Here is a 57,671-nt window from a genome sequence, read left to right as displayed (position 1 = left end):
CGTGGCGCGGTTGTCATTGCGCTCGTCGTCGAACGTCGCGACCTTGATGTAGTAGTAGGAGCGGCTGGCGCTGGTGCTCTGGAGCACCGTCCCGCCATTGATTTTGCCCAGCTTGTACCGGCGCGTGCCGCCCGTCTTCGAGCCCGGATGGGTGCTGTAATTACACTCGTCCGGGAAGGTCGTCACGGTCTGGAAGTCGATGCCGGGATAGCCATTGACGCTGTAGAGCGTGGGGCCCTGCTGAATCTTGCCGAAGCGCGCCAGCTCCACGCCGATGGACGTGAGGTTGACGAAGCTGTACTGCCCGGAGAAGTCGGGCGCACCGCCCACGTGGTTGGTGCGGACAATCATCTCCTCGCACTGGAACAGCGTCCCATCCAGGTCGATGTTGAAGGTGGCGCCGTACCAATCCGTGGCGGGCGCCTGCCAGTTCCCCGCCACCCAGCCGTGGGTGTAGTGCAGGGTGATGGTCCGCGTGACGTTCCGGTGGCGCGTCGCCGCGTTCCAGGCCGGAGTGCTGGTGGGCGGCTGCTGGTCTCCCACCGCGGTCAACACATCGGTACGTCCGTAGAGTCTCAGGACTTCCGGAACGGGCATGATGGCTCCACGCGAGCTGAAGGCAGGACGGCCGCCTCAGACAGAGAAGAAGAAGGTGTGGCGCGGGGTGATGGGCAGATAGCTGCGCTGGTAGCCGCCCTGGGCCCCGTAGAGCTGCGCGCCCGGAGGACTCTGGCGCGAGAAGTCCGGCGGCGGCTCCTCGAAGAAGACCAACTCCACGCGTCGGTTGACCTGGGAGCGAAGGTTGTCCTGGCCCTGGCCTTCGATGGGCCAGTCCTCGCCGCACCCGAGCACCGCGGGCGTGGCGAAGCTCAGCGCACCCCGCGCGGCCTTCAGGTCCACGCGGCCCGCGACATACGTCTCATAGAGTTGGAAGACGGCCTTCCAATCCTCCACGCCCGGCGCGCGGGAGTCCGGCGGCTTCGAGCCGTGCGCGGCCTCCACGGCCTTGCGGAACGCCTCGAGCGCCGCCGTCGTGCGCTTTCCGTGCTGGCCATCGATGCCACCCGGGTCGCAGTTCCAGCCGTACTCGTCCGCCACCCAGGTGAGGACCGTCTGGTAGTCCTGCACCGTGTGCTCGGCGCACGAGGAGGCCCAGCCCGCCTTGTCGCCCGTCAGGAAGTCATGGACGTTCTGCGCGCGGGCCTTCGACAAGGCGCGGTTGGAGCCATCCCCTCCGACGCTGTCGGTGTGCCCTGCGACAAGCAGCGTCTGCTTCTTCTCCAGCGCATACTCGAGCGCGCGGATGACACACGTCAGTCCGCCCGTGTGGCCCTCGCGCCAGTTCTCGCGCGCGTGAGGCGCGGGCAGCAGCACGGCGCTGCCGGAGTGGAAGTTGAGGTCGTCCAACTCCACCACGACGGCCGCGCGACGCTTGAGGACCAGGGTGTGGGCTTCGCCCGTGGGTAATCCGAGGCCCGATGTGAGCTTCCGCGCGGTGACCTTGCTGTGAGACATCCTCGCCCCCCCGGACCGCTGTTGTTGGAAGTTGAACTCTAATCATTCCTTCACCGCGCGTGCGAGTCCCTCCAGCAAGAAGTCGACGCGCGCGGGTGGCTCGCGCCTGCCTGCCCCGCATGACGCGGCAGCGCTCCGCTCCACCGAGAATCCTCGCGCCAGGAACCCAGGGCTTTCCGCGCCTCGGCCGCGAGGGCTCATCATTTTCATCCCCGCGACTTCCGTTTCCGCGCTCGCCGCCGAATGATGCTCGCCGGGCCGGACATCCTTCGTGGAACAGCACATGACGATGGCAACACCTTCGACGAGACGACGTGCGGCATCCCTCCGACGACCTGGCACGGCCCTGGCCTGCCTCGTGGCGGTGGCCACCGGGGCCGCCGCCCACGCGCAGGAGGAGACGGCGGGCGCGGAGCCCTACCGACTGGGACTGCTGGTGGATGCGGGCGCGCCCCACGGCATCGGCGTGTCCGCGGTCTTCAAGCCCCTGCCCTGGCTGCGGCTGCAAGCAGGTCCCACCACCAACACGTTGAGCCTGGGGTTTCGGGGCGGCCTCAGCCTCCTTCCGATGCAGACGTTCATCTCCCCCTCCATCAACGTGGAGGGCGGGCACTACTTCGGCTCCGACTACAACGACGTGGTGGACTGGCTCGGCGCCACGCCCACGTCGGCGACGTCCGCCATCCGCGACATCAGCTACGACTACGTCGCCGGCAGCGTGGGGCTCGAAATCGGCGCCGCCAACCGGTTCAACTTCTTCCTGCACCTGGGCCTGAGCTACGTGCGCATGGGCGTGGACGACGCGAGCGCGCTCATCGAAGACGCCACGGACGAGTCGGACATCACCGCGCGAAACCTCACCGTGCGCGCCACCATCCCCTCCGTGAAGGTGGGCTTCCTCTTCTATTTCTTCTGAGTCTGGAGACACACCATGCGAACGAATTCCTTCCGCGCCCTGGTGCTCTCCACCTGTGCGCTCGTCGCCACCGGCTGCGACTCGCTCTTCTTCATCGAGGCGGAGGCCGAGGAGATCTGCAAGGCAGAACCCGACGTCGACTTCCCCGCGGCCTTCCCCGGCACCCTCAGCATCGAGTACTCGATGGAGTTCCCGCTGGGTGACTTCGACGAGGTGCTTCCCCAGGACACCGACGTGGAGACGGAGCTGCGGCTCAAGGGCTTCGAGGTGACGTCCAGCACGGACCTGAGCGGCATCGAGCGCGCCAGCGTCTCCGTGGTCCGCCCGGGCACCAGCGAGAGCATCCTCATTGGCGAGTACCGCCGCACCAACACGTCGCCCACGCAGTCCATCCGGCTCACCGGCAGCGGCGCGGTGAACCTGCTGGACATGGCCCGCGAGGACGCGCTCGAGCTGACCTTCGAGGCGCGGGGCTCGCTGCCCACGCGCGACTGGAACGCGAGAATCGAGGCGTGCGCGGGCGTGCGTGCCAAGGCGAACTACTTCGACCTCGTCTTCTAACCCCGCGTCACGGGTGCGCGGGGGACGCGGACGTCAGGCGTTCCCCCGTGCCCATGGGCACCGGCACCGTGGAGGCCGAGGGCTGCACGCCCAGGTACTCGCGCCGAGTGCCCAGCAGGTTGTCGAAGAACGGGTGCGTCACGCACCAGTTCGCGTTCTGGTCCGAGCCCAGGTGGTGGTCGTAGTGCCAGGGCAGGTGCTCCCGGGCCCACTGGGGGTCCAGGTGCGCGCGGCGGTGGACGCGGTAGTAGTTCACCGCGCACGCCCACACGGTGCCCACGAAGAAGGGGGCCACCGGGAACAGCGGCGCGTGCGCCAGGGCCACCGCGGCCAGCCCCAGGAGCTCCTTCGTCTGCGCGGACCAGGTCCACAGCGAGCGCAGGTACTGGTCATCCAGCATGTCGTGCTTGCGGGACGCCTGGTGGTGCTCGTGCCAGTGGAAGCCCCAGAAGCTTCCCCGGTGTCGACCCAGGCCATGCAGCACGTACTTGTGCAGCGCCCATTCGCCGAAATTGGAGTACGCCCAGCCCAGAGGGATGCCGATCATCGTCGCTCTCCAGCGGGGCGCCCGGCCGACTCCCCGCCCTCAATATCATGACTATTTGGTCACTCTTTTTCTATCACGCAATGAGTCGGAGCGCACGATGGTGAGCCGCGACGGCACGAAGGCCAGGGGCGTGGAGGCGGACAAGCGGCCGGGGCGGCCGGGTGGCCCGAGGGAGACGGCGCGGCGGGAGCGGAGGAAGGAGCTGGAGGACGCGGCGTTGCGGCTCTTCGTGGAGCGGGGGCTGGACGCGGTGACCATCGACGACATCACCCAGGCGGCGGGGGTGGCCAAGGGGACGTTCTACCGGTACTTCGTCGACAAGGCGGCGCTCGTGGAGGCGCTCTTGGAGCCGGTGCGGGGCGAGCTGCTCTCGGGGTTGGAGGCGTGCGGCCAGGCGCTCGGGAAGGCGCGGGGCGTGGAGGCGATGTTCGAGGCGTACCGCGCCATGGCGGCCGTCATCGCGAGCGCGCTGTTGCAGTACCCCGGCGTGGTGCGGCTGTACCTCCAGGAGAGTCGGGGGCCGGCGGTGGGTGCGCGGCGGAAGGTGGCGCAGCTGGCGCGGGAGGTGTCGCGGCATGCGGTGGATATCACCCAGAAGGCGCACACGCATGGGCTGTTGCGGCCGATACGGCCAGCGGTGAGCGGGCTCGCGGTGGTGGGGGCGGTGGAGCGGCTGCTGCTGGCGGTGTTGAGTGAAGAGGACATCGGCAATCCGCTGGAGTTGCCGGACGCGCTCACGACGCTGGTGCTGGACGGACTGCGAGTGCCGCCTGGGACACGGGAGGGGCGCCGGAAGTTGGACGGGGGAGCCAAGCGCACTTAAGGGTGGAGCGTGGCGCGCAAGCGGGCCCTGGGTGGCTTCAGCATTCCGTGGTGGGCGTGGGTGGGGCTGGCGGCTGTCACGCCGGTGGTCCTCATCAACACGGCCATTGCGTGGCTGGGTGACACGCACGTGTCGCCGCTGTCGCTGTCGTTCCTGGAGATGAAGGTGAACGCGCTGCGCACGTATGTGGCGCACCGGCCCTCGTGCGTGCTGGATGGGCACGAGCCGCTGGAGCCGCTCATCGCACGGGCGGAGCGGAGGCACGGGCTGCCCGCGGGATTGTTGCAGGCGCTGGTGCTGGTGGAGTCGGAGGGGCGGGTGCATCGCATCTCTCCGGCGGGCGCGATGGGACCGGGACAGTTGATGCCCACCACGGCGGTGATGCTGGGGGTGGAGGACCCGTTCGACCCGGAGCCCGCGTTGGATGGGAGCGCGCGATATCTGGCCGAGCAGCTCCGGCGGTTCCGGGACGTGAGGCTCGCGGTGGCCGCGTACAACGCGGGGCCTGGCGCGGTGGATGGGCGCGTGCCGAGGAATGGGGAGACGGAGTACTACGTGCCCAAGGTGCTCACGGCCTGGGTGCGGACGCGGCCGCCGGAGCCGCCGCCTCGTCCAGTGCCCGTGGTGGCGGCGCGTGCTCGGCCCGTGGTGGCTGTGGTGGCGAAGCCCGTGGCACCTGTGCGGCCCGCCGTGGCGCCGGTGAGCAAGAAGGCGGGGCCCAAGGTCGCGGCGAAGCCGGTGGCCCCCGTGCGCCCCAAGGTCGTCGCCAAGGTGTCAGCAGCGCCGGCGCGCAGCGCGGTCGTCGCCAAACCGGTGGCACCCAAGGCGAAGCCAAAGAGCGCGGCTGGTCCCGCGAAAGCGCCGACTCGCGCGACGCAGGCGAAGCCCACCGTCACCGCGAACACGCGACCGGGCTGAACAGGGACCGGCCTCGAGGGTCGCCACCATGGCGACCTGTCTTTCGAGTCCTCTTCGCCGTGACACGCCGCGTGGCCACGAAGCACTCGACAACTTTGCGCGCGGCATGTTGGGTTCGAACCCTTTCGCTGAAACGAGTCCCGGGTCGACCATGAAGCGAGCCACCCGCATCCGTCAGTCCGCAATCCGCGTCCGCAGCGGCATCCGACTGGTCCTGTTCCTTCTGGCCCTGTGTCTGTGCGCGATGTTCTTCAGCGTGACGTGGGCCGCGAAAACCATAGGAATCCTCATCCTCTACGTCGCGGCCACGACGGCCCTTGAGGCCTGGAACGTGTGGCGCCTGAGTCGCCTTCCACCCGAGGAGTCGGACCGAAGCTGAAACCCGACGTGAGCGGGAGGCCGCATCGGTCGGATGACCGACCTCCTCCCGTTGACCGACCTCGGGCGAATGACGGACGCGCGGCGTGAAGCACTCGTGCGACGAGTAGCTCACGCATGACGACTCCCTCCACGCCCCGAGGCTCCATGAGCAAGCGCTTGAAGGTCCTCTACTCCCTGCTGTCCCTCGTGCTCGCCTTCGTGGGCGTGGTCACCCTGTTCGGCGACAACATCCGCAGGCACTTCGGGGCAACCGCCTCGTCGCTCGCCGGCAGCCCGGACGTGGCCTACAGGAAGAGCATGCGCACCTTCGGAGAGAACACCGCCTACGGCAACGACGGCGCGCCCTCCACTGTCGACTCCCTCCAACGCAAGCCGATGCGCCACTTCAACTCGGGCGCCTACGCCGAGGCTCCCGCTCCCAGCCAGCGCGAGGAGCGCCTCGCCTCCAACGCCTATACCCGCACCGAGAACGACCCGCTCTCCACCTTCGCCGTGGACGTGGACACCGCCTCCTACGCCCTCTTCCGCCGCGCCGTGAAGGGCGACCGGCTGCCCTCCGCCGACACCGTCCGCGTGGAGGAATGGGTCAACTACTTCCGCTACCGCGTCCCCGAGCCCAAGCCCGACGAGGGCGCCTTCCACGTCGCGCTCGAAGCCGCGCCCTCCCCCTTCGCCCCCAGCCAGCACATCCTCAAGGTGAGCCTCCAGGGTCGCCACGTCGCCAAGGCCCAGCGCAAGCCCACGCACCTGGTCTTCCTCGTGGATACCAGCGGCTCCATGAACGGCGAGGACCGGCTGGAGCTCGCCAAGACGTCGATGAAGCTCGCCGTCGCCGGCCTCAACCCCGCCGACACCGTCACCATCTCCACCTACGCCGGTGACGTGCGCACCGTCCTGGACACCACGCCCGCGCGCGACCGCAAGGTCATCGAAGCCGCCATCGACGGCCTCTCCTCCGGCGGCGGCACCGCCATGGGCAGCGGCCTGGAGCTGGCCTACCAGCACGCCGTCCGCATGGCCGGAGCAAACCGCGTCTCCCGCGTCGTCGTCCTCACCGACGGCGACACCAACCTCGGCCGCAACCAGACGGCGGACGCCATGCTGGAGAGCATCAGCCGCTACGTGAAGGAAGGCGTCACCCTCTCCACCATCGGCTTCGGCATGGGCAACTACCGCGATGACCTGATGGAGCGCCTGGCCAACAAGGGCAACGGCAACTGCTACTACATCGACTCGGAGCGCGAGGCCCGCCGCGTCTTCCAGGAGCAGCTCGGCGGCACCATGGAGGTCATCGCCCAGGACGTCAAAATCCAGGTGGAGTTCGACCCGACCGCCGTGCGCGGCTACCGGCTGCTCGGCTACGAGAACCGCGCCATCGCCGACAACGACTTCCGCAAGGACGCCGTCGACGCGGGCGAAATCGGCGCGGGCCACACCGTCACCGCGCTCTACGAACTGGACCTCACCGGAGAAGGCTCCACCGTGGCCACCGTCCGCGTGCGCGCCAAGAAGCCCGGCGACTCCGAGGTCGCCGAGCAGCGCTTCACCCTGCCGCGCCACCAGGTGCGCGAGTCCCTGTCGACCGCCTCCTCCGACCTGCGCTTCGCCCTCGCCGTCGCCGGCACCGCGGACCTCCTGCGCGGCACCACCCCGACGGATGACCGCGGCTTCGCGCGCATCCACTCGCTCGCCGAAGATGCCGTGGACGGCCAGGAAGACCGCGAGGAGTTCCTCACCCTGCTCGGCAAGCTGCGCGAGCTGATGTCGCCGCGCCTCGTCCGCAACGCGAACCCGACGCGCTACTGAGTCCGCGCCGACAGGGCGCTCGCCGAGGCCCTGTCCAACCACACCTCCACGTCGCGGTGCAGTTGCAGGAACGACGCGGGGCAGCGCGGAGTCACGGGGCCCTCCACCATGGCCTTCACCGCCTCCGCCTTGCCCTCGCCAAACGCCAGCAGCATCGCGCGCCGCGACTGGATGAGCGCCCCCATTCCCAACGTCAGCGCCTCCAATGGCACGCGGCTCGGGTCATCGCCGAAGAGCATCGCGTTGGCTTCCCGCGTCTCCCGGCTCAGCCGCGTCCGGTGACAGCGCGCCTGCAACTGCTCCGCGGGCTCGTTGAAGGCCAGGTGCCCGTTGGCGCCAATGCCCAGAAGCACCAACCCCAGCCCACCCTCCGCCGCCAGCTCCGCCTCGTAGCGCGCGCACTCGGTCTCCGCGTCCGGCACCGCGCCGTCGAGGAAGTGGATGCGCTCCTCCGACAGATTCACCTTCCGGAAGAAGTGCCGGTCCATGTACGCGCGAAAGCTGCCCCCGTCCTCCGCCGACACCCCGAGCAGTTCGTCCAGGTTGAACGTCCGCGCGCGAGACCAGTCCACCGCCTTGCGCTCATGCAACGCCACCAGCTCCCGGTACACGTTGAGCGGCGTGCGCCCCGTGGGCAGCCCCAGCACCAGCGACGGATGAGACGTCACCGCCTCGCGGACTCGCGCGGCGCATGCGACGGCCGCGTCCTGCTCGGACTCGAAGACTCGAAGGTGCAAGGAGGCTCTCCGCTCGCGAAAGAGGCGCGCACACGAACATAGAAGCCCCACCTCCAACACGAGCCCTGAGTCAGGAACGCGTTCACCACGAGGCGCGTCTGTGACAACTGCTGCAACTGTCTCTTTCCGATACCGCACAAACGCAACGCGTCATGCGTGGCGGCCCGCATGCGAAGGTGTCGACGAGGAAAGCAGTAGAGTCGACGGATGGACCCCTTCGTCAGCCTCGACGCCACCGCCCAGGCCGAGCTCGTCCGCAGCGGGGAAGTCACGCCGCTGGAGCTGGTGGACGCGGCCATCGCTCGCATCGAGCGCTGCAACCCGAAGCTCAACGCCGTCGTGCAGACGCAGTTCGACACGGCGCGCGCGCGGGCGAAGGCGCCCCTTCCCCAGGGCCCCTTCACCGGCGTGCCCTTCCTGCTCAAGGACCTGCTCGCCGCGCAGGAGGGCTACCCGCTGAGCTTCGGCTCGCGCTTCACGAAGGACTTCTCACCGAACCACGACAGTGAGCTGGTCAAGCGCCACCTGCGCGCGGGGCTCGTCGTGCTGGGAAAAACCAATACGCCGGAGCTGGGCCTCCTGCCCACCACGGAGGGCGCGCTGCACGGCCCCTGTCGCAACCCGTGGGACGTGACGCGCTCGCCGGGAGGCTCCAGCGGCGGCGCGGCGGCGGCGGTGGCCAGCGGCATGGTGCCCTTCGCGCACGCTTCCGATGGCGGCGGCTCCATCCGCATCCCCGCGTCGAGCTGCGGCCTGTTCGGCCTCAAGCCCAGCCGGGGCCGCAACCCCACCGGGCCGGAGCTGACGGACAGCGTCCACTGGTTGGTGGGCGAGCATGCCCTCACCCGCACGGTGCGAGACAGCGCCACCCTGCTGGACGCCACCGAGGGCCCCGACCTGGGCGCGCCCTACATCGCCCCGCCCACGACGCGGCCCTACAGCATGGAGGTCGGCGCGCCACCTGGACGCCTGCGCATCGGCCTGACGCTGCGCAACGCCGTGGGCGCCCCCGTCCACCCGGAGTGCCTGGCCGCGGTCGCCGCCACCGCCCGGCTGCTGGAGGGCCTGGGACACTCCGTCCTCGAAGGCAGCCTGCAGATACCGGGCGACGAGGAGCTGGGACAGCACTTCATGACGGCGTGGGCCGCCAGCGTGGTGAACAGCATCGAGGGCCTGGGTCGGCGCATGCGCCGCACCCCGGAGCCCGAGCACTTCGAGCCCTTCACCTGGGCGCTCTACCAGTTCGGACTGAGCCAGGGCCTGACGGCCTACCTGCACGCCCAGGCCGAAGTGCTGCGCTTCGGCCGCGCCTTCGCCCGACGCTTCGAGGACGTGGACGTGTGGCTCCTGCCCACCGTCACCGAGCCCGCGCCCACGCTGGGCACCTTCGCCGCCCCACCCGACGAGCCGCTCGCTCCGCTGTTCCGCTCGGCGGCCTTCACGCCCTACTGCCCCATGGCGAACATGGCGGGCAACCCGGCCATGAGCGTGCCCCTCCACTGGAGCCCGGAGGGGCTGCCGGTGGGCGTCCAGTTCATCGCCCGATTCGGCGACGAGGCCACCCTCTTCCGGCTGGCCGCGCAGCTCGAGTCGGCGCACCCCTGGACGCACCGGCGCCCCTCGGTGTTCGGCTAGGGGTCGCCACGTCCTTCGGAGAGCGCTCGGGCAAACTTCGCGAGCACGCATGGCGCCGGGCGCGATACAACCTTCCCCATGAAAGTCGCCGTGCTCACCGGCGGGGGTGACTGCCCCGGCCTGAACGCCGTCATCCGCGCCATCGTCCGCCGCGCCACCGCCCACGGTTTCGAGATGATGGGCCTCCGAGACGGGTGGAAGGGCCTGCTCGAGGACAACCACTTCCGCCTCACGCGGGAGACCACCTCCGGCATCCTCCACCGGGGCGGCACCATCCTCGGCACCTCGCGCGTCAACCCCTTCAAGGTCGAGAACGGCCTGGAGAAGGTCAAGCGCGCGATAGAGCGCAATGGCATCCACGCGGTCATCGCCATCGGCGGCGAGGGCACGCTGTCCGCCGCCACGCGCATGTCGGAAGAGGGGCTGCGCATCGTCGGCGTGCCGAAGACCATCGACAACGACCTCAACGGCACGGAGTTCACCTTCGGCTTCGACACCGCCGTGTCGATTGCGACGGAGGCCGTGGACCGGCTGCACTCCACCGCGGAGTCCCACAAGCGCGTCATCGTCTGCGAGGTCATGGGCCGGCACGTGGGCTGGATTGCCACCTACGCGGGCATCGCCGGCGGCGCGGACGTCATCCTCGTCCCGGAGATTCCGGCGGACCTGGAGCGCGTGGCCGAGCACATCCAGCGCCGCCACGCGGGCGGGCGCACCTTCTCCATCGTCGTCGTCGCCGAGGGCACGCGAATCAAGCTGGCGGCGGACCAGAACGAGCAACTGGTCACCAGCGGCTCGCTGGATGAAGCAGGCCGGCCGCGCCTGGGCGGCGTGGGCAACATCGTCGCGCACGAAATCGAGCGCCGCACCGGCTTCGAGACGCGCGTGTCCGTGCTGGGCCACATCCAGCGCGGCGGCGCACCCACCGCGCATGACCGCGTGCTCGCCACCCGCTACGGCGTCCACGCCTGCGACATGGTGGCCCGGGGCGAGTTCGGGATGATGGCCGCGCTCAAGGGCAACGAAATCATCAGCGTGGACCTGTCCGCCGCGACGAAGGAACTCAAGAAGGTGCCCAAGGAGTTCTTCGAGGTCGCTCAGGTCTTCTTCGGCTGACGCAGTGCGGCAGCAAACGAGCCGCGTGACGCGGGACGCTGGCTCGTGTGCGCATCCGGTAGCATCGGTGGCCTACCCCTCGCAGTGAAGGGACGGTGCCGATGCTTCCAGGACGCATGATGGACTTCCCGCTCACCCTGACGCATTTCCTGGAGCGCGCGCGGACGTACTTCCCGCGCTCGGAAATCGTCAGCCGCAATCCGGACAAGACGACGCACCGCTATACCTATGCGGACTTCCACCGGCGCACGTGTCAGTTGATGAACGCGCTGACGCGGCTCGGGGTGAAGGCGGGCGACCGGGTGGCGACGCTGAGCTGGAATCACTACCGGCACCTGGAGGCGTACTTCGGCATTCCGGCGATGGGCGCGGTGGTGCACACGCTGAACCTGCGCCTGCACCCGAATGACCTGGCCTACATCGCGCGGCACGCGGAGGACTCGGTGGTGCTGGTGGACCGCTCGCTGTTGCCGCTGTTCGAGAAGTTCGCGGCGCAGGTGCCCACCATCCGCCACGTCATCGTCATCCCGGACGCGGGGCCCGCGCCGGAGGGGATGCTGGACTACGAGCAGTTGCTGGCGAAGGAGTCGGTGGACTTCGACTTCCCGACGCTAGAGGAGAACAGCGCGGCGATGCTCTGCTACACGTCGGGGACGACGGGCAACCCGAAGGGCGTGCTGTTCAGCCACCGCTCCATCGTGTTGCACACGTTGGTGTGCTGCATGAAGGATTTGACGGGCATTGGCGAGGCGGACTCGGTGCTGCCGGTGGTGCCCATGTTCCACGCGGCGGCGTGGGGACTGCCTTTCGACGCGATCATCACCGGAGCGCGCATGGTGATGCCGGGGCCGCACCTGGACCCGCCGTCGCTGTTGGAGTTGATGGCGACGGAGAAGGTGACGGTGGCGGGGGGTGTACCCACCATCTGGCTGGGGATTCTCGCGCTGTTGGACCAGGACCCGAAGAAGTGGGACCTGAGCGCGATGCGGACCATGTTGATTGGGGGCTCGGCGGCGCCCCCGGCGATGATTGACGGCTTCCGGCAGCGGCACGGGCTGGAGGTGACGCACGCCTGGGGCATGACGGAGATGAACCCGGTGGGCACCATGGCGAAGGTGAAGCAGGAGCTTCGCCACGCGGACGCGAAGACGCAGCTGGCGGCGCAAGGCTCGCAGGGCTTCGCGCTCCCGTTCGTGGAGACGCGGGTGATGAGCGAGGAGGGCAAGCCGTTGCCGTGGGATGGCTCGACGATGGGCGAGCTGGAGGTGCGCGGGCCGTGGGTGGCGGGCTCGTACTACGGCGGCGAGGGACAGGACCGCTTCACGTCCGACGGCTGGTTCAAGACGGGTGACGTCGTCACGCTGGACGCGGATGGGTATGTCCGCATCTGTGACCGGAGCAAGGACGTCATCAAGTCGGGCGGCGAGTGGATTTCGTCGGTGGCGCTGGAGAACGCGCTGATGAGCCACCCGGCGGTGCTGGAGGCGGCGGTGTTCGCCGCGAGGCACACCCGCTGGGACGAGCGCCCGCTGGCGGCGGTGGTGCTCAAGCCAGGACAGGCGGCGACGAAGGAGGAGCTGGCCGAGCACTTGGCGAAGCAGTTCGCCAAGTTCTGGCTGCCGGACGACTACCTCTTCATCGCCCAGATTCCCCGCACGTCCACCGGCAAGTTCCTCAAGACGAAGCTGCGCGAGGACTACGGCGACCACCTGCTCAAGAGCGCCACAGGGTGAGTTGAACTGGCGGTCTCGAAGCTGAAAGCACGGTCCGCGTCAGGCGATGAGCGCGGACCGTGCAGGATGCGAGTGACGTCAGTTGGCGCCGAGGCAGACGCCGCCGCAGGTGGTCTCCACCTTGCCGTCCGGCCGCAGGAAGAGGTCCACCTGCTCGCGGCCCTTCACGTTGCGCCGCACGCCCTCATGCACCGGATTGTCCTGCGCCGGCAGGTCCGCCACCGTGCCCGGCAGCGGCGTGGGCAACCCGAAGTCGAACTGCACCAGCGCCGCGCTGTCGATGGCGCCCTCGAACACCGGCAACTCCGGCACCCGCCACGTCGCCGGCAACTGCTGCGTCAGCCCCATCGCCCGCGCGTGAAGCTCCGTGGCCACGTTGGGCACCTGCGCATCCCCCAGCCCGTACTGCACCAACACCCGACGCGACGCCGGTCCACCGGTGTACAGCGTCGTCACCACGTGCGGTGCATAGGTAATCGGGTCGATGCGGTCGAAGCTCGTCTGCGTCAGCGCCGCGAACTTCTGCTGGTCCAACGCGTCCGGCACCGCCGCCGCAATCGCCTGGAGGAACATCGCGAACGGCTTCGCCCGGAACATCATCAGCGAGAAGTCCGCCCCACCCACGCTGAACACCGCCCGTGAGATGTGCGGCGACAGCGCCACGTACGTCCCACCCAGGATGTGCCCCTGGCTGATGCCGTAGAAGTACGTCTGGTCCGGGTCATACACGAGCACCCCGTTGTCCTTGAGCTCCGCCAGGTCCTTCAACGTGGTCCGCGCCGCGTAGGTGACGGCCATCTGGTTCACCATGCCCTGGTGCACCCTGTCCGTGAAACGCAGCGTCTGCGCGGGCTGCTGCGACATGGCGCCAATCACCCCCGGCGCGTCCGCCTGCGACATGCCCCACCAGTCCACCGTCATCACCACCATCTTCGTCGCTTGCACGAAGGGCCGGACGAACGAGCCGTCCGACTCGCCCTGGCTGCCGAAGAAGCCGTGCCCGTACTGGAGGAAGCGCACCGGCGCCACCGACTGGCCCCAGACACTCCGCGGAATCTGGAGCGTGAAGGGCACCTCCGCCTCGCCATTGCGCTTCACCCGCCCCTGCGCGTCACGCGCCAGCAGCGCCCCCGCCTGCGCCGTCTCCGTGAAGAGCGGCACCCGCAGCGTCCCCTTGATGCGGCGGAAGATGTTCGCGTCCACCTCGTCCTTCACCTCCGTCACCGTCACGACAGGCCGCGTGGCCTCCAGCGCCTCCATCGCGAGCCGCCGCACGTCCATCATGTCCCGGGTGACGTTCTCCTCCGTCTCCGTGGTGAAGTCCCACGCGAGCTGCAACTCCGAGCGCGCCACACCCGCGGCCTCCAGCGCCGGGAAGATGTCCGCCTCGTACCGCGCGGCCAGGGGCGCCAGCAGCGGGTCTCCCGCCGTCTGCCCATCCCGGATGCGGCGGAACCCCTCTGGCACGGGCACGGCCGTCCCATCCTTCGCCTTCAGCCCGCGCAACGCGACGATGTAGCGCGCGCCACCGCGCAGCCGCACCGCCGGCCGAACCAGCAGTACCCGGTGCGCATCATCCGGCGCGCGCGGGTCCAGCTCCGCGAAGTGCAGCACCCCCGTGCCCGCTTCCGCGTCCAGCACCACCGTGGCGCCCGTGGTCGCCGCCGTGGGCTGCGCCACCGACGGCAGGTTCGTCGCGTCCACGCCTCCCGGGAAGAGCGCGAGCATCTGCGTCCCATGCGAATAGCCATCCGCCGGATGCAGGTCCGTGAAGTCAAAGGGCGTCCCGTCCTTCATCTTCAGCTTCGCCGCCGTGGTCAACTTCACGCGGTGACCCGACGGCAGCGCCGCGTCCTCCTGCAGGAAGTAGTTCGACGGGTACGGCAACAGACAGTCGTGCTCCGACGCCAGCGGGTTGCAGCCCTCAGGCACCTCCAACGCCGGCAGCTGCGTCCCAGAGTCCCCCGCGTCGGGCGTGCCGCCACCGTCGGGCTGCTCCTGCCCGGCGTCCGGCGGCGCGTCATCCTCCGAATCCGAACACGCGGTCATCGCCAGCAACGACAACGCCAGCACCCACGCGCCGCGCTTCTTCATTCGCTCCCACATGGTCCGAGGACTCCTCGTGCGAACACAGATGTTTGTGTCACGAGGATGTAACCGGAGACGTCACCCGAGCAAAGCCTTGTCTCACGACGCACCGCACCACGCACAACCCTGGCATGCCCCGCGTGCGTGGGCCCCGCGCTCGGCTGTCCAATGTCGCACACCCACGCCTCCCTGGAACCATGTCAGGCCCCACGGAAAGTGAGAGGAATCAGGCAAGCAGCGGAACAGCGTCAGCCCGATTTACGGACTGACGCTGTCTATCCACGGATGCTTCAGATTCCGCAGATATCTTCAGCCAGCGAGATGCACGCCGCGATGAACTGCGCGGTGGTGCAGCCGCCGTTCTGGGTGCAGACGATGTCGCCGGTGCCCGGCTCGCTACACCACTGGAGCGTCACCCAGCACGCCGCCTGGGTGAGGGTGCGCTCTCCCTCGATGGACTGCGCGCTCAGGTTGTTCTCTCCCGAGGCATCCCGCACCGTCACGGGCGTGCCATCGGCGCGCGTCGCCTCATAACGTGGGCCCAGCTCTCCGGAGACGGCCTCGGGCGAAGACGTCTCGGGACCACAGCCCGTGAGCATTCCAACGGCGAGCCCCGCGACCACGATGAATGACAGCGCTTTCATATGGGTTCTCCTGGTGATGGAGCTCACCGACCTGAGCCCCACTGCCCATATGCAATGTTTGTATTTCCTCCTCTATCGTTGATTGCCGCTATCTGAAATGTTTTCAGCCCATTCCCGAGTCTGGGATTACAGCCCGCCGCAATCACTGCGCATGGATTGGGTGCGAGAACGCCCGTCGTGAAAGCTTCCGCTCATCCTGGTCGCGCGGGCTCCGGCGCCCTCGCACAGGAGCGTTGTCTGGTGGACGGGAGCCTGGAGCGCGCGGAGGGCGCGAGCGTCCAGCGCGTCCTCCAGGTTAAGTTGCGGCCACCATGCCGTCCGTGAAGCAACTTCGCCCGTTCGCCCTGGCAACCCTGGAAGCCTTCCTCGACGCTTCCGGGCCCGTGGTCCTCGTCCAACAGCCGCCCGAGCCTGTCTTCCAGCAGGTGGCGATGCGGCTGGGTGAGGCGCGCACCGTGGGCATGGCCCATCGCAGCCGACTGGTGGACCGCCTCTTCGTCATGCTCCGGGGCTTCGACGCGCTGGAGGTCCACTTCCTGCGTCCCGCCATGGATGGCCACGAACTCACCGTGGGGAGGATGGAGGGCTGCGCGCTGCTCGTCCCGGACCCATCCGTCTCCAAGCACCACGCCACGCTGAAGTGGCACGAGTCACGGGGCGACTGCTCGGTGAAGGACGTGGGCTCGATGAACGGAACGTGGGTCAACGCCTCGTCGCTCACCGCGGAGCAGGAGGTCCTGCTCACGGACGGCGACGCGCTGGGTTTCGGCGACGCCCAGTTCCTCTACCTGCGCACGGAGACGCTGCACGCGCACCTGCGCATGGCCAGCCCCGGCACCCACCGCTGATTCGCTCCTCGCGGGAATGCCACACCCGACTTGCGCGTAGGGAGGGCGGCCTGGCGCTCCCCTGCTCCCGGCCGAGCCCGGCTCGCACGAGGCCCCGTCCTCTCCTACATTGAGCCACTTCGTGCGGCGAGGCAGGCGGGTCGCCGCTATGACTCCCGCTCTTCAGCGCGTGGGAGTGTGTGGATGGTCAGGCCGTTGCTTCTCCTCTTGGTCTATGTGGGCGCATGGGCCGTGCTGCGCGCGCTCTGGCCCGACCTGTTGCGTGGGTGGCGGCGGTGGGTGCTGCTGGGCGGCTCGGTGATGTCCCTGGCCGTGTGGCTGTTCCCCCTGCTGGCGGGCACCCACGTGGAGCTGCCCGCCGCGCTGCGCATCCTCGCCGTCGGGTGGTCCATCTCCGCCATCATCGTCGTGCTCGCCGGGACGCCCATCGCCCTGCTGCGCAAGTGGGTGGACAGGAAGAGCCCGGAGCTTGTGCCCTCCGCCCCGCTCGCTTCCGACGCGATTGCCCCCATCACTCCACCCCCCGCCCTGGGTGGGATGAGCCGGCGCAGCCTGCTGACGAACGCGGGGCGCGCGGTGCCGTTGCTCGCGGCGGGGACGAGCACGGTGGGCCTGGCGGGCGGCGCCACGGGCTTCACGCTGAAGTCGGTGGAGGTGCGCCTGCCCGGCCTGCCCGCCGCGCTGGACGGGTTTCGCATCGGGCAAATCACCGACGTCCACGTCGGCACCTTCATCGACACCCACTACCTGCGCGAGACGGTGGCCGCGATGAACGAGGCCCAGGTCGACCTCCAGGTCATGACGGGTGACCTCATTGATGACCTGGACCAGCTCGACGGCACCATGGCCGCGCTGGAGTCCTGCCGCGCCCGCCACGGCATGCTGGCGGTGCTCGGAAATCACGAGCACTGGCGCGGCCTGGACGAGGTCCTCGGCGCATACGCCCAATCCCAGGAGCGCGGCGGCCCGGTGCGGCTGCTGGTGGACTCGTCCCACGTCATCGAGCACGGCGGCCAGCGCGTGCGCATCGTCGGCGTGGACTACCCCATGTCCGGCCGCAGCCACCGCGTGAAGGCCGAGCGCATGCGCCAATCCGCGGAGAAGGCCTTCCAGGACACCGCCTCGGACGAAGTCGTCCTCTGCCTGTCCCACCATCCCGACTTCTTCAACCACGCCGCCGAGCGCGGCGCCCGGCTCACGCTCGCCGGCCACACCCACGGCGGCCAGGTGGCGTTCTTCGGCGTGCCCGCCTTCTGGTTCGCCTTCCAGTACATGCTCGGCCGCTATCGGCGCGGGGACCACCAGCTCTACGTGTCCGGCGGCACCGGCCACTGGCTGCCCTTTCGTCTGGGCGTCCCTCCCGAGGTGACGGTGCTCACGCTGCGCGCGGCGTAGGCGCGCCTTCAGCGACCTCCGGGCGGCGACTGCTGCCCGTACGTCTTGAACTTCTCCAGCACGCGCGCCATCTCCTCATCGTCGAGGAGCACCGGCTCGCCCACCTGGAGCGCCCGCCAGTACATGGCCGCGAGCGTCTCCACCTCCACCGCCAGCTTGAAGGCCTGGGCCAGGCCCGCGCCCAGCGCGAGCATGCCGTGGTTCGCCATCAGGCACGCCTTGCGTCCCTCCAGCGCCTCCAGCACGCGGCGCGCCAGTTCCTCGGTGCCGAACGTCGCATAGGCCGCGCACCGCACGTCCACGCCGCCCGCCGCGGACACCATGTAGTGGAAAGCGGGGATGCCCCGGCGCAGACAGGCCAGCGTGGTGCAGAACATGGAGTGCGCATGCAGCACCGCGCCCACCTCCGGGCGCGCCACCAGGAGGTCCCGATGGAGCTGCCACTCCGACGACGGAAGACGGCGCCCCTCATGGCTCCCGTCCAGGCGCATGAGGACGATGTCCTCCGGCTCCAGCACGTCGTAGTCCATGCCGGTGGGCGTCAGCAGGAAGCCCTCCGCCACGCGCAGGCTCAGGTTGCCGGACGTCCCCTGGTTGAGTCCGGCCGCGTTCATCTTCCGGCAGGTGGTAATCATCGCCTCGCGCGAGGCGCGGTCATCCCGGCTGCTCACGAAGCCCTCCCCGCCCGCTCCGGGAAGAGGGAGCGCAGGCCTTCCTCGGAGGCGGGGCACACGCCTCGCTCGGTGAGGAGCGCCGTCACCAGCCGCGCTGGTGTCACGTCGAAGGCGTAGTTGGCGGAAGCACTGCCCTCCGGCGTCACCCGCACCGTGGCCACCTCACCCGAGGCCAGTCGCCCGGTGACGTCGCTCAGCTCGGTGCCGTCGCGCTGTTCAATCGGAATCTCCCGCACCCCGTCTCGCAGGCTCCAGTCGATGGTGGGCGAAGGCAGCGCCACGTAGAAGGGCACGCCGTTGTCCTTCGCCGCGAGCGCCTTCAGGTAGGTGCCAATCTTGTTCGCCACGTCTCCGTGCGCCGTGGTGCGGTCCGTGCCCACCAGACACAAGTCCACCTGCCCATGCTGCATCAGGTGGCCTCCCACGTTGTCGGCGATGACGGTGTGAGGGACACCGTGCTGTCCCAGCTCCCAGGCCGTCAGCCCCGCGCCCTGGTTTCGCGGACGCGTCTCATCCACCCAGACATGCACGGGCAGGCCCGCGTCGTGCGCCAGGTAGATGGGCGACAGCGCCGTGCCCCAGTCCACCGTCGCCAGCCACCCCGCGTTGCAGTGGGTGAGCACCTCCAGCCGCCCCTGGCGTCCCTTCCGCTCCCAGGCGGCCTCCAGCAACTTCAGGCCGTGCCCACCCATGGCGCGGTTGATGGCCACGTCCTCGTCGCACAGCTCGGCCGCGCGCTGCTTCGCGGCGGACGGACGCTCCGAGACGGGCAGCGGCTCCAGCAACTGGCGCATCTGCTCCAGCGCCCAGTGCAGATTGACGGCGGTGGGACGCGTCGCGCCCAGGACCTCGCGGGCCCGCGCCAGCGCCGCATCCGAAGCGTCCTCGCGCAGCGCGAGCCAGACGCCATACGCGGCGGTGGCGCCGATGAGCGGAGCGCCTCGCACACGCATCGCACGGATGGCGTGCGCGGCCTCCTCCAGCGTGCCCAGCCGCGCGGTGACGAAGGCGTGGGGAAGGCGAGTCTGGTCGATGATGCCCACCGCCTGCCCGTCGGGCTCCAGCCAGATGGTGCGCATGGGCCTGCCCTGGACCTTCATCGGTTCAACACCCGGCCGGCCACGGCGGACAGCTTTTGCGCGAGCGCGGCATCCCGAGCCTCAGGCGCGGTGATGACCGCGTGGTCCAGGGCGCGCTGACAACCCTGGCGACAGGGCCCCTCGTGTCCACCGAGCAGCGGCGTCACCTGCTTCACCAGTCCGCGCGCCTTGCCCGCGTTGCCCAGGAGCACGGAGACGACCTGATCCACGGTGACGGCGTCATGGTCCGGATGCCAGCAGTCGAAGTCCGTCACCATGGCCACGGTCGCGTAACAAAGCTCCGCCTCCCGGGCGAGCTTCGCCTCCGGCATGTTCGTCATGCCGATGACGTCACAGCCCCACGTCCGGTACAGGCGGCTCTCCGCGAGCGAGGAGAACTGCGGTCCCTCCATGGCCAGATAGGTGCCGCCCCGCCGCGCGGCCACGCCCAGGTTCTCGCAGGCGGCCATCACCGCGTCCCCCAGCCGCGAACACACCGGCTTCGCCATGGACACGTGCGCGACGAGCCCCGTGCCGAAGAAGCTCTTCTCCCGCGCGAAGGTCCGGTCGATGAACTGGTCCACCACCACGAAGACGCCCGGCGGCAGGTCCTCGCGAAGGCTGCCCACCGCGGACAGCGAGAGCAGGTCCGTCACCCCGCTGCGCTTGAGCGCGTCCACGTTCGCCCGGAAGTTGATGTCGCTCGGGGCGATGCGGTGGCCCCGGCCATGGCGCGGCAGGAAGACCACGCGCTGTCCCTCCAGGGTGCCGAAGCACAACTCGTCGGAGGGCTCGCCAAAGGCAGAGGACACCTTCTTCCAGGCGACGTCCTTCAAACCGTCAATCTGGTACAGGCCGCTGCCACCGATGATGCCGATGACGGGCGGGGAGGCATCGGACATGAGGTCTTCTCCCGGAAACGAAAGGCGCGGGCGAGCGTACCAGCCTCCCCGGCCCACGGCGGCACGGGCTTCGTCGGTTGACAGTCCCACGCACGGACCTATATTCAACCTCATGGTTGAACAACGTCTCGCCCAGCTCGACAACACCTTCCACGCGCTGTCGGACCCGACGCGCCGGGCGATGCTGCGCAACCTGTCCGTACATGAGCGCAGCGTCGGAGAGCTGGCGGCGCCCTTCCGGATGTCCCTGGCCGCGGCGTCCAAACACATCAAGGTGCTGGAGCGCGCGGGGCTGGTGCGCCGCGAGGTGAAGGGCCGCACGCACGTCTGCCGACTGGACGCGAAGCCGCTCTCGGAGGTGAAGGACTGGCTCCAGTACTACGAGCGTTTCTGGAGCGAGCGCCTCGACGTCCTGGAGGCCCTCCTCCGAGAGGACGCGCCCACGCCCCCTTCCTCCCCCCGCAAGAAAGGACGCTCCCGGTGAGTCCCCACGCCCCCATCCAGGTCCAGCTCGTGCGCCACTTCGACGTACCCGTCGAGCGCGTCTTCGACGCCTGGGTCGACGCGAAGCTCCTGGGCCAGTGGATGTTCGGCCCGCGCGTGCGTGACGAACAGGTCGTCCACCTCCACCTCGATGCCCGCGTGGGCGGCACGTTCTCCTTCCTCGTGCGCCGCCGGGACATGGACATCGACCACATCGGCACATACCTGGAGGTCGACCGCCCCCACCGTCTCGTCTTCACCTGGGCCATCCGGGAGGACAACCTGGCGGAGGAGGACATCAGCCGGGTGAGCCTGGAGTTTCGTCCCCAGGGCACCGGCTGCGAGCTGACGCTGACGCACGTCATGTCGTCCAAGTGGGCCGAGTACGCCGACCGGACCCAGGCGGGCTGGGCCACCATGCTCACCGCCCTGACGCGCGCGCTCGCCGCGCCCGATGCGCTGGAGCCCCGCCATGGCTGAGTACGGAATCGTCACGGAGCCCCAGACGGTGCGCATCGAGCGCGTGCTGCCCGGGCCCATCGAGCGCGTGTGGGCGTTCCTCACCGACTCGGAGAAGCGCGGCAAGTGGCTGGCCGCCGGAGAGCTGGAGCCGCGCGTGGGAGGCCGCGTCGAGCTGCGCTTCCTCCACTCCACGCTCTCCCATGAGCCCCTGCCGAAACGCTACGAGGTCATGCGCGACGGCCATCGGCACCTCGGCCACGTCACTCGCTACGAGCCACCCCACGCGCTGAGCTACACCTGGGCCGAGCAGACGGGCGCACCCTCCGAGGTGTCGTTCGAACTGAGCGAGCGCGGCACCGAGGTACTGCTCGTCCTGACGCATCGACAGCTCACCACGCGCGCGGACCGGGTCAGTGTCGCCAGCGGTTGGGACACCCACCTGGGCATCCTCGACGACCATCTCTCCGGCCGTGCGCCCCGAGGCTTCTGGTCCACGCACGCCCGCCTGGAAGCCGAATACGAGCAGCGGCTTCCGCGCGACTGAGGGACAAGGGGTCCGGGGCCCTTCATCGGCTCGGACCCTTGCCCCACCGCTGTCCGGTCCTCGAACCGCGCCCCCGCATCCCGGGCCGACCGAATGGCGAACACCCGGGTCTCACGCTGTCGCCTTCCGGGGAGAGGCCCACCTTGAGGCGGAGAGACACTCGCCCCGGGAGGCCCCCATGAACGTCGAAGAAGTCATGTCCGAGAACCCCGTCACCTGCCTGCCCGACACCGGCATCGAGCAGGCCGCGCGGTGGATGGTGGAGTGTGACTGCGGAGCCCTGCCGGTCATCGACGTGGACAACAAGCCCATCGGCGTCATCACCGACCGCGACATCACCTGTCGCATCATCGCGAAGGGGAAGGACCCCTACATGCTCAACGTGAGCGATGCGATGAGCATGCCCGCGGCGACGGTGTATCGAGACACCAGCCTGGAGGACTGCCTGGAGTTGATGGAGCAGAACCAGGTCCGCCGCATGGTGGTGCTCGACGACGACGGCACCGTCTGCGGCATGGTGGCGCAGGCGGACCTGGTGAAGCAGCTCAAGGCGGAGGAGACCGCGGAGCTGATGCGCGAAGTGTCCGTCGACACCGAGTCCCCTTCACAGGTCCACTGACGAAACACCTCGGGGCGCGGTGGACTCACGCGCCTCGGGGCATTGCTCAGGTTCCGCCCAGGGCGAACACGGCCAGGCGCCGCACGAGGTCGGGGCCTGACTTCTCCAACACGTCGTTGTGGCCCGCCCCGGGCACCGTCTCCACGGTGGCGCTGGGAAAGCGCGCGCCCAGCCTGCGCCCCATCTCCACCGGGATGAGCGTGTCCTGCTCTCCGTGGATGATGAGCACCGGCAAGGTGATGTCCGGCGCCTTCGACGTGGAGTCAAAGCGGTCCCTCACCAACAGGGACGCAGGGAGGAAGGGAAAGAGCTGCGCCGCCATCTCCGTGAGGGACGTGTAGGGCGACACCAGCATGATGCGCGAGCCGTGTCCCCGGCGCGCCATCTCCACGGCCACGCCCGTGCCGAGGCTGCGGCCACTGAGCACGGTGTGCTCCGGCGTCACGCCCCGCGCTCGCAGCATCGCCAGCGCCGCCTCCGCCGCCGCGTAGATGCCCTGCTCCGTGGGCTGTCCGGGCGACGCGCCATATCCCGGGTACTCGACGGCCAGGAAGCCCAGCCCGTTCTGGTTCAGCACCGTGCCCAGGTCGAGCTGACCCAACAACTGCTCTCCATTGCCATGGAAGTGCACCACCGTCGGGGCGCCGGGCGGCGCGGGGAGATGGAGCACGTCCACGAACGTGTCTGCTGGCAGTGGCAGGTGCCGGAAGCCGAGCTCGGCCGGCAGCGGGATGGGGGCCTTGGGCGCCGGGTATATCAACGGGCGCTGGAGCACGAAGGCCGCCAGGCACAGGGCGAGGTAGGCGACCGCGAAGATGGAGACGAGGATGACGAGCACGCGACGAGGCCGGACCATGGGCCCCTCCAGTCTGCACGAACTCGAGCCGCGCTACGCGAAGAGTCCCAGCGGCGCGCCGGGCGTGAAGCCGGGGAACACCCGGGTCAGGTCCACGCCAGGGCGGCAGGCACGCAGCACCTCGGCCAGCGGCGCGCGCACGTCCGTCCACGCGGGCACGTCCCGCCCGTCCTGGAGCCGGTCCGGGGTGAGCGACTCGAAGCGCCCGTGGACCTGGCCACCCTTCACGCCGCCGCCGAGCACCAGCATCGCGCTGCCCACGCCATGGTCCGTCCCCCGGCTGCCATTCTCCCGCACCGTGCGGCCGAACTCCGTCAGCACCACCACCGTCACCCGCTCCAGCAGCGGCCCCACGTCCCGCGCGAAGGCGGACAGCGCGCCCGCCAGCTCCGCGCACCGATTGGCGAAGGTGCCCGTGGCCGCGCCCTGCGCCGCGTGCGTGTCCCAGCCGCCCATCTCCGTCGCGGCGACCTCCAGGCCCACGTCGCCTCGGATGAGCCGCGCGATGTCCCCCAGTCGCTGGCCCAGCGGGCCGCGCGGATACTCCACGCCCGACGTCGGCGGCAGTCGCGACAGGTGCTCGGCGTCCAGTTGGGAGAGCGCGTCGAAGGCGCCCTGGCCCGTGGTGCGCAACGCTTCGTCCACCGCGCCCGCGTAGAGCGCCGCGAAGCCGCGCGTCGCCTCGGCGCCTCGCTTGCCCACGCGGAGGCGGAACTCCTCCAGCCGTCCCATCGCCAGCGCGCCCGCGTCACCGAACAACGCGCGGGGCAACGTGGCTTGCAGGGCCACGGCTCGCAGCGGCGCGGCGGACTCCTCGACACCAAGGGCGCGGTTGAGCCACCCATCGGGCGTCGACTTGCGGCCCGGCGTCCCCGACTCGACGAAGTCCTGCGCGTCGAAGTGCGAGCGCACCGGCGTGGGCAGTCCCACCCCGTGCAGCACCGCCAGGTGGCCCTCGTTCCACAAGGGCAACAAGGGCTCCAGCCGGGGATGCAATCCGAAGGGGCCCGACAGCGCCAGCGCCGCGCCCTCCCCGGTCCTGCGCAGCGCCAGCGTGGGACGCGCGCGGTGATAGGCCGCGTCATCCACGGGAGGCACCAGGGAGAGGCCATCCACGCCGCCTCGCAGGAACACCGTCACCAGGGTGCGCCGCGAGGACGGGGCGGCCAGCGCGCGGCTCGACAGCGTTGGAGCGAAAGCCAGCCCCACGCCCGAGAGCCCCAGGGCGCGCAGCAGGAGGCGACGAGACAGCAGCGGACTCATGGGCTTGCGCGGCTCCGGCGAGTGAAAGGAGGCCCTGGCCATTCCGCGGGGCCGTTCAAGGGACACAACACCGGACCCGGGCGGAAGTTACGAGCATCCGTGCCAAATCCCCGGCCGCGAGTCAGGGTCCCCACTTCCCTTCCTCCAGACATTCCCGGAGGACCCAGTGCGACGGGGCTTCAGAGAATCGCCCGGACGAAGAGCGACGCCACCCACGCGGCCCACACCAGCGAGACGGCGAGCAACACGGCGGCGACCGGGCGCACCCACGTCGGGGACTTGTCGCGCCAGGGCAGGAGCATCAAGTAGCCCCCCGCCAGCGAGGGAATGGGGAGCAGGTTGAGGGCCGCCATCCGGGCGCTCATGATGCCCCACGCGCGCACCAGTTCGCCCTCTCGCAGCAACCCGACGAAGCGCTCCACGCGGCCCGGCAGCGCGGCGACGTTGAACACGGCGGGGAAGCCCTCGGTGAACTGATGGAAGCCCTCCGCGGGGCCCAGGCACGCCATGGCGACGCCAATCTGCACGTACCAGGGGACGGCCAGGGCCAGCGCATGCAGCGGCGGAGGCAGCTTGAGCAGCCGGCTCTTGAGCGGCGGCTCGGGCGAAGCATCGTCTTGCTCCGGCACGAACGACGCGGAGCTGCCCAGGGTGATGGGATGCAGGCTCCAGCCGATACCGGCCATGCGCCACGCCACCAGTTGGGGCCCATAACCAATCCGCACCGCGAGCGGTCGAGCCCCGAAGGCACTCGCCACCACCGCCTGCGCCAGCGCCCACATCACGTTGACCGCGAGGAACAGCACCCACAGCCAGAAGAAGAGGGCGACTCTGTCCATGGCTGGAAGTCTATCCTCTTTCACGAGGAACTCGCGCCCTGGGTCCGTCCAGACGAGCGCCACGCATCCAGGTCCCAGCCACCTCGGGTCAGGTGGCTGGGCGGGAGGCGCGCTGATTCACGCATCCATCAACGCAAGGACGAGAGAATCGGGGTGAGGTGGTGGTTGCCCTCCGTTCCGTTGCCGGCCTGTCCGTTCGTGTTGTCGCCCCAGGCGAAGACAACACCATCGGCACGCATGGCCAGGGAATGGTCGAAGCCCGCCTTCACCGCCACCCCTCGCTCGAATCCGGCCACCAGCACCGGTGAGAGCCGCGTGAGGACCGTGCCATCCCCCAACTGCCCCTTGTCGTTCAACCCCCAGGCCCAGACCGTGCCATCCGCCTTGAGCGCGAGCGAATGGCGCGTTCCCGCTGACATGGCGACGACGTCGACGAGGCCTGGAACCACGGCGGGTGTATTCCGGGAGGTCGTCGTGCCATCACCGAGTTCACCGTGGCTGTTGTTTCCCCAGGCCCAGAGCGTGCCGTCGGACTTGAGTGCGAACGAGTGAGCCTCCCCAGCTGAAATGGAGATGACACCGCTCAACCCAGGCTTCTGCACGGGGAGATTGCTCTGCGGCGTCGTGCCATCGATTCCCCAGGTCCAGACGGTGCCGTCGGACCTCAAGGCCATGCTGTACCTGCCTCCCGCCGACACCGAAATGAGCCCCGTGGGGACCGTCGCCTGGACAGGGACGATGAAGGAGTCCTCCGTTCCAGTCCCAAGCTTCCCGTAGTAACCCGCCCCCCAGGCCCAGACGGTTCCATCCCAGCGCAGCGCAAGGGAATGAAAGGGACCGGCCGAGACCGCTCGGACATTGGTGAGGTTCTGCACCTGCGTGGGAGTGTAGTGGGCAGAGGATTGGGTTCCGATACCCAGCTGGCCAAAGAAGTTGTTGCCCCATCCCCAGACCGTGCCGTCGGAGCGCAGCCCCTGCACGCTCAGATACGAGGACGACACCGTCTTCATGCAACTCAACACCGACACTCGCAGCGGATTCTGCGCGGAGTGGTCCTCAGGGTAGTCGTCCCCCAGGCTGCCATGTCCACTGTAGCCCGCGCCCCAGACACTGGCGTCGGTTCGCACCACCAGCGAAGTACCATCCCCCGCGGCCAGCAAGGACTGGGGAGAGAAGACATCTGCTTGCGTCTGGGGGAAGACGGCGCCCAGGCCTCCACAGTCGGTCATGAGCCGGAACGTGGATGAGAATCCGGCGTATTGCTCGAAGTCCACACCACTGACCTGGAAGGTGTGTGAGACCTCGTATCGATTGACGACCAGACCCGTGAGGGTATCCGTGTAGCTGTTGAGAAAAGTGACGCTCAGCGGAGCCGTCGTGTACGCACTGTTCGTCCCGCATCCCGAGGCCTGGGTGAGCCGGGTCCGCGCATAGGAGCCACTCGCACCCGGCAGCAGCGCGATGTCGGCCGGGACAACGTGCCACCACGCCACGCGGACGTTGCGAACGCCGCCGCTCCCCGTGACGGTGTAGCCACGGTAGGTCAGCCTGGAGGCATCGGCGTAGTCGAAATCACAGCCCGGATAGTCGACCTGCGCCCTCACGGTGCCACGGGTGGCGACATCGGCACTCAGGGAGTGTTCGACGCCATGTGCATCCACATAGCCACTGGCCACCGGAAGGTCTCTCGGGTGTCGCTCCAGCAGGACCTCGGTGGAGGTTGCCTCCTCACGGCCCGCGAGCTCTTCGTCGAGCCCCCCGACCTGACAACCCATCAGCCCCACCACGATGGACATCACCGCGACACGCAAGGTAGCGCGTGAATCCAGGCACCCTGCATGCGACTCGATGGATGTACTTCCGGCGCACCGTCTCGGATGAAACATCTTCACAAGGAAGCTCCTGACTCGATTGGGACCGGGCGGTCCGTGAGACACCCAAGCCAAGGCCGAAAATTACGGCAATACAGGCAAATCTAGCAAGCCAGCACCAGGCGCCTGACGAGCGCAACGCTATTGCCGTTGAAACTCGGGTGAGCCAAGCAGCAACCCCGCGATGAGCTGCACGTCGACGGGGCCTGGTTCTCCTTCAGCGCTGGCGGCCTCGGTGCGACGAGACAGCGCCGCGAGCACCGTGGCCCGTGTCTCCGCCGAGGGCGCTGTCCCCAACAGCGTGTGCCCCAATGTGTCCACCCAGGCCTCCGCCGTGGGTGTCGCTGGCGTGGCGAGTGACGAAAGTGTCACACGCGCTCCGGGAAGCCGCCCCGACACCAGGTCCAGACTGAAGTTGAGCCGAGCCACCAGCGCGCCACTGTTCACCCACGGCGCCGCCCCTTCAGGAAAGCCCGTGGGCGCGGGCGCGCGGTAGAGCGGCTCACCCATCCTCGCCAGCGCCTGCACCAGCCGGGGACGCACCTCCACTTGCGCCCTCGTCGCACGCAGCGCGGACACCACGAACTCGAACGGCGTCTTCACCTTCGCCCCTCGTGCCTCGGGAGCCCAGAACTCCGGCGAGTCGATGAGCGCGCGATACACCGTGGGCAAGTCCCCGTCCGAGTCGAGGAACACCTTCGCCAACCGGTCCACCAGCGCGGGCGGCGGCGTGTCCGAGACGAAGCGCCGCGCCAGCTTCATCGCGACGTGGCGCGCGGTGGCCGGGTGACGCGCGAGCAGGTCCAGCACCTTCTCTCCATCCGCCTCGCCACCGCGCGCGGGGATGACCTGTCCGAGGACCTGCTTGGCCTCCCTGTCATGCGCCCGCCGTCGGAAGAGGAACTCCGGCGCGCGGCGAGGATGCCGGATGCTCCACCCCGTGAAGCTGCGCGCCACCTCTCGCACGTCCTGCTGTGAATAGCCCCCGTCCACGCCCAGCGTGTGGAGCTCCAGCAGCTCGCGCGCATAGTTCTCGTTGAGACCCGGCCTCGGCCCGGACACCGCGGGCTCGTCATCGCCGTCGCCGTCCTCCTCCATCATCATCGGAGCCACGCCGCGCCTCGCCAGTCGCTCCCCGAGCTTCGGCAGGCCGTCGCGAGTGCTCGTCCAGTTGTCCAGATAGACGAGCATCGCCGGGTGGCGCGCCGTCGCCCCCAGCAAGTCCCTGAAGCGCCCGAGGACATGCGGGCGGATGGCGTCACGCTCGTACGACGTCACCATCCACCGCACCGCGCCTTTGTTCGCGGACACGTTGAAATGGTTGAACCAGAAGTCCACCAGCACCTCCTCCAGTGGATTCGGTCCCTCCACCGCCCGGAGCACCTTGGCGGCGGACAGCTCCAGGCCAATGCGCGCGGTCGGCAACAACTCCCGGCCATCCAGCAGCGCCTGCTCCCGCTCCCTCTTGCCGGGGTAGTCACTGACGAGCTGGGTCATCGACATCGTCAGGGTGGGCAGCTCCCGGAGCTTCGCCTCCAGCACCGGTGACATCGGCGCGTCCCGCCGCGCGAGTCGCGCCTCCACCCAGCCCCGCACGCCCAACGCGCGGACCTCGGCCAGGTCACGCTCCGACGGACCGAAGGCCCACCGCTGGAGCAGGTGAACCTCCGCGCCCGGCCCCAAGTCGAGCGGCGCCTCACCACGGACGGGGTGCGGGGTGCTCGCACATGAGAGCAGCACGGCCACCAGGGAGCAGAGGAACACAAGGCGCATGGCTGGAGATTGAACCCGCGGAGGCGTCCGAAGTTACAGCGCGTTCAGCCCCGCTCGCCTGCCCTCCCCCGGGGTCGCCTCGACGGAAGCGGACGCGATGTCAACCATCACTTGCCTCGCGAAGGCCGCCCCGGGACGCACCCGATGTTGCTTGAACCCAAGGCCAGGATGCATTTCGTATGAACGCAAACGATGGATGGGTGCCCCCCGGCACCGGACCGGTCATCCATCGACCCGGACCTTCATGAACCTACCTCCCGAACAGCGCGTCACCTCCTGCGTGCCCCTGGGCGTGCTGCTCTCGCTGGTGCTGTTCAGCGGGTGCTCCGCCTTCGACTCGGGCAACGACACGAGCCAGAACTCGGACCGGCTCACCGCGCCCTTCGAGCCGAATGTGAATCTGCTCGCGGATGTGAACCGCGATGGCGTGGTGGACGCGGAGGACGAGGCGGGCGAGGACGCGTGGACCGCCGACCGGGGCGCCATCTTCCTGGCCAACATCGACGATGACCAAGAGCTCTGCGCCTTCAGCATGTCCTCCTCCATCCTGAGTGATGACGCGCTGGCGGCCTGCAACGACGCGCGGGACTCGGAGGTGAATGGGGACGAGGACCTGTTGGACCTGGCGCGGCTGCGCGTCGAGCGCTGGGCGGACGCGCCGGGCTACGCGGTGGGGAGCATCTCCGTGACGGGGCCCGCGAGCGACAAGGTGCGCCTGTTCAAGCAAATCGATGGGGAGTTCGTCTCGTTCCGCATCGCCAACGTCCTGCCCCTGTCGGCGAAGAACCTGCGCGAGGGCGTGAACATCGCCATCGAGGCCAACGACATCGCGAGGGACCCGGCGGAGTGGGACGGGTACGCGGACGTGGTGCTGTCCATCTACCACGTGGATCGGCCGCAGGAGCGGTTCCAGGACACGGTGCGCCTGCGCGTCGCGCCGGTGGTGATGTTCCATCACCTGACGCCGGTGCGGAACGTCTACGTGTCGCGGTTGGATATCGAGGACTCGTCGCGCTTCCGTGGCGATTTGGGCAGGGCCCTCGCCGAGTCCGGGGAGCCGACGGCCTTCTCCGAGTTCGCGGTGGAGGACCTGTGGGCGCAGGACTACTTCGAGCCCGCATACATGTCGATGCCCCGGCTCGAGGGTGGCGGCGCCCAGCACGTCATCCAGGTCAACTACCGTTCGGCCAACGTGAACTGGGGCGCGACCAAGGCCCCGCTCCGAGAGGCGGGCCGCATCGTCTACTGGCTCCGGGGCAGGAACCAGGCGGCGGTGCAGCAATACCAGACGGGCATGTCCTCCGAATCCCAGACGCTCAACTCCCTGGGCAACACGGAGGTCATCCCGCCCTACGAGAAGGACGGCGTGAAGTATCCCCTGGGGCGGCTCTTGCGCGGCCGGGGTCCCGACTCGGAGCCCGAATTCCAGCCGGACCCCAGCTTCACGAAGATGCTGGAGGCCCAGGCCGTGCAACCGCCGGTGTACCTGGACACGTCCTGGCTCGCCGTGGCCCACGTGGACGAGACGCTCAGCTTCCTTCCCGCCGACACGCCTCGCGGCTGGATTGCGCTGGTGGCGGACCCGGCCCAGGCGCGGCGCATGTTGCAGAACGCCCAGGCCCAGGGACATGGCGAAGCGAAGCTCTTCACAGGCATGCGCTGGCCGTATGACCGGCCCGCGGAAGCGACGGTGTCGGAGCTGTTGAACCATGCCGGGGTGATGGACGCCAACGCGCGGGCGGCGCTCGAAATCGACGAGCAGTTGCTCATCCTGCGTGAAGCGACGGGCCTCACCGACGATGAGATTGTCCGCGTGCCCTTCCTCTTCCAGAACGCGCCGAACGGCGCGACGGCGCTGCAACCCGGGACGGTGAATCTCCTGTCGGTGTCCCGCTCGCTCGTCATCGCGCCGGACCCGCACGGGCTCGTCATCGATGGGAAGGACATCTTCAAGGTGCAGCTCGAAGAGGCGCTGGCTTCTCACGGCATCCGGGTGCACTGGACGGACACCTGGGACCTCTACCACCTGGGAGGTGGCGAGGTTCATTGCGCGACGAACAGCGCGCGCGAAGTGCCTTCAACGAAGTGGTGGGAGAGCGGCCGATGACTCACACACTGTCCGCCGGCCTGGGCGCCGCGCTGTTGATGCTGTGGTTCACCTCGCCCGCCAGCGCCCAGACGCCCCCTGTGGATGGACTGGGCGAGCTGCGAGAAGAAGTGGCCCGCGCGCGGCAGCAGACGCCCGAGGCCTTCGCGCGCCTGGAAGCGGTCATCCCCCAGGTGGAGGTGCTGGACTCACGCAAGCGGGGCACCCTCGCCGCCACCGCGCCGCTGTTCCGACAACTGGGTGCGCAGGCGCTGTGGCCCATGGTGGAGCGGCTGGTCTTCGACGCGGGCCTGGCGACTCAACCCGCGCGCGACTCGGCGAAGCTGGCCCTCCAGGTGGGCATGGTGGAGGCCACCGGGGACCTGCGGGACGCGCGACTCCTGCCGCTGTGGAAGACCCTGCTGGAAGGCGCGGAGACGCGGAGGCCCGCGCGCCGTGCGGCGGCGGTGGCCCTGGCGAAGCTGGAGTCCCCGGAGGCCGCGGCGCTGCTCATCACGCTGTCCCCCCAGGAGGGCTTCCGCGGAGAGACGGTGCGCGAGGCCATGGGCCAGTGTCGCAGGCTGGTGGTCGCCCAGGCGCTGGCGGAGGCCCTCGCGCGCACCCCGGCGCCCTCGGAGGCCCGGCGGCTCGCCGTGGCGCTGGGCGACATCGGCTCCTTCTGGGCGTGGAAGACGTCCCAGCCCAAGGCCGCTCCGGAGGAAGGTGACGTGCGCCGCGTGGCCGCCGAGGCCCTGGTCAACGCCTGGCTGAACTACACCGGAGACGTCCAGCAGGCCCTCACCCAGGCCCTCATGCGCGTGGATGCGCCGGAGACGGGAGCCCTCATCCAGTCGATGCGGGCTCGCACGCGGGAGTCCAACCACCCCGCGCTGGAAGGCCTGTCGCGGCGGATGGCGAACAACCCGCTGCGCTGAGCGTCAGGGCGCCTCGATTTCCATGCGGTAGCCCACGCCGCGCACCGTCTGGATGGCGAAGCGCGAGGCGCTGTTCCACCCCAGCTTCTTCTTCAGGCTGGAGACGAAGTTGTCCACGGTGTGCGGGTCCACGACGATGTCGCGGCCCCACACCGCGTCGAGGATGTCATCGCGGCGCAGCACACGCTCACGCTCGCGCACGAGGAAGGCCAGCAGGTCGAACTCCGTGCGCGTCAGCTCCACGTTCGCGCCCTCGGGCGTCTCCAGCTTGCGGCGGTCCAGGTCCATCCGATAGCCGCCGAAGCGCACCTGCTTCGCCGGAGCACCGCCACCCGCGCGGCGCACCAGCGCACCCACCCGGGCCAGCAGCTCGCGCAGGCGGTAGGGCTTGCCCAGGTAGTCCTGCGCGCCCGCCTCGAAGCCGCGCACGACGTCATCCTCCAGCGTGCGAGCGGTGAGCATCAGCACCGGCGACGTGACACCTTCCTCGCGCAGCGACCGGCACAGCGTGTAGCCGTCGCCATCCGGCAACATGACGTCCAGGAGGATGAGCTGGAAGGCGCCGCGGGCCAGGTGCTCGCGGGCCTCGCGCACGGAGGCCGCCTCTTCCACGGCGTAGCCTCCTTGATGCTCCAGGCTGTCGCGCAGCGCGAGCCGCAGGTTCGGGTCATCCTCCACGAGCAGGATGGTGGGCTGGGTGGGGTTCATAGCGTCGCGTTGGGGGAAAAGGAGAGCTCGAAGGTGGTGCCCTCGGAACTGGAGGCCACCACGCGAAGGGTACCGGAGTGCAAGCGCATGATGCGGCGACACAGCGCGAGCCCCAGGCCACTGCCGGGGACTTCGCGCCCCTGCCCGGGCAGGCGGACGAACTCGCCGAAGACGCGCTCCCAGTCTCCCGGAGCAATGCCCACGCCGTTGTCGGAGAAGCGCACGCGTCCACCCGGCAGCGCCTCCACGCGCAGGCGCACGGGGACGCGGGTGTTGTAGGCGCAGGCGTTGCGCGCGAGGTTGGAGAGCAACAGGCGCAGCAGTTGGGCGTCGGCGCGCAGCTCCAGCTCGCCCACCTCCGCCTCCAACTCCACGGGGATTTTCGACCAGGCTTCCAGGTCCCTGCGCAGCAGCGACACCAGCTCGTCCAGGCGCACCGGCTCCAGCCTCGGCACCCAGCGGCCCTTGTCGATGCGGTTGAAGGACAGGAGGTTCTCCACCAGGAAGCCCAGCCCATCCGCCTCGCGAACGATGCGCGCCGGATAGTCCCGGGCGTCCGTGCCTTCGGCGAGCCGCCACTCGAGGGTCTCCGCGAGCAGGCGGATGGAGGCCAGCGGCGTGCGCAGCTCGTGCGACACCGTGGCCACGAAGTCGCTCTTCAGCTCCAGGAAGCGGTACTTGCGGTGCTGCGCGAGGAAGGCCAGCGCGGCGATGCCCAGGGCCAGCCCCGCGCACAGCACCACCATGCCCGTCTTCAAGCGGTAGCGGCTCTCCAGCGCGGCCTGGGCCCGGGCCCACTCGGGCGTGGCCACCGACAACGGCAGCGCGTCCAGCGACAGCACCGCCGCGTCCCCGAGCAGCCGCACCTTGCCCTCGGTGTCCAGCAACCCGCGCTCGCGCATCTCGCGCGTGAGCGACTCCAGCAGCTCCGACGCATCCACCGCCACGCCTCGCACCTGGTTGCCACCGCGCGGCTCCAGGTACCAGCCGGCGCGCACCAGGGCCGGGCCCGGGAGGGACGCCGGCAGGGGCAGCGGACGGGCCGTCAGCTCGCGAGCGCGCGACTCGAAGTCGTCCACCGGCGCGCCCACTTTCGTGGAGAGCGCGGCCACCCGCTCGAGCAGGAACTGGAAGTCCACCGGAGTGAAGCGCGAGCGGCGGGACAATAGCAGCCGCTGGAGGCCATCCAGCCGGCCACCCTTGCCGTCCGCCAGGCCATCCCGCACCAGCGCCTGCATGAGCTGCGGCACCGGGTCGCCGCGCTCCGCCAGCGACTCCAGCACCACCAGCAGGCCCGGCACGTCCCGCGTGGAGGCGAGCACGTATTGCGAGCGGTGCTGCAAGAGCGCCATCAGCGCCACCGTGGACGCGCGACGGTCTCCCCGCGCGAGCGCCAGCTCCACCGCCCGCGTCCTCACGAGCCGCTCCGCCCATGGGTCTTCCGGGTCCTCCGACACCTCCGTGCCGGCGCGCAGCCGCGCATACCGCTCGCGGGCCGGCGAGACGTCACCGGTGTCGTGGAGCGCGAGGCGGGGCAGCACCTGGGTGCCGCGCTCGCGCAGGTAGAGGCCCGTGTCGGGAGCCAGCGGGTCCGCCACCGCGGCCTCGAGGGCGGGCTTCGCGGCCTCCAGTTTGTCGTGCAGGGACTGCGTCAGCGACGCGCGCGCATACTGCTCCAGCGCCTCGCGCCGCGAGTCGAGCGAGAGCCGGGCGTCCTCCCGCTCGTTGGCGAAGATGCGATGGAGGTAGCCCAGTCCCCAGCCGAGCCCGACGAGGCCCAGCAGCAGCGCGACGAGCATGGGCAGCAGCCTGCGGAGCATGCTCGCGGCTACCTTCCGGGACCCGGGCCCGTGTCGGGGTCCATGGTGGACAGGGAGCCTGGGGGGCCGAAGCGGTCCTTGCGCTGGTCCAACGCGCCCGCCTTCTTGATGAGCGCGCCCAACTCCACCACGTCCGGACGGCTCACCAGCGGCTCCCCGATGTCCTGCCAGAGCGCGTGCAGCCGCGGCCAGTCGAGCGTGCGCGTCCAGTAGGAGCCGCGCAGCTTCTCCGCGAAGGCGGCGGCCACGTACACAAGCCGCGTGGAGGCGGCGACGCGCGCGGAGGACGAGCGCAGGACGCTGGAGGGCAGCAGCTTCTGCACGCGGCGCCACATGGTGTTCTCGCCCTCTTCATAGAGGACGCGCAGGGTGCCGAAGGCGATGGCGGGCCCTATCAGCTTCACCTCGTAGATGGCGGTGACGGACGTGCCCGCCGCCAGCGGCACGGACTCTGGCTCCGCGTCATCGTCGAACGGCTCCGGCGTGGCGGACTGGTTCTCGTACCCCACCAGGCGGTAGCGGGCCACGGCCTTCCGGTCGAACTCCAGTTGCACGCCCACGTCGGTGAAGGACTCGCGTGCGCGCACGCTCACTCGCACCACGTGGTAGCCCTTGCGACTTGGCGACGGGAAGCCTTCCACGTGGATGACGAACGGGCCCACCACGTCGCCGTCCTCGCCCACTTCGAAGCTGTTGACGAAGTCCTCCACCCGCACGGCCTCCTCCGCCGGCAGGGAGTCGCGCTCCAGATAGCCTCGCGTCAGCGCGTACGAAGCCGTGCTCACCTGGAACGTATACGTGGAGATGCGCTCCTCCTCCGTGTCGATGGTCGGATTGACGCCGTGGCCCCGCGTGTCCGAGTCACGCAGGGGCTTGCTGCCGGGAGCGAAGAGGCTCTGGTTCGTACCGTCGGGCCCGAGCACCGAGAGCTGGGGCAGCGCCCACGGTGGAGCCCGGTCGCGAATGTCCCCGGCCCGGGGGACGACCATCCACGCGACACCGTCCGACTCCAGTCGCAGCGGGGGAGCGAACGGAGCCAGCGGAGCGAAAGCGTGGGACGCGGTGCCATTCGTCGCGGCGGCGGGCGGGGACGACGTCACGGGCGCAAGCTCCACCTGCACGGTGAGCGTCTGGCCCGACTCCACCTTCACGTCCGCGCGCGTGACGGCCTGGAAGGACTCCTTCTCGAAGCGCAGCGCGTAGAGACCCGCCGGGAGCTGGGCGAGCTGGTAGTGGCCCTTCGCGTCCGTCAGCACGGTGCGCGGCGCCGGGAGCACGGGGGACGTCGCGGAGACCTTCACCCCCGCGAGAGGCTGCTGGCTCCGCGCCTGGATGACCGAGCCCGCCACCGTGCCCGCCTGTGCCCACGCCGACGTGGCGAGACACAGGAGGACACCGCACAGGGAGCGCAAGAGAGCGGTCTTCATCGTGGGACCAACGCGGACACCGGGCGGAGCCTTCCCTTCGGATTCAGCCCAGCGTGCCGCAGGTGGCGCCCGGCTGCATCACGGTTCCATCATGGAGCCGGGGCCTTGGACTCTCGCGCTACTTCACCGGAGCGAAGGGCACGTCCAGCACCGGCCGGGACTTCGCATCCGGCAGGTCATAGTGCCACCACTCCATGCGGTTGGGCGCGAAGCCCGCGCCCTCCATCGCCTCTCGCAACACCTCGCGGTGCTTGCGCGACGCCTCGCTGCCACCGGCATAGCCGTGGTGCGCCTCCGGCGTGAAGGTGTCGAAGGCGGTGGGCATCTCCACCTCCTTGCCCTCCAGCGTCACCATCGTCAGGTCCACCGCCCCACCCCGGTTGTGGTTGGAGCCCTTGCGAGGGTCCGCCACGTAGCCGGGCACGGGCATGATCTTCCACATCTCCCACTGCACGGCCCGGGGCCGGTAGCAGTCATAGACCTTGAGCCGGTAGCCCTTGGGCCGCAGCACGTCCGCCGCCGCCTTCAGCTTGCGCGCGGACTCCGGCAGCAGCAGGCAGCGCGCCGTGTCCGGGTACACCTGCTTCTTCAGGAAGTTGTCCGCCGTCGCGTAGCGGAGGTCCAGCGCCAGGTCCTCCACCACCTTCGTCGCGTCCACGAGCGGCGCGATGTCACCCGCCTTCGCGCCCTTGGCCTTCGTGGGCTTCGCCGCGTCGCCCGTGGGCTTCGCCGCGCCACCGTCCTGGGCCAGCGCCGTGCCGCTCACACACAGCCCCAGCACCACCACCCACCCCAGCCGCGTCGTCATGCTCATGCCCCCACCGTGTAGCGCGTCGGGTCCGGGACTCCCGCTTCCTCGAAGCCCTTCTTGCGCAACAGACAGCTGTCACAGCGTCCACAGGCGAGCCCCTGTGCATCGGGGTCGTAGCAGGAGTGCGTCATCCCGTAGTCCACGCCCAGGCGCGTGCCTTCGCGGATGATGTCCGCCTTCGTGAGTCCGGACAGCGGCGCGTGGACCGTGAAGCTCGCGCCCTCGACACCCGCCTTCGTCGCCAGGTTCGCCATCGCCTCGAACGAGCGGATGAACTCCGGGCGGCAATCTGGATAGCCGCTGTAGTCCACCGCGTTGACGCCGATGTAGATGTCCGTGGAGCCCACCACCTCCGCGAGCCCCAGCGCCAACGAGAGGAACAGCGCGTTGCGCGCGGGCACGTACGTCACGGGGATGCCGTGGCTCATCTCATCGGCCGGCCGGTCCTTCGGCACGTCGATGTCCGCGGTGAGCGCCGAGCCGCCAATCTGCCGCAGGTCGATGCTCACCACCCGGAAGTCCTTCACGCCCATGGCGCTCGCGACGTCCCGCGCCCGCTCCAGCTCCACCACGTGTCGCTGTCCGTACGCCACGGCGAGACACACCGGCTCGAAGCCCTTCGCCTTCGCCATGGCCACGCACGTCGTGGAATCCAGGCCACCCGAAATCAACACCACCGCTCGCTTCGCCATCAGTCCCTCCGCACTCCCTGCACCTTGTACGCCGTCTTGCACGTCGCGGGAGTACACGTACAGGAGCCCGGCAGGAAGACATCTGTCAGCGAACCACACGCCAGGGACACGTCGTAGCCGTTCTCCGTGGGAGCAGGCGGGCTGCCGTCGGGGACGCCTCCGTCGAACGCGTTGCAGTCCCGGTTGAGCACGCGCGCCTGGCTGTCACTGAAGATGGTCACCTTCAGCGACTCCTCGATTTGAGAGTCCTTGCAACCGGTGCCGCACGAAGCGCGCGGCGCCGTGGCACGGAGCGCGGAGTCGACAAGCTGCCCCTCGTACTTCGCTTCGCGGTCGAAGCCCTGCACGGTGAACCAGCCGGCGCCACCGTCGTCGTTCTTGGAGAACGTGCCCTCGAAGCGGAACACGCCGCCGTCGTCGAGCTGCGCGAACTCCGGCATCGCCGCGTCGCAGGTGGTGTTCGCCGGGTCCAGCCGTGCCTCGAACTGGAAGGTGCCCAGGAGCTGATTGCCCGGGTACACGGGGTCCGAATAACAGGCCATGGCCGTCACGACGGCGGCGGCGGGGAGGACGGAGAGGGCAATGTGCTTCAGGCGCATACGGCGCGGAGGCTACACGGCTACCCGACGTCGAGCACGCAAAGGGCCACGGCACGGAAGGCGCCTCCACGTCCGAGCACCGCGCCCACATCCACCCGCGCTGGGTCACTCCCGCGCACCTCCGCATCCAGACGCGCCAGGACGCGCCCCGCGGCGAGCGAGGCGGGCACCGCTCGGAAGGCCGCCACCGCGGCGGCCTCGAAGCCGGGCACCTCTCCAGGACGAGACAGCTTCACGCCGTCCTCGCCCAGCACGAGGGCCAGCGCGGACAGGTAGCCCAGCTCCACCGAGCCGAAGCACGACAGCGCGCCCGCGCCCAGCACCAGCGCCTCCGAGCTGACCAGGTACCCCTCCACGCCACCCGAGGGGTCCACGTACACCCGCAGGCCGCTGGCCCCCAGCGACGACAGCAGAGGGCGCAGCGCGGCGAAGAGTCGGGGGAAGCGCTCGGCCGTCACCGGCAGCGAGTTCGCGGGCAGCGAATGTTCGAAGCCCGTGGGCACCGGCAGCTCGGACACTGCCGCCGCGGGCACCGTCGCCGTGCTGGAGGACAAGGCCGCGCCGACACCGTCCGCGCGCTCGGCGGCGTCCTGACGTTCCAGGAGCCGCAGGGCCTCCGCGAAGAGCGTCCAACCATCCACGTCCAGCGGCGCCGCGCGCAGCAGCTCCGGCCAGACGCGTACGGCGAACGGCGCGCCTTCAATCACCGGAGAGAGCCGCTCACATGCGAGGCGGAGGACCTCTGGAGACAGGACCCCCGCGTCGAAGAGGCGTTCGGCGAGCCGGGCCGCGGGAGACACGAGCTGCGCGTCCAGATAGCCGCGGAGGATGGACTCCAGCACGCCGGGCTCGTCGGTGAGCCTCTCGCGCAGCCCCAGGGCCTCGCCCGTGAGACCGCGCTGCTCCGCCAGCCTCGCGCGGCGAGCGAGCCGCTCCTCCGTCTCCGGCAGCGCCTCCAACTGCGCGACGGCGTCCGCCACCTGGCCCAGGACCTCGTAGGCATCCGCCAGTCGCTCGCGATGGGGCGTGGCCGCGTCGGGCCCCTCCTCCACCGTCAGCCGCTCCGCGAGCGACACGAAGACGGCGGGCTCCTTCGACTCGTCCACCAGCGCCAGCAGGTTGCGCAGCGCGGGCAGGCTGGTGCCATCGGTGTCCAGCGCGCGCTCGAAGGCCGCACGGGCCGCGTCGGGCTGGTCCAACGGGCTCAGCAACAGCTCGCCGTGCTCCAGGTGCAGCGCGGCCAGGACGCGGGCGTCCTCCTCCACCTCGATGAGCCGCGCCAGCGAGCGCGCGGCGGCGTCGAAGCGGCCCAGCCCGAACTCCAGCGTGTGACGCTCGCGCAGCAGCGGCTTGCGGCGCGACGTCCATCCCTCCGCCGCCATGGCCAGCGCTTCCACGCGCGCGGCATCAGACAGGGCGCGCACACGGCCGAGCACCGCTTCCGAGAGCGCCTCCGGGTGCTTCTCCAGCCCCGGCAACAACAGGGTGAGCCGGGTGCCGAAGTTCGCATCGGACGACAGCTCGTCCAGGGCGCGCAGGCGCTGGAGCGCCGGGGCATCCGCCGCGCGCAGCACTTCGTCACGCAGGGCGATGGCGAAGGGCTCGTCACGCGTGACGGAGAGGGCCGCCAGCTCCAGCAGTCCTTCCGCGTCGCGCTCGGCGCGCAGGCCATCCGCGAGGGCAGAGGCATGGGCCGCATCCGCGTCCGGCTGAGCCACCAGGGCCCACAGCGCCTCGCGCGTGCGCGCCGTGTCGCCGGCCTGCGCTGCCATGGCCAGCGCATCCGTCAGCTCTCCGGCCGCCATGGCGGGCGCGAAGCCCACCTGGAGCGCGCGAGTGAAGGCACCCAGCCGGCCGAAGCGCTCCGCCAGCTCCGCGGGCGCGAGGATGTCCGGCGCTTCGGTGGCGATGCGCTCGATGACCTCCAGCGCTTCACCGTGCTCGCCCGCCTTCTCCCAGAGGTCCGCGGCCTCCAGCAGCAGCGGCGGACGCTCCTCCGGCGAGGCGAGCCGCGCCGCCTGGAGCAGCGCCTTGGCGGCCCGGGGCGCCTCACCCAGGGCGCGATGCAGGTGGGCGACGCGCATCGCCGCGTCCACGTCCGGCTCGGTCGCCACGGCGGCCTTCGCCGCCTTCAGCGCGTCCCGCAGCCGCCCCGCGCTCTCGAAGGCCCGAGCGGAGGACAAGAGGAGCACCAGCCGCTCGCGACCGGAGACCAGCTCCGCGCGAGCCACCTGCACCTCGGCCCGGCGCGCGGGCTCATCACGCAGCAGCTTCTCCAACTCCTCCAGCGCGACGGCATAGCCCGCGCCCGAGGCGCCACGCTCGACGACGGCTTCGAGCGACTCGCGGGCCCGCGACACCTGGTCCGAGTCGCGGAGCAGCGTGGCCAGCTCCAGCCGCAGGACGGACGCCTCGTCGGCATCCTCCAGGTGAGGCACCAGTCGCTCCAGCGCCTCCAGCAGCCGCGTCGTCTCCCCCCGCTCGCGCAGCCCCGTCACGAGGGCGCGCAGGGCGGTGACATCCTCGGGGGCGGCCTCGGCCGCGCGCTGGGTGAGCTCCCAGGCCGCGTCCACGTCCGCGAGCGACTCAGCGGCCACGGTGGCGGCGGCCAGCAACAACTCGGCGGCGCGCACTCCGCCAGCGGCCTCGGCGCCGGACTCGTACACCGCCAGCAGGTCACCGTGGCGACCCAGCGCGCTCAGGCCCGCCACCGCGCGGTCGATGACGGAGGCATCCGCCGGACGCAGTCGCGCCAGCGGCAGCAGCGCGTCGATGGCGTCCTTCGGGTCGTCGAAGAGGTCCGCCGCGCGGCGGTACAACACCTCCGCCGTCGCCGTGTCTTCCGCCCGCCGGGCCAGTTGCAACGAGGCCCGGTACAGACCCGGTGCGTTGCCCGTGCGCGAGTGGACTTCCGCCAGCAGCGACAGCGCCTCGCGGCCGCGCTCGCCTTCCGGCTCCAGCGACACCACCGACTCGAAGGCATCCGCCGCGTCGTGGTACGCGTTCGCGCCCAGCGAGGCATGGCCCAGCCGCAGCCACGTCCGCGCGCGCACCGTCACGGGCAGCGTCTCGCCACCGGCCGACAGCAGGCGTCGGTCATACGGTCGCGCGGCGGCGGGGCCTCCGCTCTGGGCCGCCAATTCGGCGCGCGCGGACAGCGCCTCCACGTCGTCACCCGAGGAGCCCAGGTACACGTCGAACGCCTCGGCGGCCAGCAGCGCCTCGCCCGCGTCCAGCAAGCGGGTGGCGCGCTCGCGCAAGAGCGGCAGCGATTCCTCGGGAGGCAGGGCCGCGGCGCGCACGGCCAGCAACTCCGACAGCCGGCGCACGTCTCCGGCCGCGCGCTCGCGCACGCGCTCGAAGGCCTCCGCGCTCGCGGGGCTCAACTCGAAGGCCCGGTCCTCGCACAGCAACGCGCGCTCGCGGGCACCCGCCGCGCGGAAGGCCCGGGCGGCGGCGAGGTAGCTGTCCGCGGCGTCGGCATCCGACTGGCGCTGGGCCCGGCGCAGCATCAACTCCGCGAGCGACTGCGGGTCCTCGTTCTCCTCCAGGAAGGCGCGGTGCCGCGAGAAGACGGGTTCGCGGAAGGGGTCGGCCTCCAGCAGCACGGCGTCGAACTCGGCCGCGTCCGCGTGGCGCTTCACCTCGTGCAGCAGCTCCGCCGCCTGCGCGGTGAGGTCCAGGTCATCCGGGCGAGCGGACCGCGCGGCGATGAAGGCCGCCGCCGCCGCGTCCGGGCGCCCCGCCCTGTCGCGGTACAGCACGGCCGCGCGCTGGAGCAGTGCCGCGCGGCGCTCCGTGTCCGGCTCACCCTCGGCGCACTCCTCGTACCAGGCCGCCAGCTCCGCCAGCCGCCCGTCCCGCTCCAGGAGGCGAGCCAGCAGCGTCTCGGCTTCATCCAGCGAACGGTCCTGCCGCAGCGCTCCGCGCAGGAAGCGCTCCGCCTCTTCCGTATCCGCGAGCACGCCCAGGTGCAGCTTCGCCAGCCGCAGTCGCAGCGCCGCCGCTTCCTTCGCGTCGTCCAGCAGGGGCAGCGCGCGCTCCAGCCAGAGGGCCTCCGCGTCGGCATCGTCCCGGCGCTCCGCCAGCGCCGCGCCCAGCCGCGTCGTGCCCAGGTCCTCCGCCAGCGAGAAGGCGCGGTCCAGCGCGCTCTCCGCAGCGGCCAGGTCCAGCTTCACATCGCGCAGCAGCTCCGCGCGCCGACGCTCGCACGCGGCGGCCTCGGGGGCGCGCCCGCGCGACTCCAGCAAATCTCGCGCGTCCGCCAGTGCCCGGAGCGCGTCGTCCGCGCGGCCCGTGGCCTCCGCGAGACTCGCCTCTTCTTCATGGGCCGCGAGCGTCGCGGCCACGTCGCCCACCTGGAGGCTGAGCGCGGCCACATGGCGCAGCTCCGCGAGCAGCTCCAGCGAGCGACCCGTCTCGCGGTAGAGCGAGGCGAGCTGGAGGCGCAGCGGCAACGGCATCGTCGCCATCTCCGCCGCGCGCGACAGCAGCGACGCCGCCACACCCGCGTCGGCGAGCGCGGCACGCGCCTTCTCCGCGAGCACCACGAGCCGCCGCACCGTGTCCTCGGAAGGCGCCAGGGCGCGCGCGTGGGTGACGAGCACCTCGAACGCGCCGCGCGGGTCGTCCTTCTCCAGCAGCGCGGAGAGCCGCTGCACCGCGGGCTCGCACAGCGGCCGCTCGACGAGCAGCTTCCGGTACGCCCCCACCGCGCGCTTCGTCTCGCCCGCGCTCTCCGCCAGCTCCGCCAGCCGCAGCCAGGTGGCCTCGGCCTCGTCGGCGCTCGCGGTGAAGTCCGCCGTCGAGGCCAGCGTCTCCTGGAGCGGCAGGGCCTCCAGCACCGCGCCGCGCAGGTAGAGCAACTCCGCCAGCGACGCCAGCTCCGCTCCGCGCGCCGGCACCAGGGAGTGTGCCTTGCGCGCCAGCTTCAGCGCGCGGTCCAGGTCCTGGGCATCCCTCGCGTACGCGGCGCCCTCGCGCAGGAGCGTGGCGGCCTCGGACGTCGTGGCGCTCTCCGCGGCGGTCTCCAGCAGGGCCGCGGCCTCGCGCAGCTCTCCGCGCCCGGCCACCAGCGACACCAACCGGCGTCGCACGTCCGAGTCGCCGGGAGCGAACCGCAGCGACTGTCGCAGCGCCGCCTCCGCGGGGGCCGGCTGCTCCAGGCGCTCCAGGTAGAGCGACGCCAGCTCCGCGTACATCGCCGCGGACTCGGACGGCGGAGCATGAGGCGCCTCGGCCGCGAGCAGCTCCGCCAGCGCCGCCCAGTCCTCCAGGGCCCGCAGCGCGCGCTGCAAGGAGACGGTGGCCCGCGCGTGACGCGGGGCCAGCGCCAGCGCGGCCTGAAGGCTCCCACGAGCCTCCGCCAGCTCTCCTCGCGTCTCCAGCAGCGTGGCGCGAGCGAGCAGGGCCTCGACGCGGCGGGGCGTGGGACCCTGGCGAGCGGCCTCGGCGAGCGCGGCGGCTTCCTCGTCCGGGCGCTCGTCGCGGTGGGCCAGGTCGGCCAGGGTGAAGAAGGCGTCACAGCGCTCGGCGTCCGACGGGGACAGCGCCACCGCGGAGACCAGCGCCTCGCGCGCGAGCCCCCGCTCATCCTTCTCCGCCAGCACGGTGGCCAGGGCGAGCAGCCGCTCCCGAGCGCGCGTGCCCAGCTGGGCATCGGCGACCACGGCGCGACGCCACACTTCCAGCTCCCCGGCCTCGTCTCCGGACTCACGCGCCAGCTCCGCCAGCGCGAGCAGCAGGGCCGCGGGACGGCGGGCCAGCGTCGCGGCCTCGGAGAAGTCCTCGCGCGCGGCGGAAATCCGGCCCGTGGCGCGATGGAGCACGGCGCGACGCGCGAGCAGCTCCGAGCGGTCCTCGCCCGTCGCGGACGCCACCAGCGCGCCCAGCAACTCCAGGCGCTCGGCTTCCTCGTCCGAGGAGCCCGTGCCCGGAGGCGGCAGCAAGTCCAGCAGCGCCTGCGCCGCCCAGGTGTCCTGCGGCTCCTCCAGTCGCAGGCTGCGCAGCGAGTCCACCGCCGCGCCGGCACGACCGAGCACGAGGGACAGCTCCGCCAGCTCGCGACGGGCCGCGCGCCGGGGCTCTCCGGACAGGCGCGGCCACAGCTCCACCAGCAGGTCCGCCAGCGCCTCGCGAGCGCCGGCCTTGCGGTGCAGGTTGACCAACTCCACGCGGGCGTCGAGGTCCTCGGGAGCCCGGATGCAGTACTCGGACAGCAGGCGACGCGCGGAGTCCGTCCGGCCCGCGCGCACAGCGGCGCTGGCGGCCTTGCGCGTGAGCGCCACCCGCTCCGCTTCCCGGGGCGCGTCGGCGTCCACCGGAGGCAGCGCCAGCACCGCCTCGAAGTCCTCCAGCGCGGAGCGCGCGTCGGTGGGCAGCTTCAGCTCACCGCGCCGCTGGCGCGCGGGCGCGAAGGACGCGTCGCGCTCCAGGGCCTCGGCGAGGAACGCCTCTTCGCGACTGGTTCCCGCCGCCAGCAGCGAGGCGCGGTAGAGCAGCTTCGCGCCGGAGCGGTCCTCCGGCACCAGCGCGGCGCGGCGTGCGTACAGCCGGGCGGCCTCCAGCTTCTCGCCCCGCTCCAGCTCCAGCTCGGCCAGCGACTCCAGCACCTCGGCCGCCAGCGGCCCCTGGGGACTGGCCTCCAGCGCGGCCGTCAGGCGCAGCAGCGCGGCGGCCTTCTCGCCCCGCTCCAGCAGGGCACGGGCGCTCTGGAGGAACAGCGGCGCGGCTTCCTCGGCGCGGTCGGCGCCCATCAGCGCCTGGGCACGGCCCGCCCACAGCTCCGCCAGCGCCTGCGTCTCGCCCGCCTCCGTGTAGAGCGACTCCAGCCGCGCGGCCAGCGTGTCATCCAGCCGGCGCAGCGGCAGCGCCTGCGCGTACGCGGCGATGGCGCCTTCGCGGTCGCCCAGCATCTCGCACGCGCGACCCAGCCGGGCGCGCACGTCCGCCAGCTTCTCCGGCGCCGCGGTGCGCGGCAGCGTGGACAAGAGCGACTCCAGCGCGCGTCGGGCGTGCTCGGGGCGCTCGCAGCGCAGCGACAGGTCCGCCAGGTCCAGCAGCACTGCGGAGTCCGGGGCCAGCCGCGCCGCCTTCTCCAGCGCCACCAGCGCGTCACCCACCCGACCCAGGCGGGCCTCCAGCACACCGGCCAGCTCTCGCAGCGCCGCGGCGGCGAGCCGCTTGTCGCCCTGCGCCTCCGCCACCCGCGCGCGCTCCTCCAACGCCACGGCCAGCCCGGCCATGTCCGCGCGCTTGCGCTGCAGGGCGCACAACTCGCCCAGCGCGGGCAGGTCATCCGGCTCCGCGCGCAGCACTTCCTGGAGGGAATGCACCGCCAGGTCCAGGTCGAAGGCCAGGTCGCGCGCGGCCACCGCGAGGCGGCGGTACTTCTGCGCGCGCTCCTTCACATCCGGCGCCAGTCGCGCCAGCGCGGACAGGCACCGCGTCAGAAGCGGCCCGTCACGCCGCGCCTCGGCCAGCGCCAGCAGCGACTCCAGCGCGGGACGGTGGTCGGCATCCGCCTCCAGCGCGAGCAGGAGCAGCTTCTCCGCCTTCTCCGGCTGCTGGAGTCGGCCGCGATACAGCTCACCCGCCTCCGCCCAGGACGCGGCGCGCTTCGCCGGCTCGTCCTGGAGCGCGGCGGACTTCTCCAGCGCGTCGGCCAGCTCCAGCGACTTCCCGGTGATGCGGAAGTACGGAATCAGCTCCTCGAGCGCCACCGCGTCACGCGGGTCCAGCGACAGCGCGGACTCCAGGTGCTCGCGCGCACGCGCCGGGTCTCCCAGTCGGGAGCGGTACAGCCGCGCCAGCGCATGGTGGCTGGCGTGCGCGGCATGGCGGACGCCTTCCGAGCGCGGCGCCGGCCCCGCGAGCTCCAGCGCCTGCTGGTAGCCCGCGAGCGCCTCCTGCAACCGGCCCAGTCCTTCCGCCACGCGCGCGGCGGCGAACAGCGGCTCGGCCTCCCCTGGCAGCAGCGACACCGCCTCGCGGTAGCGCAGGAGCGCGTTCTCCGGCTGCTTCAGGCCCTCTTCCCACACGCGGCCGGCCATCAGGTCCGCGTGGCCCACGCGGTCCAGCTCGTGCCGGGCCATGGACACTTCACGCAGCCGGTCCAACGCCTTCAGCGCGCGCAGGTGCTCGCCGCCCCGGTGACACAGCTCGCCCAGCAGCAGCAGCGCATCCGACTGGTCCGGCGACAGTCGCAGCGCCGCCTCGCAATGCAGGCGCGCCCCCGCGATGTCGTCCTCCGTCTGCGCGCACAGTCGCGCGAGATGCACGTGCGCGTCCGCGGCCTCATGCGGGTCGCGAGCGAGCGCCGCCAGCCGACGGTACGCCCGCACCGCGCCCGCCTTGTCCCGGGCCTGGTCCGACGCGCGCGCCAGCGCCTTGAGCGAAGGCAGGTGGTCCGGCTTCAGGCCCAGCAGCTCGTGCAGCGCCTTCACCGCCACCTGGGGCGCGGTGTCTCGCGAACAGCGCGCCGCCGCCTCGGCGGAGAAGAAGGCCGCGGCCTCCTCCGAGGTGCGACGGGCCAGCGCGCACAGCGCCAGGTAGCGCTCGGCGGCGCGGGCACCCTCGCCCCGACGCTCGCGCACCACGGCCTCGCCCCACAGCGCGGCGGGACTGCGATCTCGACGACGCTGCAGCGTGGCGGCCACGTCCAGCGCCAGCTCATGCGCCTGCGGGTCCGCCACCAGCAGCGAAAGCAGGCGCTCGGCCGCGAAGGGGTGCGCGTCCTGCGCGTCCCCGGCCTGGAGGTACTGCTGTCGCGCCTCGGCCAGCCGGCCCTGGGCGACGAGTCCCTCCGCGTCCGCGAAGGCCCGCGCGCCCTCCAGCGTGAGGAGCAGCTCCTCGTCCGGCGCGGACGGCGGAGGCAGGCCACCGGCCGCGAAGCGCAAACGCAGCCCCGTGCTGGACACCTCCGCGGCGGACAGGCGCGCGGTGTCCAGCGACGGCATCTTGTACCCACGGCTCACCGCCGCGAGCTGACACAGCGCGGGCAGCACGCGGGTGGAGAAGCCGGAGGCCCCGCGCACCTCCACGTCCGGCACCAGCGCCAGCGCACCCACGGCCGCGGACAGGAGGCCGGGCACCTGCACCGACGGCGTGGAAGAGAACCCGTAGAGGCGGACGTCGTAGAGATAGACGGCGAGCTTCTCCCCGTCCGCGTCGAAGGCCACCTTGAACGTGAAGGGCGTGCGCTCCGGCGCGGGCAGTCGCCCCTGTCCTTCCAGGTACCCGGGACGGAAGTGCAGCCGCACCTCCTCCAGGCCCGCGAGCCGCCCCGCCAGCTCCGCCACCCGCCGCGTCACCAGGTCCGCGTCGACGGACAGCTCCAGGAAGCCGAAGTGCAACTTCTTGCGCTGATAACGCGTGGCACCGGCGCTGACGTTGAACGGGAAGCTGACGTCCGGAATCTGGAGCGCGAAGTCGGAGATGCGCAGGCCCGGCACGACTTCCAGGGCCGGGAAGCCCACGAACGCCCTGCGGTCCAGCAGGCGCAGCTCGGGTGCGGCGGCGCGCGCATCGGGCGCCGCGGTGGGCTTGGGGGAGTCGCTCTCGTTGGCCATCGCGGGAGCCTGGAAACTACCACGGGGTCCAAGCGCCCGAAATTTATGACAATCCCCCGCCCGGGGGGCAACCAACGGGGCTGGGGGACCCCAGGGCCGCATGTGTTGTTCGTCATGCGCGCCGGACTGAAGTCGGACAATATGCGCCCGGCGTGCTGGCTCCCGACTCCCTCGTCCTCGACGGTCGCTTCCGAGTACTCCGTCCCTTGGGTTCGGGCGGAATGGGCGAAGTGTACCTGGGTGAACAGGTCTCCCTGGGCCGCAAGGTGGCCATCAAGGTCCTTCACCACGACCTCAACGCCCAGCCCGGCATGGCCGAGCGCTTCAAGCGCGAGGCCCGCCTCCTCTCCGCCGTCGAGCACCCCGCCGTGGTGCACATCGTCGACTTCGGTGAGTCCGGCGACCACGCGTGCCTGGTGATGGAGTTCGTGGAAGGCGAGAGCCTCTACGACGTGCTCACCCGGGGCGCCATGCCGCCGGGACGCGCGCTGCCGCTGCTCCACCAGCTCGCGGAGGGCCTGTCCGCCATCCACGAGAAGGGCATCATCCACCGGGACCTGAAGCCGGAGAACGTCTTCATCTCCCCCGGCGTGCGCGGCGAGCAGGCCCGGCTCCTGGACTTCGGCATCGCTCGACTGGTGGAGCCGGACGCGCAGAGCAACGTCAGTCAGGTCGGCGTGGTGCTCGGCACCCCGGAGTACCTGTCGCCGGAGCAGGCAGTGGGCGCGAAGGTGGACACGCGCAGCGACCTGTACACCTTTGGCGTGCTGACCTACCGCGTGTTGTCCGGACGGCTCCCCTTCGATGGGCCGCAGGCGCGCCACTTCCTCGCCCAGCACGCCTCCCACGCCCCGCTCCCGTTAGACAGGGCAGCGCCTTCCCTGTCGCGCTACATCGGTCTGCTGTCGCTGGTGATGCGCCTCCTGGAGAAGAACCCGGCCAAGCGGCCCCAGAGCGCGCACGAGCTGGCGGATGCGCTGGCCGCCGCGCACTCGTCGCTGTCCGCCTTCACACCCGGCCTGGGCACGCCCGCCTACGTCAGCGCTCCCACCACCAGCACCACGCCGTCCGGCACGTCCGTCTTCGGCGCGGGAGAAGCAGCGAGCAGCGGCCCCAGCGGGACGTCCGTCTTCGGCGCGGAAGAAGCGTCAGCCCCTCTTCCGAGCCGCTCGAGTCGAGGCACCGCCGCGTTCGGCCTGGAGTCCTCGACGGGCCCCGACAGCGCGGCGTCCGCGCCCGTGGCGATGCGCACGGGCACTGCGTCCTTCGGCACGCGGCCCTCGCTGTCCGGCAGCACGTCGACGGTGAAGCCTCAGAACCTGACGGTGATGCTCACCGACATCCAGGGCTTCACCGAACGCACCAGCCGGCAGACGCACGAAGAGAACGCGCGGATGCTGGAGACGCATGACCGACTGCTGATGCCCCTGGTGAGAGAGCACGAGGGACGCCTCGTGCAGAAGCGAGGCGATGCCCTGCTGGTGGTGTTCCGCTCTCCCACCGCCGGCGTGTTGTGCGGCATGGCCATGCAGGACCGGCTGTGGCGCCACAACCAGTCGCTGCCCAATGAGGAGCGGCTGCACGTGCGCGTGTGTCTGCATGCCGGCGAGGTGCTGCTGACCGCCGACACCGTGCTGGGCGAGCCCATGGAGGTGGTGGAGACGGTGGAGCACGTCGCCGCCGCGGGCCAGGTGACCTTCACGGAGGCGGTGAACCTGGCGCGCAATCGCGCAGGAGCGGACGTCGAGCCGTGCGGCTCCATCACCCTCCCCGGCCGCGAGGAACAGCTCCAGCTCTACCGCTGCCAGCAGGCGGCCGAGGGGCCTCCCTTCGGCGGACGTTTCGAGAAGCAGAACGCCCTCATGGTGCGACTGGCCCCCGCGGTCCAACGGACGCGCGCGGCGCTGGCTCCCATCTCCCAGCGGGTGCGCTCCCTCGGAAGCTCCCTGCGCACGGCGACAAGCACGCTGGGCGCGGGCCTGTCCCGACTCGGCGCGGCCCTGAAAATCCCCCCGAAGCTGAAGGAGGGACTCGGCAGGACGGTGGTGCTCGCGCGCGCGAAGCCGCGTCAGGCGGCTGCGGTGCTCGGAGCGGTGGTGCTCCTGGGCGGCGGCGTGGCCCTGGTGGTGCATCTGAACAGCCCCGCCGTGCGCGCCATGTCGCTGCTGAAGGCTGGAAAGAGCAACGAAGCGCTGGCGCTGCTGAACGCGACGTCGAACGAGGAGCAGAAACAGCCCTCGGTGCGGCGCGCGCTCGCGGCGACCCACCACGCGCTGCGCAACCACGACAAGGAGCGGGTGCTGCTCGCCACGCTGGACGTGGACGGGCGCGCGGAGGTGGAGGACTCCGTGCTGGATGGGCTCGCGGAGGACTTCGGCCGCGGCGACATCGACGAACCCGTGCGCAAACTGCTGGCCACCCTCCCGAAGGAACGGGTGCGCCCTCACTTCGAGTCCCTCGTCGAGGACGAGTACTCGCTGAAGCAGTGGGGGGCGCTTCGCTACCTGGACTCCTCGGAGCTCGCTGACGAGGTGGACCTGGTGGTGGCCTACTCCAAGGCCCTGGAGGCGAAGGAGTGCGGCGTGCGCAGGGCCGCCGCGAAGCGGCTGGGCGTGCTGGGCAACACGGACGCGGTCCCCGCCCTCATCCGACTCGCCGAACTGGGCAGCACCAAGGGTGGCGACTGCGGCCAGGACGAGGCGAACCGGGCCATCCAGAAGTTGAACAAGAAGGGCGGCTGAAACCCGGGCGGCGTGTCACCCCCGGCCCCACCGGTGGTGCTCAGTCGTCGTCGCGCCGCGCGTGGCCCTTCTTCTTGCCCTTGCCATGGCCATGACGGTGGTCGTCGTCATCCCAGTCGTCGTCATCGTCCCGGTCATCGCGCCGGGCCTTCACCTTCTCGTCCACCCTGAGCAGGTTGCGGGAGAAGGCGTCGTACTCCAGATGCAGGTGGCCTCGCGCACCGGGAGCGGCGGCGAAGAACTTCACCTTCCAGATGTCGTTGCCCGTCCGGTGCGCCTCTTTGAGACGGCAGTCATATCGGCGCGAGCGACACTCACCGAAGCCCCGGTCCACCGCCTCATTGTAGGACATGGAGGACGGCCGCGAGGGCGGAGGGGGCCGCGGGAGCGAGGGGCGGTTCGGCGGGCGCGCATGGAGGTGACAGCCCGACGCGAGCAGCAACCCACCGATAAGCAGCACGATTCTCATGCCGTCATGACGCATCAACCGCACGGAGCTTCAAAGCCACGCGGGGTGTGAGTTGACGACTGGAAAACTACAGTCCATCGGGGGACGCGAAGGCCACGAAGAGTTCGCCGGTGAGGTACGCGCGCGCACCCTTCGTCGCGGGCCGGAGGAAGTCATTCACCACGGGCCCACCCTGGGCGAGCTGATGCTTCTCCGGGTGTGACAGGTTCATCCGACTGCGGGCCACACCCTTGCTGCCTCGGTGGATGAAGGTGACGGTGCCATCTTCTGCCACCCCCTCCACTACGCCGACATGGGTCATCCCGTCATTGCGACGGCCGTCGCGGTTGCGGTCATACGTCTCGCGGAAGAACACGAGGTCTCCGGGACGCGGCGCGCGGTGGTGCAGCCGCTTGCCGTCCGTGGCGCGACGGAAGATGGCGGACACGGCGTTCTCTCCCGCGAGGAAGCCATGCGCGACCAGGTCGATGCCGGCGGAGAGATAGGCCAGACGCACGAAGCCAGAGCAGTCGTTCGGCATGCCCCGGCTGACCTTCGCGAGGTTGCGCTCACCGACGAGCTGCATGGAGCGAGACACGATGAGCCGCGCCAGTTGCATCGGCGTGCGGTACGCATCCCAGAAGCCCTCCATGTCGGTTGCGGGGCGCACGACGAGGGCGACAGCCTCCAGCGCGGCCGCGATGACACCCGTCACCAGGGGGCGCTCCTTCTCCTCGAGGACGACGGTGGACACGACTCGCGGCGCCACCTCGGCGTGCGGCGCTCCCTCGGCGGCTTCCGGCGTCGCCGACTCACCGCTCTTCACCGTCGTGGGCGCCTGAGCGGAAGCCTCAGCCGCGGACCCACCCGGTGTCACCGCCCCCACACCCCCGGCGGCGGGTGCCGTCACCACCTGCTCGGAGGCTGCCACCGCCGTGTGTGACGGGACCTCCAGGGCGGTCCCCACTTCGCGCGACTGCACGGTGGCACAGCCGATGAGAGCGCACAGCGGAACGGTGGCGAGCAGGCGAAGACGGGACAACCGAAGGACCTTCCGAAAGTTGGCGCCGCATTCAATCCCACGTTTTTGGGGGTGCCGCCAAGAACTCGAAGTGTCAGCCCTCCCAGGTGGACAGCAGTGCGCGAACCCGTGCGTACCTCTGGAGGAGTGCGGCACGGTGGGCGCTGAGCATCACCATGGAGCCAATGACGAAGAGGCCCAGGAGGAACAGCGATGCGGCGGCCACGCGGTGGTCCCTCATGCCGAAGCGCACGAGGTTCGCCGCGATGCACGTCACCAGGAACGCGGTGCCCAGGTACACGTAGGAGCGGATGCGCAGGGCGATGCCGAAGCCCACGCCCACCACGCAGAGGAACACGCACAGGAGCATCGCGCTGCCGTCGCTGAACATCAGCGGCTTCCACGCTCCCGCCACGTAGATGACGGTGACGGCCAGCGCGCGCAGCCGCGCGTAGGTGTCCTCGTCGATGGCGCCTCGGAACACGCGCAGCAACGCGAGCAGCGAGAGCCCCGCGGGGATGACGTAGAACTGCGGCTCGCCCTGGCCGGTGCCCTGCCACACGAGGTAGAGCGCCACGTTGAAGGCCACCACCGACGCGAGCGAGGCGCCCCCTCGACGCGTCGGATGCGACGCCAGCGCGGCGAAGTGCGCGGCGTGTCCCACGAGCAGGGCCGCCACCTGGAGCGGCTCGCCCCAGGGCGCGGAGAACAACCCCGCCAGCGGGAAGAGGTACGCGCCCCACAACGCGGGCCTGCGGAAGACGGCCAGGCTGGAGCCCTCGCGCTGCACGAAGAAGTAGAGGCCCGTGAAGAGGGCGCCCCCGACGAGGGCCGCGAGGCTGTCCCCGGTGCTCGGGCTCGTCCCCATGCCCAGCAGGCGCACGGACAGGTAGCCCAGCGCGAGCACGGCCTGGGCGAGGAACGCCGCCGGCTCGTCCTTCTCCACGGCGGCGTGGCGCACCAGCGCGACGAACAGCACCGCCAGCGCGATGCAGGCCACCAGCGCTTCACGCAAGGCATCTCCCGTCGCGCCCAGGAACGACAACCCGAGGAGGACCTCGGTGAGCGCGACGACGGTGAAGCCCAGGCCCACACCCCGCCGGAGCTTCGCGCCCGCCAGGAACAGCGCCAACGTGGCGAGCACGGCGCTGGCCGCGCCGAAGTGCGGGAGGATGAACTCCGAGCCCCGCCCGGACGAGTACACCGCGCCCAGGTGCATCAGCGCGCCGTGCGCCGCCGCGAGCGAGGCCAGCCAGCCGACCACCTCGCGCTCGCGCCGACGCCACACCACCGTCCACGCGGAGGCCAGCCCGAAGAGGAAGCACAGCGGCGTCGCCAGGTGCTCCAGGTCTCTCAACGAGGCCAGCGACAGCAGGGCCAGCACCCAGCCGCCGTGGTGCAGGGCCGCGCCCACGCGCACCCCGCGCGAGTCGAGCACCATGCCCCCCACGCACAGCACCAGGCCCGCGCCGCTGATGACGGCGGGGAGCCACAACATTGGCACCGCGGCGACCAGCGAGGCCGCGAGCAGCACGGTGGCCACGTTCGCCATCCACCGCTCACGAGCGACCATCAGCACCAAGGACGTGAGGACCGCGCCCGCCGCCACGTGCGACGCCAGCGCTCCCGGCCCCGCATCCGCCAGTCGTCCCAGGAGCAGCAGCGCGAGCGCTCCGGCGCTCCCCACCCATAGCGGCTCGCTCCAGGTGCCTTCCAGACCGGGAGTCAGCTTCAACGCCACCGCGCTGAGCGCGCGTTGCACCGCTCCGGACTGGCAGAGGGCGGACAACAGGCCCGCGCCCAGCGCCACCGCGATGACGGCGAGCCCCGTCTCCGGCCTCCACTCCAGGAAGTCATACGCCTCGGTCCGTCCCGCCGTCGCCAGCGCGAGCACCCAGACGGCGGGCACCAGCAGCCACCGGCGCGACAGCAGGAACGCGGACGCCGCCACCACGGCCGCGAGCCCCGCCAGTCGCGGCGGCGACGGGTCATCCAGCACCGGCAGCACCGCGATGGCCAGCGCGGTGATGACAGAGGCCCGACGCAGGTAGACATCCGGCGGGCTCCGGAAGAAGGCCCAGACAGCGGAGGGCGCATGGTGCTCAGCCAGGGCCAGTGCGAGCAGCATGCTGGTGACGACAGGCCTCGCCTCCGGAATGACGAGCAGCAGGAGCGAAGCGCCGCACACCCGCATGAACGGACGCGGCCCGGGCATCAACGCCAGCGACGCCGTGAGGAAGTACACGGGCGTTGGCCCCATCCAGGGCGCCATCATCACCATCGGGGTGAGGCAGGCGAGGGCCAACTGCATCCACAGGGACAGCGCGTCGCGCTCCTTCTCCTCGTTCGAGCGGAGCAGCAGGGAGCTGAACGCGGGCACATGCGCGACGGCCCGTGCCACGGCGAGTGACACCAGCGGCAGCGCATACGCCCAGGTGGGCGGAGTGCCGCCCATCGCCAGGAAGCCGACGAAGGCATACGGCACCGCGAGGCTGGCGAAGACGGGCTGCCGGGTGGCGCGCGTCCACAGCAGCGGAAGCAGCATCGCGCCAGAGACCATCCACGCGGGATGCGCATCGTCCCAGCGCACCACCACGATGGCCAGCACCAGGGCCGATGCCAGGGTGGCCACCCACGCGAATCGCTTTCCTCCCGCGCCGACGGCCAACACCGCCGGGATTTCCTCCGCCACGGCCAGGAGCCCCAGCACGGCGGACAACCCCAGCAGCACCACGGGGCCTTCCGAGTACAGGCCCATCGTCGCATACAGCGCCGCCACCGCGACGCTGAGCCCGGCCGGCATCGCCCGCGCGGTGAGCAGGGCCACGAAGGCCGCGCCGAGCAGGAACATGCCGCCCTGTGAGCTTCTCGCTTCCACCACGGCGACCAGCGGGAAGACCCACGCCACCAGTCCGGCGACCGTGGTGCTCGCGCCGCGCCCCCATCGCGCCGCGCAGAGCGAGGCACCCAGACCCCAGAGGAGGAACAACCCCAGGGACATCCCCGGCGTCATCATTCCATTCCAGGGCGCATAGAAGTTCGAAATGTCGGGCAGCAGCGCGAAGGCGGCGATGAACACCGCCAGCGGCCGGCTGAGGGGGAACATGCGCGACACCACGGCGATGGCCGCCGCGGCCAGGAGCACCACCAGCCCCAGTCCGCTCACCTGGCCGACGGCACCCGCCACGAAACCGAACAGCGCGTAGAAGACGGCGACCCCGCCCAGCAGGCGCAGCAGCCGTCCTCGCTCGGCCAGCACCGCCAGCGTCAGCGCCACGAAGACCAGCGAGAACGCCATCGCGGTGGACGAGACCTGGATGGCGAACTTCGGCACGAGGGCCGCCGCCAGGAGGGCGGCATAGGCCATGGCGTACTCACTCCGGAGCGCCCACGCGACGACGAGCGTGCTCACCGCGCACAGCACCGCGCCCGTCATGGCCACGAAGCCGAAGTTGCTGCCGAGGCCCATGAAGAGGCCCGCGGTGGCGATGAGCCCCGCGATGGGCGCCAGCAACGAGCGCGTCCGCGCGGTGCACACCGTGCAGACCCCCGCGAGCGCGAGCGACAGCAGCCCGGACACGACGGCAGCGGCCGGAACCGAGAGCACGTCGGCGGCCAGCACCGGCACCAACAGCGACAGCAGCGCGCCCACGACGGTCAGGTAGAAGCGCTCCACCAGCAGACCCGTGACCAGGCACAGAAGGGACAGCCCGAGCACGCTCCAGAAGCCCGGGCGCGTGTCGGGCCCCGCCAGGCCGTAGACGGTGAAGACGACGCTGGCCACGGCGGTGGAGCGGAAGAGCACCTCCGCGAAGGCGAGGTCCCGCGCATTGCCCGTGCGCTCACCGCGCCACAGGCGCGACACCGCGAGCACGACGCCGGCGAGGATGAACGGCATCGCCGTCAGGGCGCCGTACTGCAAGGGCAGCTTGCCCGCGTCGGGGTAGCCGAGCGCGGCCTTGAGCGCGGCGATCAGGCGCTTCACGGGGCCAGGGATGAGCTGCCCGCTGGTGGCATAGGCGAAGTAGGACGCCGCATAGGCGGGGTACACCCACGGCAGGCGACCGATGGCGCCGCGAGCCAGGGACACCAGGGTCCACGTGGTGACGGCGGCGGTGACGAACAAGGTCGGCGGCGGCGCGCCGATGGCGGCCACCAGACACATCACCTGGAGCGAGGCCACGCCCAGGGCGAGCGGATCCGCCGCGCGCTCGGCGGGCAGCGAGCGGAAGCGCTGCATGGCGGCGAGGAGGAACGCGAGGAAGGGCGCATAGACGCGCACGTCCGGCGGCGTTCCGGCATCGACGAGCGCCACGTGGAGGCGGACGGCGTAGACGAGGAGCAGGTAGAGGGGCGCGCCCAGGGCGAAGGTGAGCTCGGCGCCTTCGCGCGGTCTGGCCACGGGTCGCGCGGACAGCAGGAAGAAGAGGACGCACGGGAGGATGTTCAGCCACAGCGCGGTGCCGCCGAGCTTCGCGGCCAGCGGCGCCAGTCCCATCATCAGCGTGCTCGCGACGAGGGCCACCTGGACGAAGGGACGCGAAGGCGCATCGAACGCATCCGCCGGTTTGCGCACGAGGAAGGCCGCGCCCACGGCCCAGCCGAGCAGCAGCGGGATGAGCATCACCGTGTTGACGCCCCCGAGCAGCAGCGCGTCTCCGAACCCCATGGGCCCCAGCGCGATGCCGGCGATCGGCGCGGACGCGGAGCCGATGATTCCGAGGATGCGCCCCGGGTTGCGCAGCGCCTCGCGACGGGCGAGGTACGCGCCCCAGACGGAGAAGCCAGCGGAGTAGCCCACGGTCATGCCGAAGACGGTGAGCGAGCGGGTGACGGAGGACATTCCGGCCCAGCTCTCGAAGACGAAGTAGAGGGTGCCCGAGAGGATGAGGAAGGCACCGACGAACCACATGATGCTCTCGTAGAGGAACGGCCTCCACACGCGATTCCACGTGGAGGTTTCCTCGACGAGTCGCGCCGTCGCATTCCGGGGAGGAGGCGCCTCGAACGAAGGCTGTGAGGGGTTCTCGGGCAGAGGGAGCTCTTCCGCCCCAGGCTCTCGCTGCGTCGGAGGTTTCACCCGATTCGGAGCACCGGGACGGGCCTGCTGCGCGGCCGAAGCCTGGTTGCGAGGCGCCGACGTCGCATCACCTCGCGAGGCACGAGCCGCCTCCACGGAAGCAGCCAGCAACCGCGCCGCTTCCTCACCCGAAACCACCGAGGCTCCCGAGGCCGCACGCGCGGCACTCGCGGCGGCGGCAGCCTCTCGCGCCGCGGCGTCCCTCGAAACCACCGAAGGAAGTCGAGCCGCGTCCCGCGGAGAGGCGACAGAGGACTCCACGGCATCCGAAGTCGCGCGGGGCGTCGCATCCGCACGCGCCAGTTCCTCATCCGAGAGCGCCGAGGCCGCGAGGTGCAACCCATCCACCTGAGCCACGGCCTCGTCCGAGGCCGCCTGGCGCATCGCACTCGCCTGCGCCACATCCGAAGCCGCGAGCCCTGTCACACCTGACTGCACCACATCCGCATCCGAGTGGCGCACCACGCCGGGCCGTGCCGCGTCATCACCCGATGCAGCGAAGCCTGTCGCACCCGCCTGCACCACATCCGCATCCGTGTGGCGCATCACGCCCGGCCGTGCCGCGTCGTCACCCGATGCAGCGAAGCCCGTCGCACCTGAGTGCAGCGCGTCCGCATCCGTGTGGCGCACCACGCCCGCCCGCACCGCGTCGACACCCGATGCAGCGAAGCCTGTCGCACCTGAGTGCGGAACATCCGCATCCGTG

The 57,671-nt window shown here is 70.6% G+C and carries 42 protein-coding genes (2 of these 42 running past the window's edge); 18 read left to right on the top strand and 24 right to left on the bottom strand.

The window, feature by feature from the left end; genetic code table 11:
• Both HUA75_RS16730 and HUA75_RS16725 read right to left on the bottom strand, forming a co-directional pair.
• Positions 1-597, bottom strand: partial view of an N-acetylmuramoyl-L-alanine amidase gene (locus HUA75_RS16730; protein WP_174486955.1) — the 5' portion only. It extends 2,076 nt beyond the left edge of the window; 597 of the gene's 2,673 nt are visible here — the first part of the coding sequence; the start codon lies at positions 595-597; its stop codon lies beyond the left edge, outside the window.
• Positions 598-633: 36 nt separating this feature from the next.
• On the bottom strand, positions 634-1,515 hold the full coding sequence (locus HUA75_RS16725) for an OmpA family protein (RefSeq protein WP_174467770.1): 882 nt from the start codon (positions 1,513-1,515) through the stop codon (positions 634-636).
• 283 nt (positions 1,516-1,798) lie between these two features.
• On the opposite strand from HUA75_RS16725, the gene HUA75_RS16720 reads away from it, so the two are divergent.
• Together HUA75_RS16720 and HUA75_RS16715 are read left to right on the top strand one after the other, a co-directional pair.
• Positions 1,799-2,431, top strand: coding sequence for a hypothetical protein (locus HUA75_RS16720; protein WP_174486954.1), 633 nt, complete (start codon positions 1,799-1,801; stop codon positions 2,429-2,431).
• A 15-nt stretch (positions 2,432-2,446) separates the two neighbouring features.
• Positions 2,447-2,992: a hypothetical protein gene (locus HUA75_RS16715; protein WP_141645039.1), complete on the top strand. Its 546-nt coding sequence runs from the start codon at positions 2,447-2,449 to the stop codon at positions 2,990-2,992.
• 7 nt (positions 2,993-2,999) lie between these two features.
• Here the strand turns inward: HUA75_RS16715 and HUA75_RS16710 are convergent, their stop codons facing one another.
• Positions 3,000-3,539 (bottom strand): hypothetical protein, encoded by a 540-nt coding sequence (locus HUA75_RS16710; protein WP_141645038.1) that lies wholly within the window; start codon positions 3,537-3,539, stop codon positions 3,000-3,002.
• 97 nt (positions 3,540-3,636) lie between these two features.
• Between HUA75_RS16710 and HUA75_RS16705 the strand changes: the two genes are divergently transcribed.
• From HUA75_RS16705 to HUA75_RS16690, 4 genes are all read left to right on the top strand, one after another.
• The gene (locus HUA75_RS16705; RefSeq protein WP_174461069.1) at positions 3,637-4,362 is read left to right on the top strand and encodes a TetR/AcrR family transcriptional regulator; all 726 of its coding nucleotides are present in this window, start codon (positions 3,637-3,639) and stop codon (positions 4,360-4,362) included.
• Positions 4,363-4,371: 9 nt separating this feature from the next.
• Complete coding sequence (locus HUA75_RS16700) at positions 4,372-5,280, top strand: transglycosylase SLT domain-containing protein (protein ID WP_174486953.1); 909 nt, start codon at positions 4,372-4,374, stop codon at positions 5,278-5,280.
• Between the two features lie 151 nt (positions 5,281-5,431).
• A complete protein-coding gene (locus tag HUA75_RS16695; protein ID WP_174486952.1) occupies positions 5,432-5,659 on the top strand; it encodes a hypothetical protein in 228 nt (75 codons plus the stop codon).
• Positions 5,660-5,775: 116 nt separating this feature from the next.
• A complete protein-coding gene (locus HUA75_RS16690; RefSeq protein WP_254627585.1) occupies positions 5,776-7,467 on the top strand; it encodes a von Willebrand factor type A domain-containing protein in 1,692 nt (563 codons plus the stop codon).
• On the opposite strand, the gene HUA75_RS16685 is transcribed toward HUA75_RS16690, so the two are convergent.
• Positions 7,461-8,204 (bottom strand): glucosamine-6-phosphate deaminase, encoded by a 744-nt coding sequence (locus tag HUA75_RS16685; RefSeq protein WP_174486950.1) that lies wholly within the window; start codon positions 8,202-8,204, stop codon positions 7,461-7,463. The two genes, HUA75_RS16690 and HUA75_RS16685, sit on opposite strands and share 7 nt — an antisense overlap.
• A gap of 207 nt (positions 8,205-8,411) precedes the next feature.
• Here HUA75_RS16685 and HUA75_RS16680 point away from each other — a divergent pair, with 207 nt between their 5' ends.
• The 3 genes from HUA75_RS16680 (at position 8,412) to HUA75_RS16670 (ending at position 12,688) form a co-directional block, all read left to right on the top strand.
• Positions 8,412-9,839 carry an amidase gene (locus tag HUA75_RS16680; RefSeq protein WP_174486949.1) on the top strand — a complete coding sequence of 476 codons (1,428 nt, stop codon included), beginning with the start codon at positions 8,412-8,414 and terminating at the stop codon, positions 9,837-9,839.
• Positions 9,840-9,917: 78 nt separating this feature from the next.
• A complete protein-coding gene (locus tag HUA75_RS16675) occupies positions 9,918-10,955 on the top strand; it encodes a 6-phosphofructokinase (RefSeq protein ID WP_174486948.1) in 1,038 nt (345 codons plus the stop codon).
• Positions 10,956-11,056: 101 nt separating this feature from the next.
• The gene (locus tag HUA75_RS16670) at positions 11,057-12,688 is read left to right on the top strand and encodes a long-chain fatty acid--CoA ligase (RefSeq protein ID WP_174486947.1); all 1,632 of its coding nucleotides are present in this window, start codon (positions 11,057-11,059) and stop codon (positions 12,686-12,688) included.
• Positions 12,689-12,766: 78 nt separating this feature from the next.
• Here the strand turns inward: HUA75_RS16670 and HUA75_RS16665 are convergent, their stop codons facing one another.
• Both HUA75_RS16665 and HUA75_RS16660 read right to left on the bottom strand, forming a co-directional pair.
• A complete protein-coding gene (locus HUA75_RS16665) occupies positions 12,767-14,794 on the bottom strand; it encodes a hypothetical protein (RefSeq protein ID WP_174486946.1) in 2,028 nt (675 codons plus the stop codon).
• A gap of 272 nt (positions 14,795-15,066) precedes the next feature.
• Entirely contained in the window at positions 15,067-15,420 is a 354-nt protein-coding gene (locus HUA75_RS16660) for a hypothetical protein (protein WP_141645029.1), read from the bottom strand.
• A gap of 311 nt (positions 15,421-15,731) precedes the next feature.
• Between HUA75_RS16660 and HUA75_RS16655 the strand changes: the two genes are divergently transcribed.
• Together HUA75_RS16655 and HUA75_RS16650 are read left to right on the top strand one after the other, a co-directional pair.
• Positions 15,732-16,268 (top strand): FHA domain-containing protein, encoded by a 537-nt coding sequence (locus tag HUA75_RS16655; protein WP_141645028.1) that lies wholly within the window; start codon positions 15,732-15,734, stop codon positions 16,266-16,268.
• 183 nt (positions 16,269-16,451) lie between these two features.
• Positions 16,452-17,663: a metallophosphoesterase gene (locus tag HUA75_RS16650; RefSeq protein WP_174486945.1), complete on the top strand. Its 1,212-nt coding sequence runs from the start codon at positions 16,452-16,454 to the stop codon at positions 17,661-17,663.
• Between the two features lie 8 nt (positions 17,664-17,671).
• Here the strand turns inward: HUA75_RS16650 and HUA75_RS16645 are convergent, their stop codons facing one another.
• From HUA75_RS16645 to HUA75_RS16635, 3 genes are read right to left on the bottom strand one after another with little or no spacing between them, the layout of a single operon-like run.
• Positions 17,672-18,298, bottom strand: coding sequence for a class II aldolase/adducin family protein (locus HUA75_RS16645; RefSeq protein WP_141642986.1), 627 nt, complete (start codon positions 18,296-18,298; stop codon positions 17,672-17,674).
• A 32-nt stretch (positions 18,299-18,330) separates the two neighbouring features.
• Positions 18,331-19,437 carry an S-methyl-5-thioribose-1-phosphate isomerase gene (mtnA, locus tag HUA75_RS16640; protein WP_174486944.1) on the bottom strand — a complete coding sequence of 369 codons (1,107 nt, stop codon included), beginning with the start codon at positions 19,435-19,437 and terminating at the stop codon, positions 18,331-18,333.
• A complete protein-coding gene (locus tag HUA75_RS16635) occupies positions 19,434-20,318 on the bottom strand; it encodes an S-methyl-5'-thioadenosine phosphorylase (RefSeq protein WP_174465115.1) in 885 nt (294 codons plus the stop codon). The genes mtnA and HUA75_RS16635 overlap by 4 nt, the downstream gene beginning before the upstream one ends.
• 112 nt (positions 20,319-20,430) lie before the next feature.
• Between HUA75_RS16635 and HUA75_RS16630 the strand changes: the two genes are divergently transcribed.
• The 4 genes from HUA75_RS16630 (at position 20,431) to HUA75_RS16615 (ending at position 22,426) form a co-directional block, all read left to right on the top strand.
• Positions 20,431-20,802, top strand: a complete 372-nt coding sequence (locus HUA75_RS16630; protein ID WP_141642978.1) for a helix-turn-helix transcriptional regulator — start codon at positions 20,431-20,433, stop codon at positions 20,800-20,802.
• Positions 20,799-21,281: an SRPBCC domain-containing protein gene (locus HUA75_RS16625; RefSeq protein WP_141642977.1), complete on the top strand. Its 483-nt coding sequence runs from the start codon at positions 20,799-20,801 to the stop codon at positions 21,279-21,281. Before HUA75_RS16630 ends, HUA75_RS16625 begins: the two co-directional genes overlap by 4 nt.
• Positions 21,274-21,807 carry an SRPBCC family protein gene (locus tag HUA75_RS16620; RefSeq protein ID WP_174486943.1) on the top strand — a complete coding sequence of 178 codons (534 nt, stop codon included), beginning with the start codon at positions 21,274-21,276 and terminating at the stop codon, positions 21,805-21,807. The genes HUA75_RS16625 and HUA75_RS16620 overlap by 8 nt, the downstream gene beginning before the upstream one ends.
• A 178-nt stretch (positions 21,808-21,985) precedes the next feature.
• Positions 21,986-22,426, top strand: coding sequence for a CBS domain-containing protein (locus HUA75_RS16615; protein WP_217439553.1), 441 nt, complete (start codon positions 21,986-21,988; stop codon positions 22,424-22,426).
• A gap of 46 nt (positions 22,427-22,472) precedes the next feature.
• Here the strand turns inward: HUA75_RS16615 and HUA75_RS16610 are convergent, their stop codons facing one another.
• The 5 genes from HUA75_RS16610 to HUA75_RS16590 form a co-directional block, all read right to left on the bottom strand.
• Positions 22,473-23,282 carry an alpha/beta hydrolase gene (locus HUA75_RS16610; protein WP_174486942.1) on the bottom strand — a complete coding sequence of 270 codons (810 nt, stop codon included), beginning with the start codon at positions 23,280-23,282 and terminating at the stop codon, positions 22,473-22,475.
• A gap of 33 nt (positions 23,283-23,315) precedes the next feature.
• Complete coding sequence (locus tag HUA75_RS16605) at positions 23,316-24,545, bottom strand: DUF1501 domain-containing protein (RefSeq protein WP_174486941.1); 1,230 nt, start codon at positions 24,543-24,545, stop codon at positions 23,316-23,318.
• 179 nt (positions 24,546-24,724) lie between these two features.
• Entirely contained in the window at positions 24,725-25,384 is a 660-nt protein-coding gene (locus HUA75_RS16600; protein WP_141642973.1) for a site-2 protease family protein, read from the bottom strand.
• 128 nt (positions 25,385-25,512) lie between these two features.
• The gene (locus tag HUA75_RS16595; RefSeq protein WP_217446088.1) at positions 25,513-27,195 is read right to left on the bottom strand and encodes a hypothetical protein; all 1,683 of its coding nucleotides are present in this window, start codon (positions 27,193-27,195) and stop codon (positions 25,513-25,515) included.
• A gap of 201 nt (positions 27,196-27,396) precedes the next feature.
• Positions 27,397-29,028 carry a DUF1800 domain-containing protein gene (locus HUA75_RS16590; RefSeq protein ID WP_174486939.1) on the bottom strand — a complete coding sequence of 544 codons (1,632 nt, stop codon included), beginning with the start codon at positions 29,026-29,028 and terminating at the stop codon, positions 27,397-27,399.
• 244 nt (positions 29,029-29,272) lie between these two features.
• Between HUA75_RS16590 and HUA75_RS16585 the strand changes: the two genes are divergently transcribed.
• Together HUA75_RS16585 and HUA75_RS16580 are read left to right on the top strand one after the other, a co-directional pair.
• Positions 29,273-31,135, top strand: a complete 1,863-nt coding sequence (locus HUA75_RS16585) for a protein-arginine deiminase family protein (RefSeq protein ID WP_174486938.1) — start codon at positions 29,273-29,275, stop codon at positions 31,133-31,135.
• Positions 31,132-32,049 carry a hypothetical protein gene (locus HUA75_RS16580; RefSeq protein WP_174486937.1) on the top strand — a complete coding sequence of 306 codons (918 nt, stop codon included), beginning with the start codon at positions 31,132-31,134 and terminating at the stop codon, positions 32,047-32,049. Before HUA75_RS16585 ends, HUA75_RS16580 begins: the two co-directional genes overlap by 4 nt.
• A 3-nt stretch (positions 32,050-32,052) precedes the next feature.
• Here HUA75_RS16580 and HUA75_RS16575 read toward each other — a convergent pair whose 3' ends face one another.
• The 7 genes from HUA75_RS16575 to HUA75_RS16545 all read right to left on the bottom strand — a co-directional run bounded on the left by HUA75_RS16575 (position 32,053) and on the right by HUA75_RS16545 (position 47,675).
• The gene (locus HUA75_RS16575) at positions 32,053-32,757 is read right to left on the bottom strand and encodes a response regulator transcription factor (RefSeq protein WP_141642968.1); all 705 of its coding nucleotides are present in this window, start codon (positions 32,755-32,757) and stop codon (positions 32,053-32,055) included.
• A complete protein-coding gene (locus HUA75_RS16570; RefSeq protein ID WP_174465123.1) occupies positions 32,754-34,577 on the bottom strand; it encodes a HAMP domain-containing sensor histidine kinase in 1,824 nt (607 codons plus the stop codon). The genes HUA75_RS16575 and HUA75_RS16570 overlap by 4 nt, the downstream gene beginning before the upstream one ends.
• An 8-nt stretch (positions 34,578-34,585) precedes the next feature.
• Complete coding sequence (locus HUA75_RS16565) at positions 34,586-36,004, bottom strand: von Willebrand factor type A domain-containing protein (protein ID WP_174486936.1); 1,419 nt, start codon at positions 36,002-36,004, stop codon at positions 34,586-34,588.
• A gap of 118 nt (positions 36,005-36,122) precedes the next feature.
• Positions 36,123-36,812: a D-alanyl-D-alanine dipeptidase gene (gene ddpX / locus HUA75_RS16560; protein WP_174465137.1), complete on the bottom strand. Its 690-nt coding sequence runs from the start codon at positions 36,810-36,812 to the stop codon at positions 36,123-36,125.
• Between the two features lie 2 nt (positions 36,813-36,814).
• Positions 36,815-37,507, bottom strand: coding sequence for a 7-cyano-7-deazaguanine synthase QueC (gene queC / locus HUA75_RS16555; RefSeq protein ID WP_141642965.1), 693 nt, complete (start codon positions 37,505-37,507; stop codon positions 36,815-36,817).
• Complete coding sequence (locus HUA75_RS16550; protein WP_141642964.1) at positions 37,507-38,106, bottom strand: hypothetical protein; 600 nt, start codon at positions 38,104-38,106, stop codon at positions 37,507-37,509. The genes queC and HUA75_RS16550 overlap by 1 nt, the downstream gene beginning before the upstream one ends.
• A gap of 20 nt (positions 38,107-38,126) precedes the next feature.
• Entirely contained in the window at positions 38,127-47,675 is a 9,549-nt protein-coding gene (locus HUA75_RS16545; RefSeq protein WP_174486935.1) for a flagellar hook-length control protein FliK, read from the bottom strand.
• A gap of 152 nt (positions 47,676-47,827) precedes the next feature.
• Between HUA75_RS16545 and HUA75_RS16540 the strand changes: the two genes are divergently transcribed.
• The gene (locus HUA75_RS16540) at positions 47,828-50,416 is read left to right on the top strand and encodes a protein kinase (protein ID WP_174486934.1); all 2,589 of its coding nucleotides are present in this window, start codon (positions 47,828-47,830) and stop codon (positions 50,414-50,416) included.
• Positions 50,417-50,456: 40 nt separating this feature from the next.
• On the opposite strand, the gene HUA75_RS16535 is transcribed toward HUA75_RS16540, so the two are convergent.
• The 3 genes from HUA75_RS16535 to HUA75_RS16525 all read right to left on the bottom strand — a co-directional run.
• The gene (locus tag HUA75_RS16535; RefSeq protein ID WP_254627583.1) at positions 50,457-50,768 is read right to left on the bottom strand and encodes a hypothetical protein; all 312 of its coding nucleotides are present in this window, start codon (positions 50,766-50,768) and stop codon (positions 50,457-50,459) included.
• Between the two features lie 184 nt (positions 50,769-50,952).
• Positions 50,953-51,906 carry an NlpC/P60 family protein gene (locus tag HUA75_RS46745; RefSeq protein ID WP_254627582.1) on the bottom strand — a complete coding sequence of 318 codons (954 nt, stop codon included), beginning with the start codon at positions 51,904-51,906 and terminating at the stop codon, positions 50,953-50,955.
• 73 nt (positions 51,907-51,979) lie between these two features.
• A protein-coding gene (locus tag HUA75_RS16525; RefSeq protein ID WP_174486932.1) for a hypothetical protein crosses the window boundary here: on the bottom strand, positions 51,980-57,671 show its 3' portion. Its footprint extends 626 nt past the window's final position; only the last 5,692 of its 6,318 coding nucleotides appear in the window; its start codon lies off the right edge, out of view; its stop codon occupies positions 51,980-51,982.

The organism is Myxococcus sp. CA040A, from assembly GCF_013336725.1.
GTDB lineage: Bacteria > Myxococcota > Myxococcia > Myxococcales > Myxococcaceae > Myxococcus > Myxococcus llanfairpwllgwyngyllgogerychwyrndrobwllllantysiliogogogochensis.
The sequence above is the reverse complement of the archived record's forward strand: the minus strand, read 5'-3'. Positions and strand labels throughout refer to the sequence as shown.

Coding starts and splice junctions, on each gene's coding strand:
- HUA75_RS16725 (WP_174467770.1), bottom strand. CDS start 1,515: ATGTCTCACAGCAAGGTCACCGCGCGGAAGCTCACATCGGGCCTCGGA.
- HUA75_RS16720 (WP_174486954.1), top strand. CDS start 1,799: ATGACGATGGCAACACCTTCGACGAGACGACGTGCGGCATCCCTCCGA.
- HUA75_RS16715 (WP_141645039.1), top strand. CDS start 2,447: ATGCGAACGAATTCCTTCCGCGCCCTGGTGCTCTCCACCTGTGCGCTC.
- HUA75_RS16710 (WP_141645038.1), bottom strand. CDS start 3,539: ATGATCGGCATCCCTCTGGGCTGGGCGTACTCCAATTTCGGCGAATGG.
- HUA75_RS16705 (WP_174461069.1), top strand. CDS start 3,637: ATGGTGAGCCGCGACGGCACGAAGGCCAGGGGCGTGGAGGCGGACAAG.
- HUA75_RS16695 (WP_174486952.1), top strand. CDS start 5,432: ATGAAGCGAGCCACCCGCATCCGTCAGTCCGCAATCCGCGTCCGCAGC.
- HUA75_RS16690 (WP_254627585.1), top strand. CDS start 5,776: ATGACGACTCCCTCCACGCCCCGAGGCTCCATGAGCAAGCGCTTGAAG.
- HUA75_RS16680 (WP_174486949.1), top strand. CDS start 8,412: ATGGACCCCTTCGTCAGCCTCGACGCCACCGCCCAGGCCGAGCTCGTC.
- HUA75_RS16675 (WP_174486948.1), top strand. CDS start 9,918: ATGAAAGTCGCCGTGCTCACCGGCGGGGGTGACTGCCCCGGCCTGAAC.
- HUA75_RS16670 (WP_174486947.1), top strand. CDS start 11,057: ATGCTTCCAGGACGCATGATGGACTTCCCGCTCACCCTGACGCATTTC.
- HUA75_RS16665 (WP_174486946.1), bottom strand. CDS start 14,794: ATGTGGGAGCGAATGAAGAAGCGCGGCGCGTGGGTGCTGGCGTTGTCG.
- HUA75_RS16660 (WP_141645029.1), bottom strand. CDS start 15,420: ATGAAAGCGCTGTCATTCATCGTGGTCGCGGGGCTCGCCGTTGGAATG.
- HUA75_RS16655 (WP_141645028.1), top strand. CDS start 15,732: ATGCCGTCCGTGAAGCAACTTCGCCCGTTCGCCCTGGCAACCCTGGAA.
- HUA75_RS16650 (WP_174486945.1), top strand. CDS start 16,452: ATGGTCAGGCCGTTGCTTCTCCTCTTGGTCTATGTGGGCGCATGGGCC.
- HUA75_RS16645 (WP_141642986.1), bottom strand. CDS start 18,298: ATGATTACCACCTGCCGGAAGATGAACGCGGCCGGACTCAACCAGGGG.
- mtnA (WP_174486944.1), bottom strand. CDS start 19,437: ATGAAGGTCCAGGGCAGGCCCATGCGCACCATCTGGCTGGAGCCCGAC.
- HUA75_RS16635 (WP_174465115.1), bottom strand. CDS start 20,318: ATGTCCGATGCCTCCCCGCCCGTCATCGGCATCATCGGTGGCAGCGGC.
- HUA75_RS16630 (WP_141642978.1), top strand. CDS start 20,431: ATGGTTGAACAACGTCTCGCCCAGCTCGACAACACCTTCCACGCGCTG.
- HUA75_RS16620 (WP_174486943.1), top strand. CDS start 21,274: ATGGCTGAGTACGGAATCGTCACGGAGCCCCAGACGGTGCGCATCGAG.
- HUA75_RS16615 (WP_217439553.1), top strand. CDS start 21,986: ATGAACGTCGAAGAAGTCATGTCCGAGAACCCCGTCACCTGCCTGCCC.
- HUA75_RS16610 (WP_174486942.1), bottom strand. CDS start 23,282: ATGGTCCGGCCTCGTCGCGTGCTCGTCATCCTCGTCTCCATCTTCGCG.
- HUA75_RS16605 (WP_174486941.1), bottom strand. CDS start 24,545: ATGAGTCCGCTGCTGTCTCGTCGCCTCCTGCTGCGCGCCCTGGGGCTC.
- HUA75_RS16600 (WP_141642973.1), bottom strand. CDS start 25,384: ATGGACAGAGTCGCCCTCTTCTTCTGGCTGTGGGTGCTGTTCCTCGCG.
- HUA75_RS16590 (WP_174486939.1), bottom strand. CDS start 29,028: ATGCGCCTTGTGTTCCTCTGCTCCCTGGTGGCCGTGCTGCTCTCATGT.
- HUA75_RS16585 (WP_174486938.1), top strand. CDS start 29,273: ATGAACCTACCTCCCGAACAGCGCGTCACCTCCTGCGTGCCCCTGGGC.
- HUA75_RS16580 (WP_174486937.1), top strand. CDS start 31,132: ATGACTCACACACTGTCCGCCGGCCTGGGCGCCGCGCTGTTGATGCTG.
- HUA75_RS16575 (WP_141642968.1), bottom strand. CDS start 32,757: ATGAACCCCACCCAGCCCACCATCCTGCTCGTGGAGGATGACCCGAAC.
- HUA75_RS16570 (WP_174465123.1), bottom strand. CDS start 34,577: ATGCTCCGCAGGCTGCTGCCCATGCTCGTCGCGCTGCTGCTGGGCCTC.
- HUA75_RS16565 (WP_174486936.1), bottom strand. CDS start 36,004: ATGAAGACCGCTCTCTTGCGCTCCCTGTGCGGTGTCCTCCTGTGTCTC.
- ddpX (WP_174465137.1), bottom strand. CDS start 36,812: ATGACGACGCGGCTGGGGTGGGTGGTGGTGCTGGGGCTGTGTGTGAGC.
- queC (WP_141642965.1), bottom strand. CDS start 37,507: ATGGCGAAGCGAGCGGTGGTGTTGATTTCGGGTGGCCTGGATTCCACG.
- HUA75_RS16550 (WP_141642964.1), bottom strand. CDS start 38,106: ATGCGCCTGAAGCACATTGCCCTCTCCGTCCTCCCCGCCGCCGCCGTC.
- HUA75_RS16545 (WP_174486935.1), bottom strand. CDS start 47,675: ATGGCCAACGAGAGCGACTCCCCCAAGCCCACCGCGGCGCCCGATGCG.
- HUA75_RS16535 (WP_254627583.1), bottom strand. CDS start 50,768: ATGTCCTACAATGAGGCGGTGGACCGGGGCTTCGGTGAGTGTCGCTCG.